Annotated in this window: 49 protein-coding genes and 4 pseudogenes (2 of these 53 cut by a window edge); 15 read left to right on the top strand and 38 right to left on the bottom strand. The window is 71.4% G+C overall.

The window, feature by feature from the left end; genetic code table 11:
* Positions 1 to 640 carry the start of a S8/S53 family peptidase gene (locus tag AB0D34_RS26220; protein WP_362665351.1) on the bottom strand. It extends 788 nt beyond the left edge of the window, so 640 of the gene's 1428 nt are visible here — the first part of the coding sequence; it begins with the start codon at positions 638 to 640; the stop codon falls past the left edge of the window.
* 148 nt (positions 641 to 788) lie between these two features.
* Between AB0D34_RS26220 and AB0D34_RS26215 the strand changes: the two genes are divergently transcribed.
* The gene (locus tag AB0D34_RS26215; RefSeq protein ID WP_362665443.1) at positions 789 to 3356 is read left to right on the top strand and encodes a CHAT domain-containing tetratricopeptide repeat protein; all 2568 of its coding nucleotides are present in this window, start codon (positions 789 to 791) and stop codon (positions 3354 to 3356) included.
* A gap of 90 nt (positions 3357 to 3446) precedes the next feature.
* Here AB0D34_RS26215 and AB0D34_RS26210 read toward each other — a convergent pair whose 3' ends face one another.
* Positions 3447 to 5516 carry a LuxR C-terminal-related transcriptional regulator gene (locus AB0D34_RS26210; protein ID WP_362665349.1) on the bottom strand — a complete coding sequence of 690 codons (2070 nt, stop codon included), beginning with the start codon at positions 5514 to 5516 and terminating at the stop codon, positions 3447 to 3449.
* A gap of 99 nt (positions 5517 to 5615) precedes the next feature.
* Here AB0D34_RS26210 and AB0D34_RS26205 point away from each other — a divergent pair, with 99 nt between their 5' ends.
* Both AB0D34_RS26205 and AB0D34_RS26200 read left to right on the top strand, forming a co-directional pair.
* Entirely contained in the window at positions 5616 to 6701 is a 1086-nt protein-coding gene (locus AB0D34_RS26205; protein ID WP_362665348.1) for a M12 family metallopeptidase, read from the top strand.
* Between the two features lie 145 nt (positions 6702 to 6846).
* Positions 6847 to 7366 (top strand): annotated as a pseudogene (locus tag AB0D34_RS26200) (AAA family ATPase).
* On the opposite strand, the gene AB0D34_RS26195 reads toward AB0D34_RS26200, so the two are convergent.
* From AB0D34_RS26195 to AB0D34_RS26185, 3 genes are all read right to left on the bottom strand, one after another.
* Positions 7347 to 7790: a GNAT family N-acetyltransferase gene (locus AB0D34_RS26195; RefSeq protein ID WP_362665346.1), complete on the bottom strand. Its 444-nt coding sequence runs from the start codon at positions 7788 to 7790 to the stop codon at positions 7347 to 7349. The pseudogene AB0D34_RS26200 and the gene AB0D34_RS26195 sit on opposite strands and share 20 nt — an antisense overlap.
* A gap of 85 nt (positions 7791 to 7875) precedes the next feature.
* Positions 7876 to 8163, bottom strand: a complete 288-nt coding sequence (locus tag AB0D34_RS26190; protein WP_362665344.1) for an SHOCT domain-containing protein — start codon at positions 8161 to 8163, stop codon at positions 7876 to 7878.
* Positions 8164 to 8229: 66 nt separating this feature from the next.
* The gene (locus AB0D34_RS26185) at positions 8230 to 8673 is read right to left on the bottom strand and encodes a DUF6325 family protein (protein WP_362665342.1); all 444 of its coding nucleotides are present in this window, start codon (positions 8671 to 8673) and stop codon (positions 8230 to 8232) included.
* Positions 8674 to 8866: 193 nt separating this feature from the next.
* Here AB0D34_RS26185 and AB0D34_RS26180 point away from each other — a divergent pair, with 193 nt between their 5' ends.
* From AB0D34_RS26180 to AB0D34_RS26165, 4 genes and pseudogenes are all read left to right on the top strand, one after another.
* Entirely contained in the window at positions 8867 to 10210 is a 1344-nt protein-coding gene (locus AB0D34_RS26180) for a hypothetical protein (RefSeq protein WP_362665340.1), read from the top strand.
* Positions 10211 to 10453: 243 nt separating this feature from the next.
* Entirely contained in the window at positions 10454 to 11872 is a 1419-nt protein-coding gene (locus AB0D34_RS26175; protein WP_362665338.1) for a DUF2252 domain-containing protein, read from the top strand.
* 75 nt (positions 11873 to 11947) lie between these two features.
* Positions 11948 to 12285, top strand: a pseudogene (locus tag AB0D34_RS26170) (hypothetical protein).
* A gap of 136 nt (positions 12286 to 12421) precedes the next feature.
* Positions 12422 to 13711 carry a chloride channel protein gene (locus tag AB0D34_RS26165; protein ID WP_362665336.1) on the top strand — a complete coding sequence of 430 codons (1290 nt, stop codon included), beginning with the start codon at positions 12422 to 12424 and terminating at the stop codon, positions 13709 to 13711.
* Between the two features lie 102 nt (positions 13712 to 13813).
* Here AB0D34_RS26165 and AB0D34_RS26160 read toward each other — a convergent pair whose 3' ends face one another.
* Complete coding sequence (locus AB0D34_RS26160) at positions 13814 to 14692, bottom strand: YhjD/YihY/BrkB family envelope integrity protein (protein ID WP_362665334.1); 879 nt, start codon at positions 14690 to 14692, stop codon at positions 13814 to 13816.
* A 338-nt stretch (positions 14693 to 15030) separates the two neighbouring features.
* Here AB0D34_RS26160 and AB0D34_RS26155 point away from each other — a divergent pair, with 338 nt between their 5' ends.
* On the top strand, positions 15031 to 15711 hold the full coding sequence (locus AB0D34_RS26155; RefSeq protein ID WP_362665332.1) for a GAP family protein: 681 nt from the start codon (positions 15031 to 15033) through the stop codon (positions 15709 to 15711).
* Between the two features lie 61 nt (positions 15712 to 15772).
* Complete coding sequence (locus AB0D34_RS26150) at positions 15773 to 16141, top strand: hypothetical protein (RefSeq protein ID WP_362665330.1); 369 nt, start codon at positions 15773 to 15775, stop codon at positions 16139 to 16141.
* A 15-nt stretch (positions 16142 to 16156) separates the two neighbouring features.
* Here the strand turns inward: AB0D34_RS26150 and AB0D34_RS26145 are convergent, their stop codons facing one another.
* From AB0D34_RS26145 to AB0D34_RS26115, 7 genes and pseudogenes are all read right to left on the bottom strand, one after another.
* On the bottom strand, positions 16157 to 17536 hold the full coding sequence (locus AB0D34_RS26145) for an NtaA/DmoA family FMN-dependent monooxygenase (RefSeq protein ID WP_362665329.1): 1380 nt from the start codon (positions 17534 to 17536) through the stop codon (positions 16157 to 16159).
* A gap of 26 nt (positions 17537 to 17562) precedes the next feature.
* Complete coding sequence (locus AB0D34_RS26140; protein WP_362665327.1) at positions 17563 to 18765, bottom strand: LLM class flavin-dependent oxidoreductase; 1203 nt, start codon at positions 18763 to 18765, stop codon at positions 17563 to 17565.
* A gap of 84 nt (positions 18766 to 18849) precedes the next feature.
* Positions 18850 to 18996, bottom strand: coding sequence for a putative leader peptide (locus AB0D34_RS26135; RefSeq protein WP_362665325.1), 147 nt, complete (start codon positions 18994 to 18996; stop codon positions 18850 to 18852).
* A pseudogene (locus tag AB0D34_RS26130) lies at positions 18993 to 19487 on the bottom strand (GNAT family N-acetyltransferase); the annotation flags it as partial. The pseudogene AB0D34_RS26130 and the gene AB0D34_RS26135, both read right to left, overlap by 4 nt.
* A 44-nt stretch (positions 19488 to 19531) precedes the next feature.
* Positions 19532 to 20515: an amino acid ABC transporter permease gene (locus tag AB0D34_RS26125; RefSeq protein ID WP_362665323.1), complete on the bottom strand. Its 984-nt coding sequence runs from the start codon at positions 20513 to 20515 to the stop codon at positions 19532 to 19534.
* A gap of 153 nt (positions 20516 to 20668) precedes the next feature.
* A complete protein-coding gene (locus tag AB0D34_RS26120) occupies positions 20669 to 20818 on the bottom strand; it encodes a hypothetical protein (protein WP_362665321.1) in 150 nt (49 codons plus the stop codon).
* Positions 20819 to 20927: 109 nt separating this feature from the next.
* Positions 20928 to 21797, bottom strand: coding sequence for a glutathione S-transferase C-terminal domain-containing protein (locus AB0D34_RS26115; protein ID WP_362665319.1), 870 nt, complete (start codon positions 21795 to 21797; stop codon positions 20928 to 20930).
* Between AB0D34_RS26115 and AB0D34_RS26110 the strand changes: the two genes are divergently transcribed.
* Positions 21796 to 21996: a hypothetical protein gene (locus tag AB0D34_RS26110; protein WP_362665455.1), complete on the top strand. Its 201-nt coding sequence runs from the start codon at positions 21796 to 21798 to the stop codon at positions 21994 to 21996. The two genes, AB0D34_RS26115 and AB0D34_RS26110, sit on opposite strands and share 2 nt — an antisense overlap.
* Here the strand turns inward: AB0D34_RS26110 and AB0D34_RS26105 are convergent.
* On the bottom strand, positions 21948 to 22070 hold the full coding sequence (locus tag AB0D34_RS26105) for a putative leader peptide (protein WP_362665317.1): 123 nt from the start codon (positions 22068 to 22070) through the stop codon (positions 21948 to 21950). The two genes, AB0D34_RS26110 and AB0D34_RS26105, sit on opposite strands and share 49 nt — an antisense overlap.
* A gap of 585 nt (positions 22071 to 22655) precedes the next feature.
* Positions 22656 to 23204, bottom strand: a complete 549-nt coding sequence (locus AB0D34_RS26100) for a DUF1062 domain-containing protein (protein ID WP_362665315.1) — start codon at positions 23202 to 23204, stop codon at positions 22656 to 22658.
* 560 nt (positions 23205 to 23764) lie between these two features.
* Between AB0D34_RS26100 and AB0D34_RS26095 the strand changes: the two are divergent.
* Positions 23765 to 23983, top strand: a pseudogene (locus AB0D34_RS26095) (FAD-dependent oxidoreductase); the annotation flags it as partial.
* Here the strand turns inward: AB0D34_RS26095 and AB0D34_RS26090 are convergent.
* Together AB0D34_RS26090 and AB0D34_RS26085 are read right to left on the bottom strand one after the other, a co-directional pair.
* The gene (locus AB0D34_RS26090; protein WP_362665313.1) at positions 23984 to 24418 is read right to left on the bottom strand and encodes a VOC family protein; all 435 of its coding nucleotides are present in this window, start codon (positions 24416 to 24418) and stop codon (positions 23984 to 23986) included.
* Positions 24419 to 24441: 23 nt separating this feature from the next.
* Positions 24442 to 26154 carry an IlvD/Edd family dehydratase gene (locus AB0D34_RS26085; RefSeq protein ID WP_362665311.1) on the bottom strand — a complete coding sequence of 571 codons (1713 nt, stop codon included), beginning with the start codon at positions 26152 to 26154 and terminating at the stop codon, positions 24442 to 24444.
* 38 nt (positions 26155 to 26192) lie between these two features.
* Here AB0D34_RS26085 and AB0D34_RS26080 point away from each other — a divergent pair, with 38 nt between their 5' ends.
* From AB0D34_RS26080 to AB0D34_RS26065, 4 genes are all read left to right on the top strand, one after another.
* The gene (locus tag AB0D34_RS26080) at positions 26193 to 27017 is read left to right on the top strand and encodes an IclR family transcriptional regulator (RefSeq protein WP_362665441.1); all 825 of its coding nucleotides are present in this window, start codon (positions 26193 to 26195) and stop codon (positions 27015 to 27017) included.
* Entirely contained in the window at positions 27017 to 28033 is a 1017-nt protein-coding gene (locus tag AB0D34_RS26075) for an alcohol dehydrogenase catalytic domain-containing protein (protein ID WP_362665309.1), read from the top strand. The genes AB0D34_RS26080 and AB0D34_RS26075 overlap by 1 nt, the downstream gene beginning before the upstream one ends.
* 27 nt (positions 28034 to 28060) lie before the next feature.
* Positions 28061 to 28660 (top strand): acyltransferase, encoded by a 600-nt coding sequence (locus tag AB0D34_RS26070; protein WP_362665307.1) that lies wholly within the window; start codon positions 28061 to 28063, stop codon positions 28658 to 28660.
* Positions 28661 to 28834: 174 nt separating this feature from the next.
* Complete coding sequence (locus tag AB0D34_RS26065) at positions 28835 to 29509, top strand: phosphatase PAP2 family protein (RefSeq protein ID WP_362665305.1); 675 nt, start codon at positions 28835 to 28837, stop codon at positions 29507 to 29509.
* Positions 29510 to 29516: 7 nt separating this feature from the next.
* Here the strand turns inward: AB0D34_RS26065 and AB0D34_RS26060 are convergent, their stop codons facing one another.
* From AB0D34_RS26060 to AB0D34_RS25960, 21 genes are all read right to left on the bottom strand, one after another.
* Positions 29517 to 30842, bottom strand: coding sequence for a glutamate-1-semialdehyde 2,1-aminomutase (locus AB0D34_RS26060; protein WP_362665303.1), 1326 nt, complete (start codon positions 30840 to 30842; stop codon positions 29517 to 29519).
* A gap of 7 nt (positions 30843 to 30849) precedes the next feature.
* Entirely contained in the window at positions 30850 to 31401 is a 552-nt protein-coding gene (gene rfbC, locus AB0D34_RS26055) for a dTDP-4-dehydrorhamnose 3,5-epimerase (protein WP_362665301.1), read from the bottom strand.
* Entirely contained in the window at positions 31398 to 32624 is a 1227-nt protein-coding gene (locus AB0D34_RS26050; protein WP_362665299.1) for a polysaccharide pyruvyl transferase family protein, read from the bottom strand. Before AB0D34_RS26050 ends, rfbC begins: the two co-directional genes overlap by 4 nt.
* On the bottom strand, positions 32621 to 33568 hold the full coding sequence (locus AB0D34_RS26045; protein ID WP_362665298.1) for a glycosyltransferase: 948 nt from the start codon (positions 33566 to 33568) through the stop codon (positions 32621 to 32623). The genes AB0D34_RS26050 and AB0D34_RS26045 overlap by 4 nt, the downstream gene beginning before the upstream one ends.
* Entirely contained in the window at positions 33565 to 34872 is a 1308-nt protein-coding gene (locus tag AB0D34_RS26040; RefSeq protein ID WP_362665296.1) for a hypothetical protein, read from the bottom strand. Before AB0D34_RS26040 ends, AB0D34_RS26045 begins: the two co-directional genes overlap by 4 nt.
* On the bottom strand, positions 34869 to 36152 hold the full coding sequence (locus AB0D34_RS26035; RefSeq protein ID WP_362665294.1) for a DUF4910 domain-containing protein: 1284 nt from the start codon (positions 36150 to 36152) through the stop codon (positions 34869 to 34871). The genes AB0D34_RS26040 and AB0D34_RS26035 overlap by 4 nt, the downstream gene beginning before the upstream one ends.
* Positions 36140 to 37165 (bottom strand): SDR family oxidoreductase, encoded by a 1026-nt coding sequence (locus AB0D34_RS26030; protein WP_362665292.1) that lies wholly within the window; start codon positions 37163 to 37165, stop codon positions 36140 to 36142. The genes AB0D34_RS26035 and AB0D34_RS26030 overlap by 13 nt, the downstream gene beginning before the upstream one ends.
* Before the next feature lie 3 nt (positions 37166 to 37168).
* Positions 37169 to 37816, bottom strand: a complete 648-nt coding sequence (locus AB0D34_RS26025) for a PIG-L family deacetylase (protein ID WP_362665290.1) — start codon at positions 37814 to 37816, stop codon at positions 37169 to 37171.
* Complete coding sequence (locus AB0D34_RS26020; RefSeq protein WP_362665288.1) at positions 37813 to 38598, bottom strand: sugar phosphate nucleotidyltransferase; 786 nt, start codon at positions 38596 to 38598, stop codon at positions 37813 to 37815. The genes AB0D34_RS26025 and AB0D34_RS26020 overlap by 4 nt, the downstream gene beginning before the upstream one ends.
* On the bottom strand, positions 38595 to 39863 hold the full coding sequence (locus AB0D34_RS26015) for a class I SAM-dependent methyltransferase (RefSeq protein WP_362665286.1): 1269 nt from the start codon (positions 39861 to 39863) through the stop codon (positions 38595 to 38597). The genes AB0D34_RS26020 and AB0D34_RS26015 overlap by 4 nt, the downstream gene beginning before the upstream one ends.
* On the bottom strand, positions 39860 to 41101 hold the full coding sequence (locus AB0D34_RS26010; RefSeq protein ID WP_362665284.1) for a glycosyltransferase: 1242 nt from the start codon (positions 41099 to 41101) through the stop codon (positions 39860 to 39862). The genes AB0D34_RS26015 and AB0D34_RS26010 overlap by 4 nt, the downstream gene beginning before the upstream one ends.
* Positions 41102 to 41103: 2 nt before the next feature.
* The gene (locus AB0D34_RS26005) at positions 41104 to 42336 is read right to left on the bottom strand and encodes an O-antigen ligase domain-containing protein (RefSeq protein WP_362665282.1); all 1233 of its coding nucleotides are present in this window, start codon (positions 42334 to 42336) and stop codon (positions 41104 to 41106) included.
* Between the two features lies 1 nt (position 42337).
* Entirely contained in the window at positions 42338 to 43885 is a 1548-nt protein-coding gene (locus tag AB0D34_RS26000) for a right-handed parallel beta-helix repeat-containing protein (protein ID WP_362665280.1), read from the bottom strand.
* Between the two features lie 8 nt (positions 43886 to 43893).
* Entirely contained in the window at positions 43894 to 45822 is a 1929-nt protein-coding gene (locus AB0D34_RS25995) for an alginate lyase family protein (RefSeq protein WP_362665278.1), read from the bottom strand.
* A complete protein-coding gene (locus AB0D34_RS25990) occupies positions 45819 to 47990 on the bottom strand; it encodes a bi-domain-containing oxidoreductase (protein ID WP_362665276.1) in 2172 nt (723 codons plus the stop codon). The genes AB0D34_RS25995 and AB0D34_RS25990 overlap by 4 nt, the downstream gene beginning before the upstream one ends.
* Before the next feature lie 16 nt (positions 47991 to 48006).
* On the bottom strand, positions 48007 to 49941 hold the full coding sequence (gene asnB / locus AB0D34_RS25985; RefSeq protein WP_362665274.1) for an asparagine synthase (glutamine-hydrolyzing): 1935 nt from the start codon (positions 49939 to 49941) through the stop codon (positions 48007 to 48009).
* A gap of 3 nt (positions 49942 to 49944) precedes the next feature.
* The gene (locus AB0D34_RS25980; protein ID WP_362665272.1) at positions 49945 to 51465 is read right to left on the bottom strand and encodes a Wzz/FepE/Etk N-terminal domain-containing protein; all 1521 of its coding nucleotides are present in this window, start codon (positions 51463 to 51465) and stop codon (positions 49945 to 49947) included.
* Positions 51462 to 52829, bottom strand: a complete 1368-nt coding sequence (locus AB0D34_RS25975; RefSeq protein ID WP_362665270.1) for a Wzz/FepE/Etk N-terminal domain-containing protein — start codon at positions 52827 to 52829, stop codon at positions 51462 to 51464. Before AB0D34_RS25975 ends, AB0D34_RS25980 begins: the two co-directional genes overlap by 4 nt.
* Positions 52826 to 54094: a glycosyltransferase family 4 protein gene (locus tag AB0D34_RS25970; RefSeq protein WP_362665268.1), complete on the bottom strand. Its 1269-nt coding sequence runs from the start codon at positions 54092 to 54094 to the stop codon at positions 52826 to 52828. The genes AB0D34_RS25975 and AB0D34_RS25970 overlap by 4 nt, the downstream gene beginning before the upstream one ends.
* Positions 54084 to 55400: a nucleotide sugar dehydrogenase gene (locus AB0D34_RS25965; RefSeq protein WP_362665266.1), complete on the bottom strand. Its 1317-nt coding sequence runs from the start codon at positions 55398 to 55400 to the stop codon at positions 54084 to 54086. Before AB0D34_RS25965 ends, AB0D34_RS25970 begins: the two co-directional genes overlap by 11 nt.
* 74 nt (positions 55401 to 55474) lie before the next feature.
* Positions 55475 to 56754: the 3' portion of a sugar transferase gene (locus AB0D34_RS25960; protein ID WP_362665264.1), read on the bottom strand. 199 nt of this gene lie beyond the right edge of the window; only the last 1280 of its 1479 coding nucleotides appear in the window; its start codon lies beyond the right edge, outside the window; it ends in the stop codon at positions 55475 to 55477.

Below are 56754 nucleotides of genomic sequence, written 5' to 3'. Positions count from 1 at the left end.
CCGCGAGAACACCGGCGATGAACGTGCCGTGGCCGACGTACTGGAGAAGGTTGCCGTCGGGGTCCTTCTCGGTGCCGTGCAGGTCGCCCTGGACGTGGGCGAGCAGCGGGACCAGGGCGTGGTCGTGGGTGAGGCCGTTGTCGACGACCAGGACACCGACCGCGGTGCCCGAGTCGTAACCGGCCTCGGCGGGCGCCGGGTTGGTGCCCTGGGTGAGCGCGGCGGGCACGGGTTCGTCACCGGGGCAGGAGTTCACCGCGATCGACACCACGTGGTTACGGCTGACCAGTCGCCGTCCGGTGTGTCCCTCGCGCTCGCTCAGGGCGCGCAGGGCGTTGGTGACCGCGCGGTCGCCGCGCCGGTCGCCGTGGCCGGGGTCGCCGACCTTGATGCGGGTGATGCCCGAGCGGTTGGTCTCGGGGCTGTCCCGCTGCACGTACTCGCCCACCAGGCCGGTCGCCTCGGTGAAGTGGGTGCGCACGGTGTCCTCGACGAGCCGTGCCTCGGCGCCGTCCCGGGCGAGGACCACGCCCTTCTCGTAGATGAACTCCGAGGCGTCGTCGGGTCCCAGGGCCAGCGGGACGTCGGGCATGGAGCGTTGGATCTGGTCGAACTGCTCGTGGAATCGCTGAGGTGCCATGGCGTGTCCTCCCACTGAGGCGGCGGTCGTCAGTCAGAGCCGCGGAACCGGTGATTGATACAGCGCCAAACCGGTGTGGCCTGCCACCTGGGCCACTACCATCCTTTGGGTGACAGCGGGAAGCGACCAGGTTCTCGAACTGCTGCCGATGGTGTTCGCCGCCCCCAACCAGGCGTTGGCGAGGGCAGAGGAAGTACTCGGCTCGGATCCCTCACCGCTGCACGCCTCCGTCGCCCACCAGGTGATCGGCATCTGGCAGCGGGACTGGGGCGACATGCGCATCGCCCTGGACCATCTGCGCCGGGCCCGCGATCTCGGCGCGCGCTCGGAGTCGGCCGACCGGGAGGCGGACGCGTTGGCCGCGCTCGGGGTGGCGCTGGTGCACGCGGGGCGTACCCGGCAGGGTCTGGAGTCGCTGGAGCGGGGCGTCGCGGTCAGCAGCGGGCATACCAGGGCGCAGGTCCTGTTCCGGCGGGCGTACGCCTCGTGGGTGCTGGGGCATCACCGGGCGGCCCTTGAGGACGTACGGCGGGCGGTTCCGGTGCTGCGGCAGGCGGACGACGTGATCTGGACCGCGCGGGCGCTGACCCTGCGGGCCACCGTGCATCTGGCGCTCGGGGCGGTGGAGCGGGCGGACGCCGACTTCACGGCGGCGGAGGCGCTGTGGGACACCACGGGCCAGGAGCACGACAAGGCCGACGCGGTGGAGAGCCGGGGTCTTGCCGCGTACCGGTCGGGGGACATTCCGGTCGCGCTGCGGCTGCTCGACGAGGCGCAGGAGCGGTACGCCAAGCTCGGCACGCCGATGTTCATGCTCAACATCCGTCGCTGCGAGGTCCTGATGGCCGCCGGGCTCGCCCCGGAGGCGCTCGCCGAGGCGGACGCGGCGATCGGGGTGCTGGACAAGATCGGCGGGCAGTCGACCCGTAAGGCGGAACTGCTGCTCGCCGCCGCGCGGGCGGCCCGGCTCGCGGGGGACGCGCACACCGCGATCGCGCGTGCCGACATGGCCGTACGTCTGTTCGCGGGGCAGCGGCGGACGTGGTGGGAGACGCATGCGCGTCTGGTGCTGATCGAGGCGCGGGTCGCGGCCGGGCGTGGTTCGGGGCGGCTGGTCGCGGACGCGGCCGCGGTGGCCGACCGGCTGGCCTCCTTCGGCGCGCCCGCCGCCCCGGAGGCTTCGCTGCTCGCGGGCCGGATCGCCCTCGATCTGGGCTGGCGGGAGGACGCGCAGCGGCATCTGGAGGTCGCCGCCCGCAGCCGGCACAGCGGGCCGCCGCTGGCGCGGATGACGGGCTGGGCTGCGCGGGCGCTGTGGGCGCGGGCCGTGGGCTCCGACCGGCGGGTCCTCGAGGCCTGTCGGCGGGGTCTGGACGTGCTCGACGACCACCGTACGACCCTGGGCGCCTCGGAGCTCAGGGCGCGGGCCACCACACAGGGCGCGGAACTCGCCGGTCTCGCCGCGCGGGCCTCGCTCGCCTCGGGTGGGCCGCGGCGGCTGCTGGTGTGGAGCGAGCGCTGGCGGGCCACCGTGCTGTCCGCGCCGCCGACCCGTCCGCCGGCCGACCCCGCGCTGCTCAGCGGGCTGACCGCGTTCCGGGAGATCGCGGCGCGTGCGGAGGCGGCCCGGATGGAGGGGCGCCCGGTGCCGACGCTGGAGCGTGAACAGCGGCGCCTGGAACGGGAGATCCGCTCCCGCACCCTGCACATGCGGGGCGACGCGCCCGGGGACGGCTACCGGTTCGACCCCGGCAGGCTGCTGGAACGGCTCGGTGACGACGTACGACTGGTCGAACTCGCCGTGCTCGACGGGCGCGTTCAGGTGCTGCTGTGCGGGCAGGGGCGGGTGCGGCGGTTCGAGGGCGGGCTGCTGGCGGACGCCGAGCGCGAGGCGGAGCATGTCCAGGCGGGGCTGCGGCGGCTGGCGCATCCGGGGGCGGAGGCACGGCTTCCGGTGGTGGAGGCCGCCGGGCGGCGCCTTGAGGAGCTGCTGCTCGGGCCCGCCGCGGGGCAGCTCGGTTCCGGGCCTGTCGTGGTGGTGCCGCCGGGGCGGCTGCACCGGGTGCCGTGGGCGTTGCTGCCGTCGCTGCGGGAGCGGGTGTTCAGCGTGTCGCCGTCGTCGAGCAGTTGGCTGCGCGCGCTGGACACCGTTCCGCCGCCGGGCGCGGGGCAGGTGCTGGTGCGCGGGCCGGGACTTGCGACCGGGGGTGCCGAGGTGCCGGAACTGGCCGGGCGCTACGGCTCCGCGACCGTCCTGGAGTACGACGACGCGCGCGTGGAGCGGGTGTTGGAGGAACTGGACGGGGCCGCGCTGGCGCACATCGCCGCGCATGGCACGTTCCGTGCGGACAGTCCGCTGTTCTCCTCGCTGCGGATGGCGGACGGGCCGCTCATCGTCCACGACTTCGAACGCCTGGACCGCAGTCCGTACCGGATCATCCTGTCCTGCTGTGACACCGCCCGGTTCGCGTCGGTCGGGGCGGACGAACTGCTGGGCCTGGTCACCGCGTTGCTGCCGCTGGGTACGGCTGGCGTGGTGGCCTGCAGTGCACCGGTCAACGACGAGGCGGTGGTGCCGTTGATGCTCGCACTGCACAAGGGGCTCAGTACGGGGTTGTCGATGGCGGAGGCGTTGCGGGACGCGCGGGGTGCGCTGCCGGGGGACTCGGTGCATCGGGCGACGGGGTGGGCGTTCTCGGCGTTCGGGGCGGCGTGACAGGGCTGTTCACCGGTGACGTGATGCGTGGGGCGGCCTGACCCCTCCCCCGAATACTGGGGGTCAGACCGCCCCGGTCCGGTGTGCGGCTCAGGCCGGCTGCGCCTCCGGCAGCTCCACCAGGCACGGGAGCGCGTCGCGGTCGCTCGCGCCGAGGCGGGCGTACGCGCTGTAAAGGTGGTTGCCGACGGTCCGGATCGACAGGGTGAGCTTCTCCGCGATCTGGCGGTTGCTCAGGCCCGCGGCGGCGAGGGTGACGATCTGCCGCTGGCGGGCGGTGAGTTCACCGAGGACGAGCCCTGACAGGGCCGGGGTGCGGGCGCCCTGGCAGCGGCGGGCCAGGGCGACGGCACGGGTGCGCGAGGTGCGGGCGGCGCTCGGGTCGCGGTGCGCCCGCACGGCGTGGGCGTACGCCTCCGCCGCGAAGAGCAGGAACCCGCGCTGCTCCAGGGCCTGTGCGGCACGGTCGAGCGCAGGACCGTCGCCACGGGCGAGCGCTTCCGCGTGCGCGGCGAACACACCGGTCAGCCGACCGACGGCCCGGTCGGGCGCACCGAGCCGGACGGCGTCGTACGGCTCCTCGACGACGGTGTCGAGCGCGGCATCGAGATCACCGCGGGCGGCGGCGCGCCAGGTGGCGGCCGAGTTGGCTGCGCCGCTGGGGCGGGGTGAGGTGGCGGGCTCGGCAGAGGGCGCGGGGAGTCGGTCGCCGGAGATCCCGGTGCGGGACGGGACGAGTCGGTTGCCGCCGGATTCGGATTCAGGCGGAGCGACTTGGTCACCACCGCGCCCGACAGCCGACGCGGCAGGTCGGTCGGTGTCCGGCAACGCCGGGAGCCACCACGCGGCACCTTCGACCAACTCCGCAGCATCCGGCTCCGCCGCAGCCTCAGGCGCGGTGGGTTCACCCTCGTCGGTCCCCGCCCTGGCCTCCGCGAGCTCCGTGTCCCCCGACTGCGCCGCGGCCAGGGTGAGTTCGAGACGGCAGGCTGTGTCATCTGCAGCAACCCGCAGACCCTCCCTCGCCCAGGCCGCGGCCTCCCGCAGTTCCCCCCGCAGGCGTGCGAACCGTGCTCGTACGGCGGCGTGGCGGGGCGGGACTCCGGCGCCCTCGTCCAGGAGCCACTCCCCCACCGGGGCCGGGAGAGCCCGTACGTCCTTCTCGGCGATCGCCCGGGTCAGCGTGGCCGTCTCGGTCTCCAGGGCGGCCGTGCAGGCTGCCGGGGTGCGGGCCAGACGACGGGACCGCAGGCGTCCGGCGGCGGCGCGGAGCACCGGGCCGTGCAGGGGGTGGGCGAGGCCGGCCGTGCCGTGGTCGTCGACGTGGACCAGGCCGTCGGCCTCCAGGGATTCGAGGGCGGACAGGTCGAGCGTGTCGGCGTGCATCCGGAGCGGTTCGCCGAACGCCAGGCGTTCCAGGGTCTCGCGCTCACCGGGACCGGTGCGGTCGAGGAGACGCGCGGTGCGCTCGCGGACGGTCGCGGTGACCGGCACCGGGCCCCGCCACCGCCACTCGGCGGAGTCCGGGCCGGGGCCGCGGACCAGCAGGCCCTGCTCGCGCACCGCGTCGACCAGTTCGCGCAGCAGCCGCAGATCACCCCCGCACAGGCGGTACAGCCGGTTCACGGTGAGGGCTTCGAGGCCGCCGGCGCCCGCCGCGAGCAGCTGTGCCGTCTCCTCGCGGGGCAGCGGCTCCAGGGCGAGGCGCGGCAGGAGCTCTCCGGACCACAGGCGGGAGATCGCACCGGGTGTCGGGACTCCTTCGGTGGCGACGACCAGGAGGCGGGTAGGGCCGTGCACCGCAAGCTGGTGGACTAGGGCGGCCGAGGCGTCGTCCAGCAGCTGGGCGTCGTCGACGAGCAACAGCCGTACGCCTGAGAGGAGTTGGACCGCGCGGTGCAAGGTGACCGTCTCGGGGAGTAGGTGCGCGAAGGCGGCGAACGGGAGACCCCGGGTCCCGGGTGTGCCCGACACCCTGGCGCAGTCGGTACCGCGCACGGCCTCCGTGACGAGCCGCGTCTTGCCCCGCCCCGCCGGACCGGTCACCACGATGCCGTTCCGTCCCCCGGCCACCGACCTGCGGACCAGCTCGAGTTCGTCCTCCCGGCCGGTGAAGGGCCAGGGCAGCTCCAGGGTCTTCGCGTCCCGTTCGAAAGTCATCACGGAAGCAAGAGCACCGCTACTCAGGTCTGATACAGCAAGACTTGAGTAGCCCCCGACTCAGGCGCCCCGAGGTGCCCCGACGGCACGCTGAACCGCATGACCGCACGCTACTGCTCCCTCGCGCAGCAGTCGGCTCCGGCGTTCGCCCCGGGGCTGGCCGCCGAGCGGCTGAGTGCGCTCATCGGCGGCGGCCGGATGTGGGTCAACAGCACGGTCCTGCACTACTGCTTCTTCGACGGCGACACCGACGGATCGGTCATTCCTGTTCCGGGGACCGGGCAGTCCCGGCTCGTGTCGTGGGTCGGTGCCAAGGAGCAGCGGGACGTGGTGCGCGAGTGCTTCAAGGAGTGGCAGGACCTCGGGATCGGGGTCCGGTTCGCCGAGGTCGGCGACCGTTCGGAGGCCGAACTGCGCATCGGGTTCCAGGCCGGCGACGGCTCCTGGTCGACGGTGGGCAAGGACGCGCTCAAGGTCGGCCTGAACGAGCGCACCATGAACTTCGGCTGGGACCTGACCGCGCCCGGGGAGCGCGGGACGGCCCTGCACGAGATCGGGCACGCGCTCGGCATGCTGCACGAGCACCAGAGTCCGTTCGCCGGGATCCACTGGGACGACGAGGCCGTCTACGCCGATCTGGCGGGCCCGCCGAACTTCTGGAGCCGGGACCGGACGTTCTTCAACATCCTGCGCAAGCTGGCACCGGACGAGGTCAACGGCTCCGTCTGGGACCCGCAGTCGATCATGGAGTATCCCTTCGAGGCGGGGCTGATCCTGGAACCGGAGCAGTTCCGCGCGGGCCTCAACCCGCCCGGCACCCTGTCGGCCGCCGACAAGGAGTACGTCCTGCGCTGGTACCCGCCGACCGAGCAGGTCCGGCCGCCGGCGCTGGTGCCCTTCCGGTCCGTACCGCTCGGGCTCGGTCCGGGTGAGCAGGCCGACTTCACCGTGGAACCGTCGGAGACCCGCGAGTACACGGTGGGCACCTTCGGCGACGGTGACACCGTCGTGGTGGTCTTCGAGGAGCGGGACGGGGAAGCCCGCTACCTGTGCGGCCACGACGACGGGGGCACTCCGCGCAACACAACGCTCAGGGCCCGTCTCGTCAAGGGCCGCCGCTACTTCGTCCGTGTGCGCCTGTACTCCGCGTGGGGTTCGGGGGAAACCGCGGTCATGTGCTGGTGACCCAGCACGCACAGACCGCACACGGACGAGGCTGGACCACTGTCCGGCGCCGGGGGAATGGTCGGTGCTCGTCGCCTTCGGGGGAGGGAGACGAGCACCGGCCACGCGGCGTTCGGCGAGGAGTTCCGGCTGCGAGAGTGGGGGCATGCTGATCGTTCTCGGCGGACTGCCCGCCACCGGCAAGACCACCCTCGCCCGGCTGCTGGCGTCCAGGACGGGCGGGGTCCGGCTGCGGATCGACACCATCGAGCAGGCGGTCGTCCGCTCCGGACTGGCCCGGCATCCCGTGGGCCCGGTGGGCTATGTCGTGGGGTACGCCCTGGCCGAGGAGCAGCTGCGGCAGGGCCACATCGTGATCGCCGAGTCGGTCAATCCGCTGGCCGTGACGCGTGACGCGTGACGCCTGGCGCGACGCCGCCGTACGGGCCGGTGTGCCCGTCCTGGAGGTCGAGATCGTCTGCTCCGACCCGCACGAGCACCGGCGCCGCGCGCGGTCACGTGCGGTGGACATCCCCGACCTGCCGCTGCCCGACTGGGAACAGATCGCCGGGCTCGACTACGAGCCGTGGAACCGGGATCGCCTGGTCGTCGACACCGCCGGGCAGGAGCCGGAAGCCTCCCTCGCCCCGCTGGTCGAGGCCGTCCTCACGGCAGGGTGCGGGTGAAGACGACCCGGGGGCGGCCTGGGCCGTCGTAGTCCTCGACCAGGCGGTCCTGGAAGCCGAGGCTGCGGTGGAAGGCGATGGAGCCCGCGTTGGCGGGCGAGGTGATCGCCTTGAGGCGGACCGCGCCCTGGCGGCGGGCGGCGGCGGTGAATGCCTCGTAGAGGGTACGACCGAGGCCGGTGCCGCGGGTGTCGTCGCGGGTCGCGATCAGGTGGACGTATCCGGTGTGGTCGGGGGTGACGAAGCCGATGAGGTAGCCCCGGATGCCGTCCTCGGCGCGGGCGACCAGGCACGTGGAGCCGAACTCCCGGACCAGCGCGGTCAGATGGAGTGATCTCAGATCGCGCTCGCCCCAGTAGCGGGCATGGTCCGCCAGGACCTGGTGGAGGTCGCTGACATCGGCGCGGTCGATACGGACAGCCATGCGCCGATCATGGCACGGGGTCTGCCGGGTACCGGTGGCGGGCGGTCCGCGCTGCCTCGACGGTTGCGTGCCGCCGCCACGGCGGTCACGCCTCCAGGAGCCTGCGCTTCTGCTCCTCGAACTCGGCCTCGGTGAGCACTCCTTGGGTCTTCAGCTCGCCGAGCTGCTTCAGCTGTTCGATCTTGGCGGTCATGTCGGGGGCCGGAGGAGCCGCCGGCTGTTCGGAGTAGGACGCCGACGGGGGCGGGGGCGCCTGGGATGCCTGCTGGGCCGCCCATCGCCCCTGCTGCCGGCGGTTCACACGGTTCGACACGGCGGTCGCCGTTCCGGCGACGACGGCGGTGCGCGCGACCCCGCGGAGGAGACCTGGCATGACTGTTTCCCTTCGATCCATCAGCCGTCTGTCAGCTGTCCGTCGGTGTCATCGGCCGTTGTCGGCTCAGTCGGCGGTCTCGGTCGCGTCGAGGGCCGCGACGAGCGCGGGCACCGGGATCCGTCCGGAGGCGACCATCCGGGCCCCGCCGCGGCGCAGGGCGGCGGCGAAGGGTGCGGCCCACCGGTTCTCGTAGAGCAGGATGCCTGCCGAGCAGCCGGGTTCCAGCGCCTTGGCGGCTTCGTCGATGTCGTCCTGGCCGAGGAGCCCTGACGAGGCTCCCTCGAAGACGGCGAGGTCGAGCCGGCCGTCGCCGGTGAAGTCGGTGATCTCCATGCCGGTCACCGAGCCGTCGTCGTCCTTCCTGACGAAGACCAGGTCCAGGATCCGGATGATTCCCCGGTCCACGAGATCGACGAGGAGGGGAAGGCCCTCGCCCGTCATCCGGTTACCGGGGAACTCGACGACCAGATAGTCGACGGGGCCCACGTCTTCGAATTCGTCGCTCACGGCGTCACCTCTGGTGCTCGTGGCTGCTTCCCCCGAGTGGCTGTCGCCCCCGGAGCTCTCCCGACTCGTCGCCCCCGGAGCTCCGCTGACCCCATTGCATCACCGGAGCGTGGCCCTCGCACCTCGGTGCGCTGTTCACCCGCCCAGGTCACCCGGCTGGCGCGCTCCACGGCAGTTATCTGTGCTGGTCACCATGAGCGCTAGTGGTGACGAACAGCTCTCGGCCAATGAGCGCGGTGAACTGGCCGAACTGCGGCAGCGGGTCCATGCCCTGGAGAGCGGCGGACCGCCCCACGCGGCGCGGCACCACCCGTTCCGCTCGCTCGGTTCGGTCCTGCTGATCCTTCTGGCCGCGCTGCTGGCGATGCTGTCCGTCGTGGCGGTGTGGGCGAACAGCATCGTCCAGGACACCGACCGCTACGTGGAGACCGTCGGCCCGCTGGCGAGCGACCCGGATGTGCAGAAGGCGGCCACCAACCGGATCACCGCCGCCGTACTGGCCCAGGTCGACGTGGACGCGCTGGTCAAACAGCTCACCGACGCGGCCTCGGCGAAAGGTGTGCCACCGCAGGCGGCCAAGTTGATCAGCAATCTGGACGGCCCGATCGAGAGTGGCCTCAAGCAGCTGGTCAGCGGCACGGTGGAGCGGGTGGTCACCAGCAATGCCTTCGAGACGGTCTGGGTGAACGGCAACCGCAGGGCGCACGCGGCGCTGGACAAGGCCCTGACCGGCCAGTCCGACGCCACGGTCAAGGTGGAGAACAACAAGGTCGTCGTCGACCTGGGCCCGATCGTCGCCGAGGTCAAGGACCGGCTGGTCGCCGCCGGCTTCACGCCCGCCGCCAGGATCCCGGCCGTCCACACGAACTTCGTGGTGTTCGCGTCGAAGGACGTCGGCGAGATCAGGTCCTATGTGAGGGTGCTGGAGATCCTCGGGGGCTGGCTGCCCGTCATCGCACTGCTGATCGCGGCCGCGGGGGTGTATGTGGCGTTCAACCGCCGGCACGCGCTGATCGGGGCTGCCCTGGCGGTGTTCGCCGCCATGCTGGTCCTCGGCATCGGCCTCACCGTCTTCCGCGACGTCTACCTCGATCATCTGCCGTCCGGCGTCTCCGAGGCCGCCGCGGGATCCGTGTACGACGCCCTGGTCAAGTTCCTGCGGGCCGGTATCCGTGCCCTCGCCGCGGTCGCCCTGTTCACGGCCGTCGGCGCCTTCCTCGCCGGCCCGTCCCGGATCGCCGTCGTCACCCGCACGGGCTGCCGCAGGAGCATCGGCGCGCTGCGCGACGTGACGACCTCGGCGGGCCTTCGGCTCGGGGCGGTCGGTCGGTTCGTCCATCGCTTCAAGCGCTGGATCGGAGTGGTCATCCTGGTGGTCGCGGCGATCGTCCTGTTCACCTGGACCTACCCCACCACGGCGGTCGTGGTGTGGACGGCGGTGATCACGTTGGCGGCCTTCGCGATCCGCGAGTTCCTGGACCACGACGGCTCCACCCCGTCCTCCGGCGCGGACGCCGGGGCCGCCGCCGCGCACTGACTCGGCTCGCCGGGTGCCTGCGTCGGGGATACGTTGAAAGCGGTAGACCGTGAACCAGTCGTCCGGCAGGACCGCGGCCACGGCGAGGACGGAGGACGCTCCGAGAGGGGTCCCGGTTGCGCCCGCCGCGGCACCGGCCATCACACGCCACACGGCCGGCGGGCGATTCGGAGCGGACGTCCCACAACTGACGGCCCGTCGTCCCCGTAGGCGCGGAGGCGGCCATCCCCGGGAGCCGCTGTCATGACCGAGAACCACCTGGACGGCCGCGAGTTGCGGCATCGTACCCCCAAGGAGCGGGCCGCGCTGGGCAAGGCGGCGCGGGCCGCCGTCCCGCGCTCCAGCCACGCCGAGTTCGTGCCGGGCCCCAAACGAGCGGACCCGCTGGAGATCATCGGACAGCAGTCGGCGACGCGGCTGCACGAGCTCGTACCGGTCCGCTACGGGAGGATGTCCGAGTCTCCGTTCCGGTTCTACCGAGGAGCGGCCGCCATCATGGCGTCGGATCTCGCGGAGACGCCGAGGACGGGTTTCAGGACCCAGCTGTGCGGCGACGCCCACATGTTGAACTTCCGGCTGCTGGCCTCACCCGAGCGCCGCCTCATGTTCGACATCAACGACTTCGACGAGACGCTGCCGGGCCCCTGGGAGTGGGACGTAAAGCGCCTGGCCGCCAGTCTCGTCATCGCCGGCCGGGCGAACGGCTTCAGCACCAAGGAGCGGGCGGCGATCGTACGGGCCACCGTGCGCTCCTACCGCGAGAACATGCGCGCGTTCGCCGGAATCGGCAACCTGGCCGTCTGGTACGCCCAGTTCGACGAGAAATGGGTGGAGGAGCGGTTCGGGGAGGACGTCTCCGCGCGGGGCCGCGACCGCTGGGCGCAGGCCCTGGCCAAGGCGCGTTCGCACGACACCCTCCAGGTTTTCGACAAACTCACCATCGTGGTCGACGGCAAGCGCCGTATCGCCCCCGATCCGCCGCTCATCACCCGCCTCGAGGACCTGGTGCCGGACGAGCGGCGCGGCCAGCTCGAGCAGCAGATCACCCGGTTGATCGAGCGTTACGGCAAGACCCTGCAATCGGACCGGCGGTTCCTGCTGGAGCAGTACCGGGTGGCCGACATGGCGCGCAAGGTCGTCGGGGTCGGCAGTGTCGGCACCCGCTGCTGGATCGTGCTCCTGCTGGGGCGGGACGACGAGGACCCCCTGTTCCTGCAGGCGAAGGAGGCCGACGAGTCGGTGCTGGCACCGCATGTCGGGCCCACCGCGTACTCGACCCAGGGCGAGAGGGTCGTGTCCGGGCAGCGGCTGATGCAGGCCACCAGCGACATCTTCCTGGGCTGGGAGCGGGTCGAGGGGCTCGACGGCCGGCGCCGCGACTTCTACGTACGGCAGTTGCGGGACTGGAAGTGGGTCGCCGTGGCCGAGGACATGGTGCCGCGGGGCATGCGTACGTTCGGCGCGCTGTGCGGGGTGACACTGGCCCGTGCTCACGCCAGGTCCGGCGACCGCATCGCCATCGCCGCGTACCTGGGCGGCGGCGACTCCTTCGACCGGGCGCTGGTCACGTTCGCCGAGCGCTACGCCGACCAGAACGAACGGGATCACCAGGCCCTCGTCGACGCGATCAGCACCGGAAGGCTGGCGGCGGAGGCCGCGTGAGGAGCCGGAGCACTCCGCATGCTCGCAGGTGAGGTGCTGAGTGGTGCCTCTCACCGAGGAAAAGAGGAATCGATGATGGCCACGACCACGACGCACCGCCGCTCGGAAACCGCCGAGGCTGCTGCCGGCGGTCTGACGGTGTTCGCCGCTGGCCTGCTGTTCATCGCCCAACTACGTCTTCCAGTTCGATCTGACCGGCTGGGGTTGGACCCAGCTGGTCCTCGGAGTGATCGCCATGGGCGTGAGCGCGGGTCTCTTCACGCGCGCCACCTGGGCCCGGGTCGTCGGGGTCGGGGCTGGCGATCATCGCCAACTTCCTGTCACTCCCGTACTACCCCGTCTGGTCACTCACCCTGATCGCGATGTACGGCTTCGTCATCTGGGGCCTGTGCATCGTGCGGCGGGAACGCTGAGCGACGTACCGGTCGCCGCGGAAGCCCCTGACGGCGCCCGCGCCACGTAGGAGGATCCATCGCCGGAACGACGTCGGAGAGCGGCTCCGGCCCCGCTGCGCGGAGTCAGCCGCCGGAAGCCGACCTGCTGAGAACCATGCTGGGCCGGCCGGAGTATCGCAGGGCCCTGGTGTTCTGTGGCCTGATCGGTATTCCGGTGGCACTGATCGCCTTCTGGTTCCTTGTGGCGGTCCATCAGCTGGAGCAGCTGATCTGGACGGACTGGCCCAAGGACCTGGGCTGGGACAAGGCTCCCTGGTGGTGGGCGCTTCCCCTGCTCACGCCGGCCGGTCTCGTGGTCGGCGTGGTGGTCGCACGGTTTCCGGGCCGGGGCGGACATGTGCCCGCGGGAGGCCTGCACTCGGGTGGCATCACGAGGAAGGCGCTGCCCGGCGTCCTGATCGCCGCTCTGGTCGGTCTGCCGCTCGGCGTCGTGCTGGGGCCCGAGGCACCGCTGATCGCGATGGGCGGCGGACTGGCGCTGCTGTTCGCGAGACTGGCCCGGGCTCCGGAGACCGAGGCGAGCACGGCACTGCTGGGTGCGGCCGGGGCGGCGGCCGCCGTCTCCGCGCTCTTCGGGAATCCGATCGTGGGCGCGGTGCTGCTGATCGAGGTGGCCGGGGTGGGCGGCCCGCAACTGTTCGCGGTGATGCTGCCCGCACTGCTGGCCAGCGGAGTGGGCGACCTGATCTTCACCGGTTTCGTCCGCTGGACCGGCTTCGAGACGGGGAGCCTGGACATCGGCATGCCCAAGCCGCCGCCGCTCGACTGGGCGGACGTGCTGTGGGCGCTGGTGCTGGCGCCCGCCCTCGCCTTCCTCGTCCACTGGGCCTTCGTGGGCGGACGCTTCGCGGCGCGGTTCGTAGCGGCCCGGACGGTTCGCAACACCACCCTCTGCGCGCTGGCCGCGGCGGTCTGCATCACCCTCTATGCCGTCGCCACGGGACGCTCGCCCGCCGAGGCGGCCCTGTCGGGCGAATCCGCTCTCTCCGATATGGCGCAGGATCCGCACGCATGGCCGGTGGGCGCCCTGATCGCGGTGCTGGCTTTCAAGGGCCTGGCGTACGCGCTGTGTCTGGGCAGCCTGCGCGGTGGTCCCGTCTTTCCCGCCCTGTTCCTGGGTGGGGCGGCCGGTGTGCTGCTGGCGCCGCTGCCCGGTCTGGGGCTGGTCCCGGCGATGGCGGTCGGGATGGCGGCCTCGGTGACCGCGGCCCTGCGGCTGCCGGTGAGCAGCGTCGTCCTGGTCGTGCTCCTGCTGGGCAATGTGGACACGGTGGCACTGGTGGTGCTGGCCGCGGTCATGTCCTTCGTACTCGTCCAGCGGCTGCCCCAGGGCCCTGGCATCCCGGCGACCGGCGAGCAGCCGACCGATCGGACGACGCACTGACGCCCTTTCCGGCCGGGTGCCCTCACGATGTCCACGTGCCGGCCTGGCCGTCGGCCGTGCGGCATGCCCCGCCCGCACGGTCCGGAAGTGCAGGCCATGTCATCACGGTGGTGAGCTGTGGTGAGGAGCGCCGTCCGTCGGCATGTCGCCGGGCGGCGGGCCCGGCGGTCCGGGTGTGCCCAGACGGCGGACGGCCCAGGGCTCGCGGGCGATGACCGCGCCGGCCGTGAGGCCCAGGGTCGCGACCACGCAGAGCGTGATGAGCCAGGACAACAGCGTGAAGACGGCGCCCAAAGAGCCGTACTTCGCCAGACTGTGGTTGAGCGCCCGGGGAACGTACAGCGATGCGGTGGAGGTGAGGACGGCCAGGGCCGTCCCGGTCAGCAGCGCACCCGGCAGCAGCGGCCGCCAGGGCACGCGCGCGACCAGCAGCAAATGCTGCGTCCACCACCAGATGAGCACCTCTGCGGCCATCAGCAGCGGTACGCCGAGCCACAGCCCGAGGCCGAAGCCGTTGCGCAGGCTCCCCTGTACGGCGAACATCGCCAGCCAGGTCGCGAGCCAGGCGATCCAGCGCCAGGCGGCCACCCGCGCGCTCGCCTTGGGCAGGCTCCAGGCGCGCTGGCACAGCCGTTGCATGGCTCGGCTGCACGCGGTGGCCGAGAGGAGCACCATCAACCCGCCGACGGCGCCGGTGGTCTGGCGCAGCTCGTCCGACGGCTCATCGGTGCCCTTGAGGACCTTGTTCAGTTCGGCGTTCGCGCTTCCGGTCAGTCCGAAGGCGTCGTGCAGGGACGTGACGAACTGGTCACGCAGCCACTGCGGGGCGATGGAGGCCACCACGAACAGCAGGGGCACGGCCGTGAGGAACGTCTGGGCGGCCAGCCGGGTCGCCGAGTCGAGCACGTTCACCGAGATCAGGTGCGACAGCAGACGCGTGATCACGGGGAACCGACTCTCGGTCCGGGTGCGGAGTTCCATCAGCCGGGACCGTGCCGAGGCGGCACGCTCCCGCAGTGCCGCCCGGCGTGATGGACGGTCCGGGCGCTTTCCTCCGGTCCCTGTCCCTGGCTCCATGCTGCCAGGGTGCCGCTGCTGCGCCCGCGTGGCCCCGGCAGGTGTACGGCACAGGGCCGGATGGGCCAAGAAACTCGCGCGGAAAGGGGCGCGGGGGACGATCTGGTCACGGGGTGGGGTGGGCCCGGCGCGGACCGGCGTCACCGCCGACGAATTGTGCGGCGCGGGACCGGCGGGGAGACTGAAGTCATGGTCGAGAGTCGTGCCGTGGCCGGACGCTCACTGCCGCGCGGGGGGCTGTGATGGTGCTCGACCTGGTGGTCATCGGCCTCGCGATCACCGTGTTCCCCCTGTCGGTGACCGCGTTCGTGCTGGTCCTGTCGGCGCGTGGCGGAGTGTGGAACGGCCTGGTCTTCATCCTCACCTGGCTCGCCTGCTTCGTGGCCGTCATCGCCGCCGTACTGCTCACCACCGGCGGCAAACCGCCGGCTCCCCACTCCCCGCCCTCCACCGCCTCGTCCGCCGTCAAGCTGGCCATCGGCGTGGGACTGGTCGGATACGGCTGGTACCGGCACCGGTCCCGGCGCAAGAACCGTGAAGGGGCCGTCCCCTCTTCGGGCCGACGGCACAAGTCCTCCGGCGGACTGATGGCGCGACTCGACCGGATCTCCCTGTGGACCGCGGCGGGGCTGGCTCCGCTGCTCCAGCCGTGGGGGCTCGTGGCAGCCGGCGCGGCGACGGTGGTCAGCGCGGACATGTCCCACGCGACCTCCTACCTGGCCCTGTTCGGATACTGCCTCCTTGCCACGAGCAGTCTGCTGGCGATGGAGATCTACACGACGTTCGCCCCGGACTCGGCCAGAGTGCGCCTGGGCAAGCTCCGCGTCTGGATCACGACCCACCAAGAGCAGGCGCTGGTGACAGTGGCATTGGTGGCCGGATTGTTCTTGGTGAGCAGAAGCATCGCCCAGTTGACGTCCTGAGAGCTTGCCCGACAGCCCGTAGTATCGGCCAAGAAGCCTCCGGCCGACAGGGAGACAGCGCGTGATCAGCGGATACGTCATCGGCGAGAGCCTCAGGCCGGGAGCGGTGTTCGAGCCGCGCGGACTGCGGCTTCGGAAGGTCGGCAGGGTCGAGATCGACGGTGCCGCCGACGCCCAGCCGGCCGTGTGGACGCTCGTCGAGTGGGAGAGCGACGGCGACGACGTCGGCGCGCTCGCGGACGCGTTGGCCGAGGCGTTGGAGCCGGAGCTCGGCTGGTACGCCGACTTCGTCGCCGGGGACGAGCGCGTGGTCGTGTTCGCCGGGAAGGTGTTCCGCTATCGGCGCGGCGACGCGGCCGGCCGCGCCGAAGCGGTGGCGTACGGACGGTCGGTGGGAACGCCCGAGCATCAACTCGACTGGGAGGAGTGACAGGAGGACCTCACGTCACGACGCCGCCCGCTGGTCGTCCCGGACGTCGTCCGGGTGGGCGAGGCCGAGCTGGTGGCGCAGGGTCGGGCCCTCGTACTCGGTGCGGAAGACGCCCTGTTCCTGGAGGAGCGGGACGACCTTGTCGGCGAAGGTGTCGAGGCCGGTCGGGGTGATGTGCGGGACCAGGATGAAGCCGTCACTCGCGTCGGCCTGCACGTACTCGTTGATGGTGCGGGCGACGGTCTCGGGCGAGCCGATGAAGTTCTGCCGGTTGCCGGTGTTGATGACCAGGTCGCGGATGGACCACTTGTTGGCCTCGGCCAGCTCTCGCCACTCGCGGGCGGTGGCCAGCGGGTCGCGGTACATCCGGACCTGGGCGCGACCGCGGGAGATGTGCTCCTCGCTCACCAGGGGGTCGATGTCGGGGAGCGGCCCTTCAGGGTCGTACGCGGACAGGTCGCGGTTCCAGACGAACTCCAGGTGCTTCAGCGCGGTGGCGCCGCTGACCTGCTGGCGGCGGACGATCCGCGCCAGTTCCTCGGCCTCCGCGTCGGTGTCCGCGAGCGTGAAGGACGCGGCGGGCAGGATCAGCAACTGGTCATGGCGGCGGCCGTACTTGGCGAGGCGGTTCTTGACGTCGGTGTAGAAGGCCTGGCCCTCCTTGAGGGTGGCGTACCGGCTGAAGATCGCGTCGGCGGACGAGGCGGCGAACTCACGGCCCTCGTCGGAGTCGCCGGCCTGGAAGATCACCGGGCGGCCCTGCGGGGAGCGCGGGACGTTGAACTGCCCGTGGATGTCGAAGTGTTGGCCCTGGTGAACGAAGGAGCCGGCCTTCGCATCGCTCAGGAAAGCACCCGTCGCCTGGTCGGCGACGATCTCGTCGCCGCGCCAGGAGTCGAAGAGCTCCTGGGTGGTGGCGAGGAACTCCTTGGCGCGGGAGTAGCGCTGCTCCTGTGGGAGGAAGCCGCCGCGCCGGAAGTTCTCGCCGGTGAAGGCGTCCCAGGAGGTGACGACGTTCCAGGCGGAGCGGCCGCCGGAGAGGTGGTCGAGGCTGGCGAACTGGCGGGCCACCTCGTAGGGCTCGTTGAAGGTGGAGTTGATGGTGCCGGTCAGCCCCAGGTGCTCGGTGACGGCGGCCAGCGCGGCCAGGACCGTGAAGGTGTCGGGGCGGCCGACCACGTCCAAGTCGTAGATCTTCCCGCCCTGTTCACGGAGCCTGAGCCCCTCGGCGAGGAACAGGAAGTCGAACTTGGCGCGTTCGGCGGTCTTCGCGAAGTGCGCGAAGGAGCTGAACTCGATGTGGCTGCCGGCCTTCGGGTCGCTCCACACGGTGGTGTTGTTGACGCCGGGGAAGTGGGCGGCCAGGTGGATCTGCTTCAGCGGCTTGCTGGTCATGTCGGTACGGGTCCTTCCGGGCTGGCTCAGGCGGACGCGGCGGCGTAGCGGTTTGCGGGGCGGCCCAGGCCCAGCAGACCGCGCAGGGTGTCGGCCTCGTAGGCGGTACGGAAGGCACCCCGGCGCTGGAGCTCGGGGACCAGGCCCCGGGTGACAGCGGGGAGGTCGTGGCCGGCCACGGCGGGCCGCAGCCGGAAGCCGGTGAGCCCTGCTTCCTGGAACTCGACGAGCAGGTCGGCGAGTTGGGCCGGGGTACCGGTGAAGATGCGGGCGTCGCTGGTGTACGGTTCCCCCGCGAGAGCGTCGAGACGTGCGCGGCGGTCCTCCGCGACGGTCTGCTCGTCGTCCAGGAACACCACCAAGTCACCGAAGACATGCAGGAGTTCACCGGAACGCCCGGCCGCCTCCTGCTCCGCGCGGATCTCGGCGACGATCGCCCGGGCCTGGCCGGCATCGTGCGGGGTGATGTAGCCGACGTCGGCCTGGCGGGCGATGAGCCGGTACGGCACGGTCTGGTGACCGAGGGCGGTGACCAGCGGCTGGCCCTGCGGCGGGCGAGGGGTGATGGAGGGCCCCTTGACGCTGAAGTGCTTCCCCTCGAAGTCGATGTAGTGCAGCTTGTCCCGGTCGACGAAGCGGCCGGTGGCGGCGTCGCGGATCTCGGCGTCGTCCTCCCAGCTGTCCCAGAGGCGGCGCACGGCCTCGACGTAGTCGGCGGCCTCGTCGAAGAGGTCGCTGACGACTTCCTGGGTCCCGGGGCTGTCGTAGGCCTCGATGCGCGCGATGGTGCGGCGGCCGAAGTGCGCGGCCTCGTTCGGGCGCGCGGTGATCTGGACGCGCAGGCCCGCCCGGCCGGTGCTGACGTAGTCGAGGGTGGCGATCGCCTTGGAGAGGTGAAACGGCTCCGTGTGGGTGACCACCGCGGTCGGGACCAGGCCGATGTGCCGGGTGAGCGGGGCGACACGGGAGGCGATCAGGACCGCGTCGAGGCGGCCGCGGACCTGGTCCGTGCGCTCGTCCGGGTCGAGGAAGTGGGAGGACTGCGGGCCGAGGCCGTCCTCGATGGTGACGAAGTCGAGCAGGCCGCGCTCGGCCTCGGCGACGAGGTCGGCCCAGTAGCCGGCGGTGAACAGGTCCCTGGGGCGGGCGACTTGCTCACGCCAGGAGGCGGGGTGCCAGCCGGTGCCCTCCAGGGCGACGGCGAGATGCAGGGGAGAAGAAGGTGACACGGGTGGGTGCCTTCCTGGAGATCCGTACGGGAGCGCCGGCCCGCGGATGGGCAGGGCGCGGCGGCGGGGCAGGCAGGTGACGGGTCAGGAACAACAGAGCGCGGCGGACACGCGCTGGAGATCGATGTGGGGCCGGGAGTGGAGGTGGGCGGAGCGCAGTGTGCGGATCACGCCCGTCACCTCCTCCTTCTGGGCGCGCGGGGGCGCCCGGCGGATCTCGTCCTCGGTCACAACGCCATGTCCTCGCGGGATGTTCCTGGACTGCGGACCAGAAGGACGGGCGAGGGGCGGCGCAGGGTGAAGCCGATCGACTCGTAGAGCCGGATCGCGTGCGTGTTGTCCGCGGCCGCGTGCAGGAACGGGGTGTCGCCGCGTTCCCGGATGCCCGCGGCGACCGCACGGACGAGCCGGGTGGCCAGGCCCCGGCCCCGGTACGCCGGGTCGGTGCAGACCGCGCTGATCTCGGTCCAGCCGGGCGGGCGGAGCCGCTCGCCTGCCAGGGCGATCAGCCGTCCCCGGTCCCGGATGCCGAGGTAGGTGCCGAGTGCGATGGTCCGCTCGAGAAAGGGGCCGGGTCTGGTGCGGGCGACCAGGTCCAGGATCTCGGGCACGTCGTCGCGGCCGAGCCGTACCGCCTCGGGGGCGGGTTCGGCCCGTAGAGCGGTGTCGATGAGCTGGACGCCCACTCCCCCGCCGACGACCTCCCATCCTCCGGGGACCCTCTCAACCGGCTTGTGCACGCCGTGCACTTCGAGCGCTGCGGCGGTCATACGGCGGCCTCCCTGCGGACGCGGGCCCTGAGGTCGGTGAGACCGGTCCGGAGTTTCTGGAGCGGGGTCGGCGGCAGGGCGCGCGTGGCGCCGCGGGCGTAGTACCGCTCGACGTAGAACTGGACGACCGACACGGCGCTGGTGAGGATCCGGTACCAGACGGTGGCGACCAGCAGCAGCGGCACGACGTCGCCGGGATAGGTGGCGCCCATGGACTGCACGGTGCCGAACAGGTCGAGCAGGGAGACGTAGAAGACCAGCGAGGTGCTCTTGACCAGGCCGATGAGCTGGTTGACGTAGTTCGGGGTGATGGAGCGCAGTGCCTGCGGGAAGACGATCCTGCGGAACTGGTAGCCCTTCGGCAGCCCGAGTGCGGCGGCCGCTTCGTGCTGGCCCTGGTCGACGAAGAGGATGCCGCCGCGGACGACCTCCGCGGCGTAGGCCGCCTCGTTGAGGCTGAGGCCGATCACGGCGATGACCATGTCGGTGGCGAGCCGGGACTCGTCGAAGGAGAAGAAGGCCGGGCCGAAGGGGACACCGACGCTCAACGTCTTGTACAGCGCGGAGAAGTTGTAGAGGAACAGCAGGACCACGATCAGCGGGATCGAGCGCAGCGCCCAGACGTAGGTCCAGCTCACCGCGCGCAGGACCGGGCTCTTCGAGAGCCGGGCCAGGGCGAGCAGGATGCCGCCGAGGAGGCCCAACGCCGCGCTGTAGGCGGTGACTTCGAGGGTGATGAGGAGTCCGTCGAGGACGGTCGGGCGCAGGAACCAGTAGCCGAAGCGGTCCCACTGGTAGAAGGGGTTGGTCGCCAGACCATGGACGAACTGGGCCGCCAGGACCAGGACGACGACGGTGGCGAGCAGCCGGCCCGGCCGTCTGAGCGGCAGAACTCGCTGTGCGGTGAGCTGTTTTGACGGAACGTGGGCTTGGGGCGGTGCCTCGGTGACGGACACGGCGGCGCCTGGGGGTTCACTCATGCGGGGCTCCGGCGGTGTGGGATCGCCCCTGGAACACGGCGGAGGCGGCGTCCTACGGCGGCAGGACACGGCGCACGGGAACCGGGGGCTGGGCGGACGACGGCACACCGCGAGCGCGGTGTTCGTCAGGAACGCGGGGGCTGGGAGAAGACGTCAGCCCTGACAGCGGGCACGGCCCGGTGCGCTACACAGTGCGCTGTTGACGCGGAGCAGGTCGACGGCGCGATCGGCGACGAGTACGTCGGCGTACGGCTGTACGCAGCCCGGGGCGCGGCGCTGGGCCGTCCTGGGAGCTGCGTACATGTCGGTCACCGTCACTGTTCTCGGGAGTCCCGGAGGAAGTCTTGTGGCCCGTAGGTCAGGCCAGTTGTCGGAATCATTGTCAACGCCGGTCCAGCAGGTGGAACGGTGTTCAGAGGCGTCGGCCGGTGTGCGAGGCCCAGTCCAGGATCTGTACGGCGGCTCCGGCGGCCTCCAGGCCCCGGCAGTGCGCGTGGTGCCTGCGGGCGATGCCGTCGAGGTCGAGGTGGGCGCCGAAGGCCGGGTGGGCGGCCAGGCGGCGGGCGTAGGCCCACAGGGTCGGGTGGTCGGCGATGCGGTGCACCGCGGCGGCGTCCAGGTGGTGGCGGTGCACGGTGTCGAGTTGGACGAGCGTGACCCACAACTCGACGTCTGCGGCGGTGATGTGATCCCGGATCAGATACTCGCGCCCGTCGAGCCAGCGCTCCAGCGAGCCGAGCGAGTCCAGCAGCTGTTCCAGTCCCGCGCTCCGCTCGTCCTCGTCGCCGCCCGCCGATCCGGCGCGCTGCGCGGCCCGCTCGATGCCCTGGGCGCACATCCGCTCGACGGCCTCGGTCTCCGACTCCGCGCCGCACGGGTAGAGGGCCGGGCGGCCGCCGCCGAAGTGTCCGGCCAGGTCGCGGGTGATGTCGGCGGCGTGGGTGCTGACGATCCGGCCCGACCAGTCGTCACTGAGCACCGGGGCGAGGGCCGCGCCGGTGTACCGGTGCGCGCTGGCCTCGTACAGCGGGCGCAGCGCGGAGTGTCCGCCGTCGGGACAGTCGGGGACCGGGTCCAGGTAGGTCACGGGACAGACGTCGTCGAGGCCGAGCAGGCTGTGCACGACGGCGATGCGCAGTCCGTCGGCACAGGCGGGGACGAGGTGGAGCCGGTAGCGGCGCGGCACGGCGTAGTGCCCACTGCGCGCGTCCCGGCCGATCCGGCCCCGGAACGCGGGGGCCGCGTGGGTGGCGGGGACGTGCGCGAGCGGTGTGACGGACATGGGTCTCCCCGGGGTGTCGGTGCGCAGACGTACGCGCGGCGGAAGCGTCGTCGAGTGGGAGTGGGCGGCCGCCCCCGAGGGTGGCGCACGCCTGGGTGGCGCACGCCTGGGTGGCGCCGGCCTGGGTGGCGCCCGTGTGGGCGGCCGGGCTCAGCCCTGGTGCCTGATCGCGCTGCAGACCCGCAGCAGATCGATGTGACGGCGGGAGGTCAGAAGAGGCGAGGGCCCGGACGTACGGCTCACTCGGCCGACGGCCGACTCAAGGCACCTCATGTTTCCCTACCTATTCACTAGGATTCCCATCTGGAGTGTCGATCGGGCAGGGGCGCACGTCAAGAGGGCGTCCACGAGGCGGGCACGGCCAGGAGGTGGATCGGCCTGGCTCTCGGGCCTAACCCGCCCGGTCCAACCGGAAGCGGGGGCCGGGTTCAGCGCGGCCGGTGGCGAGGTCGGCGGCCGTCGCGCCGATGAGCGGGGCGAACTTGGCGCCGCGCCCGGAGCACGGGGACGCGACGACCAGCGAGCCTCGCCGGTCCAGGACGGAGTCCTCGTCGGGGGTGCTGGTGCAGAGACAGGCACTACGAGATCTTCGGATTCGGGGTGCGGGAGTGGGTCTGTAACTACACGGCCATCACGCGCAGGAAGTCGGCACGTCCGTCGCGCCGACGGGGCTGAGGCCGACGGCGAGCGCCTCACCTGGGGTGGAGGTGCCGGCCTGCCCGACACGCCGTGGCCCCGCCCGCGCGGCCGCGCCCAGGACGGCGACGGCTCGAACGCGTCGTGCGCACAGTAGGCCCGGACCCAGGGGCCCGCCTGACGGATACCGCCGGGCTGGCAGGCCCCTGAGCCCAAGGACCCTCAGCGCTTGAGCGTGAAGGTGAAGTCGCCGGAGAGCCGGCCGGTCAGCCGGACCGCCGAGACGATCTTCCCCTCGGTGACCAGCCGCTCGACCTCGGCCCGTGAGAGACCGCAACCCTCTGCGATCAGCCGCACCGGTCGGACCGGGATCCGCGCCGCGAAGCGGACCGAGACGTCGAGCACCTCCTGGTCCAGGTGCTCCGGCGCTCCGGTGTCGAGGCGCCAGGCGTCGTTCCAGTCGAGGGCTATGCGGTTACGGCGCCGCAGGACCGGATCCTGGAGCAACTCTGCTGCCAGACCTGGGTCGTTGCGGTGCATCCGGTCCAGCAGGTCGGGTCTTACGGAGCGCACGTTGGTCCGCTCCAGGACCGTGAGCTTCGTGGTTTCCCCGCAGTTGGTGCAGAGCGCGAGGAGCCAGACGTCGATGAGCTTGTGGTGGGCGTTGACGCGGAACTTGCCGCTCGTCCGGAAGCGATCGGACGTGCACGCGTGGCAACGGCGCAGCACTAGCGGCAGGCAGGTGGGCATGACCACCCAGATGGTGAGCACAGAAGTACACCGGTTTCAGTGAGAAGTCCGCAGCAAAAAGGAGCGCGGCGCTAAGGCGCGACGCGCGACGATTCAGCGCTCGGGAGGTCTCACACGGTGTACAACGGCACGTCCTTGCCCAGACGACTTGGTCCGGCAGCACGGTAGCGGCGGACGGTGGTGCCGGTCCACCGGTTTTGGGGCCACCGGTTCACCTGGCCTTACGTGGCCCGGTACGCCCGGAGACGCGATGAACTGGTCTGCCGCGAGACGGGCGTCGGGGACGTCGAGCGGCGCGGCCTCGCCGAAGGCGGCGAACCGCTCGGCAGGCGCCTCGTCCGGGGTGTCGGCCATGGCGTTCTCGCCGCCGCCCGGCAGGTGGCCGGACTGGGTCCGGACCAGGCGTTGCAGCGTGGCGGGTGTCGTCGAGGATGCGCCGGATCGTGGTGATCAGCGACTGGCCGACGGTGTCGAGGACCGCCTGCAATGGCGTCTGCTTGTCGCCGAAGTAGTCGTAGACCGTCCGCGACCACGGAGACAGCGGCACCGCAACCAGCCTGCTCCTGGTGACTCGCGTGATCGGGTTCGCCGCCTACGACCGCACCACCCGTGAGTTCGTGACCGTGAACCAGGACCAGATCGGCGAGGGCGACGCCGCCCTCTTCCCCACCACCGCTCGGGCCCTGCAGCGGCGCAACGCCAGGCTGCGCGGTCTCAGCACCGTGCCCTCCGGTGCGGGACGGCCCGCCCACTCGGCCCTCGCCCTGCCCGAGTTCGCAGCTCACCGTCTCGGCAGGTGATCAGTCGAGGCAGAACTCGTTGCCCTCGACGTCCTGCATCAGAATGCACGACTCGTCGAAGTCGTCGGCGAGCAGCACGCGTACCCGTACCGCGCCGAGTGCTTCCAACCGTACGCACTCGGCCTCAAGGGCGGCGAGACGCTCGTCACCCACCAGCCCGGTGCCGACCCGCACATCGAGATGCACCCGGTTCTTGACGACCTTGCCCTCGGGGACGCGCTGGAAGTAGAGCCGCGGACCCACGCCGGAGGGATCACCGCAGACGAACGAGGCGCCCTGACGCTCGGGCGGCAGGGAGCGGTCGTAGTCGCCCCACGTGGCGAACCCCTCCGGCGGTGGCGGTACGACATACCCCAGCACCTCGCACCAGAAGCGGGCGACCCGCTCGGGCTCCGCACAGTCGAAGGTGACCTGGACCTTCCTGATCGTTGACATGGGCGCACCATAACAGCGACCGTTCAGTGCGACTCCCGGCTGACCTCCGACCCGCTCGAGCCGACGAGGAAGTCCAAGTCGGCGCCCGTGTCGGCCTGTTGGACATGGTCGACGTACAACCGCTCCCAGCCCCGGCGCGGGTTGGCGAAGCCCTCGACGGTGGCCGCGTTCGGCGTGCGGGCGGCGAGTTCGGCGGCCGGCACCTCCAGGTCGATCCGCCGGGCCGCGACATCGAGGCTGATGAGGTCGCCGGTCCGGACGAGGGCGAGCGGGCCGCCCGCCGCCGCCTCCGGCGCCACATGCAGGACGACGGTGCCGTACGCCGTTCCGCTCATACGGCCGTCGCAGACGCGGACCATGTCCCGCACACCCTGCTCCAACAGCTTGGTGGGCAGCGGCATGTTGGCCACCTCGGGCATGCCCGGGTAGCCCTTGGGTCCGCAGCCGCGCAGCACGAGCACGGAGTCCGCGTCGACGTCGAGGTCCGGGTCGTCGACGCGGGCGTGGAAGTCCTCGATGCTGTCGAAGACGACCGCCCGGCCCCGGTGCCGCAGCAGGTGCGGTGAGGCCGCCGCGGGTTTGATCAGTGCTCCGTCGGGGGCGAGGCTGCCGCGCAGGACGGCGATTCCGCCCTCCTCGACGAGGGGCCGCGCCCGGGTCCTGATCACCTCGGCGTCCCAGATCGGGGCGTCGGTCAGATGGTCCACCAACGGTTTTCCCGTGACGGCCAGCGCTTCGGGGTCCAGGAGGTCGGCGACCTCGCGCAATACGGCGAGCAGTCCGCCGGCCCGGTGGAAGTCCTCCATCAGGAAGCGTCCGGCGGGCTGGAGGTCGACCAGGACGGGCACCCGGGACCCGATGCGGTCGAAGTCGTCGAGGGTCAGCTCGATGCCCAACCGGCCCGCGATGGCGAGGAGATGGACGACGGCGTTGGTCGATCCGCCGATCGCGGCCAGCGCCACGATCGCGTTGTGGAAGGACCCCTTGGTCAGGAAGGTGCTCGGACGGCGCTCGGCGGACACCAGCTCCACGGCGAGCCGTCCGGTGCCGTGCGCCGCCTCAAGCAGCCTGCTGTCCGGCGCGGGTGTGCCTGCCACTCCGGGGACGACTGTGCCCAGGGCCTCGGCCACCAGCGCCATGGTGGAGGCGGTGCCCATGGTGTTGCAGTGCCCGCGGCTGCGGATCATCGAGGACTCGGAGCGGATGAACTGCTCCTGGGACAGGGTGCCGGCCCGGACCTCCTCCGACAGCCGCCACACGTCGGTACCGCAGCCCAGCGGAGTGCCGCGGAAGGTCCCGGTCAGCATGGGACCGCCGGGTACGACCACCGCGGGCAGGTCCACCGAGGCGGCGGCCATCAGTAGGGACGGGATCGTCTTGTCGCAGCCGCCCAACAGGACCACCCCGTCGAGGGGGTTGGCCCTGAGCATCTCCTCCGTGGCCATCGCGGCCATGTTGCGCCAGAGCATCGCCGTGGGCCGCACATTGGTCTCGCCCAGCGACACCACAGGCAGGTCGAGAGGGATGCCGCCCGCCTCGTACACGCCGTCGCGGACGGACCTGGCCACCTCGTTCAGGTGCGCGTTGCAGGGCGTGAGGTCGGAGGCGGTGTTGGCGATGGCGATCTGCGGCCGGCCGGTGAAGGCGTCCTGCGGCACCCCGCGCCGCATCCAGGCCCGGTGGATGTAGGCATTGCGGTCCTGTCCGGCGTACCACTGTGCGCTGCGAAGCCTCATCGCTCAGCTCTTTCCGATAATCGGTACGGCGGTCTACCATCCGGAACGCAATGCAGCATACGCAGCCGGTCCACGCTTCGACAGCCTCCCTCGCGGACAGCGCGGAGGGCGACCGTCTCGTGGGCTCGGACCGGGTGCTCGCCGTGCTGAAGGAGCTCGCCCGGCATCCGGACGGAGTGACGCTCGACGAGCTCACCCGGACGATCGGCAGCCCCAAGCCGACCGTGCACCGGGCCCTGGCCGCACTGCGCCGGGCCGGTCTGGCCGGACAGGACTCCCGCGGCCACTACCTGCTGGGCGACGAGTTCCTCCGGATGGCCTTCGCCCATCACGAGGCCCGTCCCGAACACGTCCGCGTCCGGCCGCTGTTGGAGACGCTGGCCGCCCGGTTCGGCGAGACGGCCCACTACGCCGTCCTCGACGGGCGCGAGGTCGTCTACCGCGCCAAGGTCGACCCGCCCACCGGTGCGGTCCGGCTGACCTCCACGGTCGGCGGCCGCAACCCGGCCCACGCGACCGGTGTCGGAAAGCTGCTGCTCGCCCATGAGTTGGGCACCCTGGACGCCGTACGGCAGTGGATCGGCGCGAGCCCGCCGGAGCGGCGGACACCTCGAACCCTGTGTACGGCCGAGGAGTTGCACCGCGATCTGCGGGCCACCGTCGAGCGGGGTTACGCCCTCGACGACCAAGAGAACGAGACCGGGGTCAACTGCCTTGCCCTGCCCGTGTACGGCACCTCGCCGACGGCCCCGTCCGGGGCGGTGAGCGTCAGCGCGCTGACCTACCGGACTCCCCTGCGGACACTGGTCGACGCCGTGGAGGAGATCCGCGAGGCGCTCGGTCCTCTGAAGGAGCCCTTCTGATGCGTGCGTTCGTCCTCACGGCCCCCGGCGAGTACGCGGTGCAGGACGTGCCCGCACCGGTGGCCGCTCCCGGTGAGGTCGTCGTGGACGTCGAGCGGGTCGGCGTGTGCGGAACCGACCTGGAGTTCTTCACGGGGGCCATGGCCTATCTCCACCAAGGGCACGCCGACTATCCGATGCGGCTCGGGCACGAGTGGGCCGGACGGGTGCACGCGGTCGGTCCGGGGGTCGGGTCCGGCTGGGTGGGCCGCCGGGTCATGGGCGACACCATGCTGGGCTGCGGGGCCTGCCGTCGGTGCCGTCGCGGGCACCAGCACGTCTGCGAGAAGCGTGAGGAGGTGGGCATCCGGGGCGGCCGCGCCGGGGCCCTGGCGGAGCAACTCGCCGTGCCGGTCGGCTCGTTGCACGCTCTGCCCGACTCCGTGGACCCGGTGCTCGGCGCGCTGGTCGAGCCGGGTGGCAACGCCCTGCGGGCCGCGTGGGCGACCGGGGCCGGGCCCGGCGACCGGGTCCTGGTGCTGGGGCCGGGGACCATCGGACTGCTGGTCGCGATGTTCGCCCGGGCCGCCGGTGCGGAGGTGCACCTGCTGGGCTCCACCGAGGCCTCTCTGACCTTCGCGCGTTCGCTGGGCTTCCCGCACACCTGGCGCGAGGACACGCTGCCGGACCTGCCGTTCGACGCGGTCGTCGACGCGACCAACGCGGTCCATCTGCCCGCCTGTGCAGTGGAGTTGGTGGAGCCGGGTGGGCGGCTCGTGTACATCGGTCTGGCCGCCGAGCCCAGCAGGATCGACACCCGCGCGCTCGTCCTCAAGGACGTGACGGCGGTCGGGGTCCTGTCGGCCTCTCCGGGGCTCGACGCCACGATCGAGGCGTACGCCGGGCGGGTCGTCGACCCGAGGCCGCTCGTGGCCGCGACCGTCGCCCTGGGTGAGGTCGGGACCGTACTCGCGGGCGGGCGGCCGCCCGGAGCGGGCCCCGGCCCGAAGATCCACGTCGATCCGCACGTGATCTGATCCCGTCTCTCATGCAGGGGGAGCCCGGTGGACTACAAGGCGCAGCCGACCGCTCAGGTCGACGAGACGGCGACGGTCGGCGACGGGACGACGGTCTGGGATCTGGCGCAGATCCGGGAGGACGCCCGGTTGGGCAGCGGGTGCATCGTGGGCCGGGGGGCCTATGTCGGTCCGGGGGTGCGGATCGGCGACAACGTGAAGCTCCAGAACTACGCGCTGGTCTACGAGCCCGCCGTACTGGAGGACGGGGTGTTCGTGGGCCCGGCCGCGGTCCTCACCAACGACTGCTTCCCCCGCTCGGTGGACCCGGAGGGCAAGCTGAAGCGCGGCGGCGACTGGGAGGCCGTGGCGGTCATCGTGGCCGAGGGGGCGTCGCTGGGGGCCCGTTCGGTGTGTGTGGCGCCGGTGCGTGTCGGACGGTGGGCACTGGTCGCGGCGGGCGCCGTGGTGACCAACGACGTACCGGACTTCGCGCTGGTGGCCGGCGTTCCCGCGCGCCGGATCGGCTGGGTCGGCCGGGCCGGCGTCCGACTGGTCGGGCGGGACGGCGAGCCGGGCGGCTGGCAGTGCCCGCAGTCGGGTGCGCTGTACGACGAGAAGGACGGCCACCTCGTCGAGCGCGTATGACGCCTGCCTCCACCAGAACGGGCACCGTTCTGAGCCACCCGACGACGGCCTCCGCGGTGGCGGCGGCGCCGATGTAACCGACCGGCCACGGCTGCCTGCGCCTTCCGATAACGTTTTGCTCGTGATCACGGGCGAGATCAAGGGCAGGGTGGGTCGACCGGACGCGGTGGGTGGGTGACCGGCCGGCCGAGCCCCGCGGTGCTGCCCCCGTCGCTGCGCGCGCGGCTCGGGCTGGTCGCGGCCCTCGCCGCGCTGGTGGTCGTCGTGCCTGGGGTCCTGTACGCCGGTCACAGCGAGCCGGGCAGGGTGGACAGGTGGATCATCCCGCCGACGGCGGACAGTGTGCGGCCTCCGTGGCGGCATGTCGCTGTGGCTCTGGACTTCTTGGGAGCGCCTGCCGGATCGGTGATGCTGGTCATGGTCATCGTGGTGGGCTGTCTGCTGCTTCAACGTCCCCGCGCGGCGGTGCTCGTCGTTGCCGGCGCCGCCGTGGCCGTGGGGACGGCGACGCTGCTCAAGCAGCTGGTGGGGCGCACCATCCACGGCGCCGACAACCTGTCCTACCCGAGCGGACACACCGCCTTCTTCACCGCGCTCGCCTTCGTCGCGGCGCTGCTCGCGACGGACCGGCTCGGCCTCGACGGTACGGCCGGCACGTCACTCGTGCTCGCCGCGGCGCTGGTCGCCGGCGCCGCGATGGGATGGGCGCAGGTCGCCCTGGGCGCGCACTATCCGACCGATGTCCTCGGCGGCTGCTGCACCGCGCTGGCGGTGGTACCGGCGACCGCCTGGCTGGTCGACCGGATCGCCGACCGGTTGGCAGCCGCCGGTCCGCGGGCGCGCCGCTGACGTCTGCTCACGCCGTACGGCGGAACACGGGCTTCACCGGTCGCCCGGCCAGCCAGGGGGTGGGGTCGGCGGCCTCCAGCGCCTTCCGGTACACCGCGCATGCCTGCGCCACCACCTCGACGGTGCGGTCGATGTCGGCGTCGCTGAGCGCGCTGCTCACCACGAACGACGGGGCCAGCACCCCGCCCGCGAGGAGCCGGCGCAGGAACAGCGTGCGGTACTCCTGCGACGGCTGCCCGTTCTCGTCGAGGGTGGCGAAGACCAGATTGCTGGCCCGGCCCCGGACGACGACGTGCTCGCCGACGCCCATGCCGGCCGCAGCGTCGCGGACACCGGCGGCCAACCGCTCGCCGAGGGTGTGCAGCCGCGCGGTGACGCCCTCTTCGGTGTAGGTGGTCTGCACGGCCATCGCGGCTGCCAGCGAGTGCGTTTCCGCGCCGTGCGTGGTGGACAGCAGGAACACCCGGTCGCCGGAGTGGCGCAGCCCGCCCCGCTCCATCAGGTCGCGGCGCCCGGCCAGTGCGGAGACGGCGAATCCGTTGCCCAGCGCCTTACCGAACGTGGAGAGGTCGGGGACGACGCCGTACAGGCCCTGGGCGCCCGCCTCGGACCAGCGGAAACCGGTGATCATCTCATCGAAGATCAGTACGCAGCCGTGCCGGTCGGCCAGTTCGCGCAGGCCGGCGAGGTACCCGGGCGGCGGCTCGGTGTGGGTGGCGGGTTCGAGGATCAGGCAGGCGATTTCGTCCTGGTACCGGGTGAGCAGTTCCTCCGTGGCCGCCAGGTCCCCGTAGGGGAACGCCACGGTGAGCTCGTTGGTCGTCGCCGGAATGCCGGCGGACATCGGTGTGGTGCCGATGAACCAGTCGTCGGTGGAGAAGAACGGATGGTCGGCGCAGAGGGCCACCCGCGGGCGCCCGGTGGCTGCGCGGGCGAGGCGCACCGCGGCGGTGGTGGCGTCGGAGCCGTTCTTCGCGAACTTCACCATCTCGGCGGTCGGCACCGTGGCCAGGAAGCGTTCCGCGGCTTCGACCTCCACGATGGAGGGCCGGACGAAGTTGCTGCCACGGTCGATCTCCCGCCGCACCGCCTCGGTCACGCGTGGGTGGGCATGTCCGAGGCTGACCGACCGCAGCCCGGACCCGTACTCGATGTAGCGGTTGCCGTCGACGTCCCACACATGGGCGCCATTGCCGTGGCTGATGACCGGGGCCAGGTCCTCGGGATACTGGTCGTCGCCCTTGGCGTAGGTGTGCGCGCCGCCGGGGATCATGGCGTGGAGCCGTTCGTTGGCCGCACGCGACCGGGGCAGTTGCAAGTCTTCGCTGTGCAAGCCGACTTCACCCTTCCTTGTGTTTCAGGACCTCGGCGAGGCTCGGTGCCTCCCGGTCCCGCTGGGACATCGAAGTGACCGGCAGTGGCCAGGGAATGGCGAGTTCCGGGTCGTCGAAGGCGATGGTCACGTCCTCGGCCGGATCGTGCGGACGGTCGATACGGTACGAGGTGTCGGCGGTTTCGGTGAGCGCCTGGAAGCCGTGCGCGCACCCCGCCGGGATGTACACGGTCTTCTGCGTCTCACCGGACAGCTCGAAGAAGGCGCGGTTCCGGTACGTCGGCGAATCCGGCCGCAGGTCCACGACGACGTCGAAGATCTGCCCGTACGAGCACCGCACCAGCTTGGCCTCGCCCGCGCCGGAGCGCAGGTGCAGGCCGCGCAGCACGCCCCGGACCGAGCGGGAGACGCTGTCCTGGACGAAGGCGTGCGGGTCGAGGCCCACCGAACGGACCACGTCGACGTCGAAGGTGCGGCAGAAGAAGCCGCGTTCGTCGGCGTACGGTGTCGGCTCGAACAGGTACGCGCCGGCGATCTCGGTGACTTCAGTCGCTTTCATGGAGCCTTCCGCGGGGCGTGGGTGTTCGCCGGGAACAAGGTCGTGGTCAGGGCGGTGAACTGCTGGGCGAGTTGCTGTGCGGCGACCCGGTTTCGCTCGGTGAGTGTCTGCCGCAGATCCACCGCGTGCTTCTCCAGGTCCCGGAACTGTTCGAGCAGCCGGTCGGCGTCGACCTCGCGTGCCGGATGGCAGTACGCGCCGAGGCCCATCCGGTCCATGAGGGCATCGCTCTTCGCCGCATAGCAGAGGGCGAGCACGGGCGTTCCGGTCTTCAGCGCGCAGATCAGGTTGTGGTAGCGGACGGCCACCACGGTGTCGGCGGCTGCCATCTCGTTCATCAGGTCGGCCAGTGAGGCCGGTTCGGCCGCGGTGACCAGGGGTGAGTCCACCGCGTCGAGGATCGCGGCGACCACCGACTCATCGCACTCGTCGCCGGTGAGCAGCCGGACCGGTCTGCCCTCCTCGACCAGTGTGCGGACGAACGTGATCGTCCCGTCGAGGTAGCGCCGGTAGATCTCGTCGGCCCGGGCGCGGTCGTCGTTGCCTCCGTGGAAGTCCATGACGCCGAGGCAGACTAAACCCGGTGTGCGGGTGGGCACGCGGGCCCGAGGCCCCGGCAGGGAGAACGCGAGGTCCGGGTAGACCTCGTCGCGAGCGGTGTCCACGCCCATCGTCCGCATCGCGTCGCGGGACTGGGTGTCCCGGTACGAGCGGTACGCGGCGAGCCGTGCCGACCAGCGCACCAGGGCACGGGTCGGCCGGTTGCGGATCTCGGCGGCGCCGACGCTGACCAGCGCGACCCGGGTGCCCAGCAGCCGGCCGCTCGCGCAGAGCAGGAAGAGCGAGTACGGGAAGCCCCACGGCCGCAGCGGCAGGGTGGCCTCCAGGACACCCATGCCCGGCACGATCACCACGTCGTGCCGGCGGACCCAGGCGGCGGTGCGGAAGACGTCGATGAGTTTGCCGAGTCCCTTCGACGCGATCGCGCCCGCACGGGACGCGGTTCCGTACTCCGCGCGGTTCCAGTGCAGCCGCGTCGCGGGGATCCCGAACCTGGCCGTCACCGCCTCGGGTCCGCCGCACAGCGCGTGCACGCTCGCGTCCGGGTGCTCGGCGCGGAGGTATCCGAGGACGGCTTCAAGTGATCCGTCGTTGCCGAGGTTGCCGGAGCCGAGCAGGCCGAACACCCCGACGCGTACCGGGGTTTCGTCCGCAGACGTCATGCCTGCCTCTGCTCACGGCCGGCGACGAGGGCGTCGAGGGAGACGGTCAGCTTGGCCGGGTCGACCGGGGCGCGGTCCTCGACCCGCTCGCCGACGCCCGGCCGGACCCGGCTGGTCATCCATGCGGCCAGGTGGCGGTAGCACTCGCGCCGGTCGGCCGGGGACAACGGGGCCCGCCGGATCGCCGAGGCGAAGCCCCAGACGTACTCGGCGAGCAGCCGGGGAGTCGGGTGCAGCATGCCTGCCCGGCGTGGGTCCAGGTTGACGCACCGGGAGCGCTTGGACGGGTTCGCCCGCTCGGCCCGGGTGGGGTGGTCGCGGCGGAAGTACAGAAGTTCCGGCACCTGATGGAAGCGCCCGTGCAGGGTGATCTCCGCGACGTAGGTGCGGTCCGCGTGGTGGTAGCTGTCCATCGGTTTCACCCGGCGCAGCATGTCGGTCCGCATCACCCCGTAGAAGTCGTCGCCGCCCGGCTCGAACAGCAGACTGCGGAAGCGCTCCGGGGCGTGCGGCGAGTCGGTCGTGAGGGTGTACTCGTAGGGGACCTTCACCCGGCCGTCGCCGTCGATGACCGCCTGGTCGGTGTGCGCGAGGATCAGGTCCGGCCGCTCGTCCAGAGCTTCGATGCAGCGCCGCAGCAGGTCGCGGCCGTAGAGGTCGTCGTGCGAGGCCCACTTGAACAACTCGCCGCGGGCTTCGTCGAGCACACGGTTGTGGTTCGGTGTGGCGCCGATGTTCCGGGGCAGCCGGAGGTACCGGATGCGCGAGTCCTGCGCGATGTACTTGCGGCAGATGTCCTCGGTGCCGTCGGTCGAGGCGTTGTCGGAGATGACCAGTTCGAAGTCCTCGTAGGTCTGGCCGAGCAGCGCGTCGAGTGATTCCGCCAGGTACTCCTCGCCGTTGTACACGGGCAGGCCGATTGTCAGCCTGGGTTGGGAGGTCATGAAATCCTCACTTCGGGGATGGGGTTGTGGCGGTGCTCACGCAGGGCGGACCGCAGTTGCAGCCACCACACGGCCGAGCCGCCGACGGTCGCGGCCGCGACGCCCCAGGCCGAGCCGACCGTGCCGGCCAGGGCCGCCCCGCCGAGCCCGCCGCTGACATAGAAGGCGGAGGCGAACAGTTGGCAGCGCAGGCTGCGCCGCGCGGCGCCGAGGGCGCGCAGGCCGGCCGCCGCGCCGGTGCCGAGGCCCGCGCCCGCGACGCTCAAGGTGATCGGCACGATGAGATGCGAGGAGGAGTGCCAGACGCTGCCGAGCAGGAGGTCGCCGAGCCGGTTCGGCAGCAGCAGCAACGAGCCGCCCCACAGCAGAGCGGCGGCGGCCTGTCCGCCGCCCAGCAGGAGACAGAACGTGCCCAGGCGGTGCGGGGACTGCCGCAGCACCCGTGCCGCCTCCGGGACGGTGACCAGTGACAGTCCCATCAGTACGGCGAGGAAGGGGCCCATCAGGAGCTCGGCGCCCCGCACCGCGCCCACCGCGCCCACCCCGACGATCGCGCCGAGCCCGTAGGCCCGCAGTTGGCTCGCGCCGCTGAGGCTGACGTTCTCTACCAGGTACCGGTAGCCGAGATCGCGCTGTTCGCGAAGCCACCCGCGCGCCTGGGTCAGCCGGGGCCGGATGCCGGACTGGAAGCAGCCGTACGCGGCGGCCACCGCGGCGGACGCGCCCCAGGCGAGCACGAAGGCGGCCACGGTGTCCACGTGGGCCGCCGCCACCATGGCCGGGACGAGTGCCACACACCAGACGACGTCGTTGACGAAGGCCTTCCGCCCGTTGCCCGCGGCGAAGAACGAGAACCGCCAGGCGTCCTGCAGCAGCAGTCCCGGCAGCATGACGCCCAGGCAGGCGAACGCGGGCCCCAGCCGCCCGCCGAGAGCCAGTCCGGCCACCAGGGACACCGCACCAATGGCGGTGCCGACGCCGAGTGCCGTACCCGTCGACCGGGCCACCGCCCCGCGCCAGGTAGCCTCCGGCACGCCGCTGAAGCGCACCATGAGCGGATCGGTGGTCAGGCCGCGGGAGACGTTGAGCACCACGCCGTACGTCACCCAGGCCAGGCTGAACACGCCGAACGCGGTGACCCCCAGGGAGCGGGCCACGTAGATGCCCACCGCGAAGTTGCTGATGCTGGAGGCCGCCTGGTCGGCCAGTCCCCAGGACAGCCGGCCGACCAGGGCCCGCTTGGCGGACCGGGCCGGTGGCGCCCCTGTCCGGGGATTCTCCCCCTCGACGGGCATGGACGTCATGTCTTGATCAGCCCTGCCTCGTGCAGGGCGTCGGCCGCGTCGGCGACGGTGCTGAACGGCAGCCCGGACCGCTGGGCGACGTCCAGCAGACTGTGCTCGCCGTCGGACAGGTTGAGCACCCAGAGCATGGCCATCTGGGCCTGCTTGGTGTCGCTGCGGCCACCGAGCGCGTCGTACAACCCCCGCCGTCCCAGCTGTGGTTCGCCGTACGGGCTGAGGTTGACGTACTGCCGGTTGCGGTCCAGGACGGCGAACGCCTCACGGCAGACGGCGAGGGTGTCCGCCATCGCCTCCGGGGAGACGAAGTCCAGGTTGTCCGCCGAGGTGTGGTACTCGGGGTAGCCCGCGTACGGGGTCCGGGTGAGCGAACCGACGCCGAGGTCGAAGCCGGGCGAGCAGTACTGCCGCTCGTCGTAGCCGTACGGAGTGAACTCGGCGACTCGGTGCGGGCGTTCGGAATCGGCCAGCACGTGCTGCATCACCCGGTCGATCTCCGCGTCGCCTCGCCTGCTCTGCTTGTACGTCAGTTGACCCCGGTCACCGGCGCAGGCCAGTACGACGCCGTGCTTGACGCGTTCCACCCGTTCCCTGTTCCGGGCCAGCCAGGTGATCGCCCCGATGGTGCCGGGCGCGAAGATGAACCGGTAGGTGTAGTACGGCGTCTGCTGCGCCAGCTCCCGGGCCAGGTACGTCGCCACCGCGACGCCGGCCATGTTGTCGTTGGCCAGCGCCGGGTGGCAGACGTGGCAGGAGACGATCACCTCGTCGGCGACCTGCCCGGGGACGACATGCTCGGCGTAGGTGAGGTGGCCGTCGGCGAGCGTGGAGTCGATGCACACCTCGTACTCGCCGTCCGGCATCGCGTCCAGCGTGTCCTGGGCCAGGCAGAAGCCCCACTCCGGTTTGTAGTAGCTGGTCCGGTACGGCACCCAGGACGGCTGGTCCGGCAGGGTGTGCAGGTGGCCGCGCAGCTCGGACAGCGGCATCGTCGCCGACACCGGAACGCTGTAACCGAGCACATGCAGGCTGGACTCCGCGAAGTCGACGACCCGGTTGCCGGCCGGGTCGGCGATGTAAGCGTCCCGGATGTTCCACTCCTGCGGCACCGTCCAGTCGAGGACCTGGGTCCCGGTCGGCACCTCGTGCACCTGCAGCGGGATGTACTCGCCGACGATGTCCAGAGTGGCGCGCACACCGTCGCCGGTGATGCTCCGGCAGAGCGGGTACAACCGCTCCACCAGGGCGTACATCTCCTCGCCGGGATCGGTCATCGGCGCCACCGCAGGGTGTCGTCGACGGTGCCGGCCTCGGTCGCCGCGCGCAGCACGGCGAGCCGGGTGAAGCGCCGGTCGAAGTCCTCCTTGGTCAGCCCGAACTTCCCGTAGGCGTCGGCGAGTTCGAGCGCGCCGCGCTTGACCGTCCACTCGATGTCGAAGCCGGGGATCGCGGCGCGGAACCGGGAGAAGTCCACCCGGTAGGACCGCGGATCGGCGCCGTTCTCCCCGGTGATGTTCACCTTGGAGCCGGGCACCGCCTCGGCGACCTGCTCGGCGATCTCGGCGACCGTGACGTTGTTGGTCTCGCTGCCGATGTTGAACGCCCGGTCGTGCACCGCTTCCCGCGGCGCGGTCAGCGCGGCCGTGAAGGCCCGTGCGATGTCGGCGGCGTGCACCAGTGGGCGCCAGGGGGTGCCGTCGGAGAGCACCAGCACCTCGCCTGACAGCAGCGCGTGGCCCACCAGGTTGTTCAGCACGATGTCGGCGCGCAGCCGGGGCGAGTAGCCGAAGGCGGTGGCGTTGCGCATGTACACCGGGGTGAAGTCGCCATCGGCCAGTGCGTGCAGGTCGTCCTCGACCCGCACCTTGGACTCCGCGTACGGGGTCACCGGTCGCAGCGGAGCGTCTTCGCCCACCAGGTCGTCGCCGCCTGCGGCGCCGTAGACCGAGCACGTCGACGCGTACAGGAAGCGCCGCACTCCGGCGTCGCGGGCCAGCCGGGCCAGCCGTACGGACGCGTGGTGGTTGATGTCGTAGGTGAGTTCCGGCGCCAGCGAGCCCAGCGGGTCGTTGGACAGGGCGGCCAGGTGGATCACGGCGTCCACCCCCGCCACGTGTTCGGCCGTGACGTCGCGCAGGTCCACCCGGTGCCCCTGCGGGTCCGCGGGTGTCTCGCCGAGGACGGAGTCGGCGAACAGGCCGGAGTCGAGGCCGACGACCTCGTGTCCGGCGGCGGCGAGGACCGGGGCCATCACGGTGCCCAGGTAGCCCTGGTGTCCGGTCAGTAGTACGCGCATGGTTCAACCCCCCAGGTTGAGCGTGAGTTTGGTGACGGCGAACGCCTCGGCGTATCGCTCGTGGCATTCGATGCCGCGGATCCGTGCCAGCCCGAGGAAGGCTTCGCGGTCGTACCAGGGCCGGTGCCGCTGTGAGGCGTAGTGCTCCTGCAGCAGTCGTACCTTCTCCTCGGCGACCTCCGTCGACAGCGGCTGGTACACCGCCATACGGCCGAGGTCGCCGTCCCACTTGACGATCTCGTAGCCGAGCACGAGGTGGTCGCGGAAGGCGGTGGGTATCAGCTGCGCCAGGCCGCGGTGGTCCTGGTGCGCGTCGTCGGTGCGGGGGGCCAGGATCAGGTCCGGGTCGGTCTGCGCGCGCAGTTCCTCCACGGCGGCCTTGGCCTCCTCCCAGTGCACGGGCATGCGACCGTCCGGCAGTTTGAGCACGGTCAGCCGCAGGTCGGCGCCCGGGCAGAAGGCGGCGAGCGCGGCCCGCTCCTCCTCCTCGCGTTCGGTGCCGCCGCCGGAGAGCACCAGCGCGTCGACCCGGAGACCGGGCCGCGCCCGGCACAGGGCAAGCAGCGTGCCGCCCGCGCCGATGGCGATGTCGTCGCAGTGCGCGCCGACGGCGACGATCCGGTCCGGGGACTCCGCCCCGAGTCGGATCACGCGCGCACCCCCTGCTCCCACACGGCCCACGGGCGGTCGCCCTGGGCGTAGGCGGCGTCGAGCGCGGCGCGCTCCTTCACCGTGTCGGTCGGCTTCCAGAAACCGCGGTGCTGGTGTGCCACCAGCCGCCCACGCTTGGCGAGTTGGCCGCATCCGTCGGCCACCAGGTCACCGTTCTCCGGTATGTGGTCGAAGACCTCCTGGCGGAGCACGAAGTAGCCGCCGTTCTCCCACAGCGGCAGTTCGCTCACCGCGGTGATGCCGCCGACCAGGTTGTCCTCGCCCAACTCCACGCAGTGGAAGGAGGACTGGGGCGGCACGACCATCATCGACGCACCGGCGTCGCGCTGGGAGAACTTCTCGATCATCTCCGGCAGCGGGGCGTCGGTGAGGACGTCGGCGTAGTTGGCGAGGAACATCTCGTCGCCTTCCAGGTGGTGCCGCACCCGGCGCAGCCGCTCCCCGATCGGTGACTCGATGCCGGTCTGCGCGAACGTGATCGTCCAGTCCGAGATGTCGGTGGACAGCAGCTCGGTCTCACCCTTGCGCAGCACGAAGTCGTTGGACGTCGTCTCCTCGTAGTTGAGGAAGAAGTCCTTGATGTGGTGGGCCCCGTAGCCGAGGCACAGGATGAACTCCTTGTGCCCGAAGTGCGCGTAGTAGCGCATGACGTGCCAGATCAGGGGTCTGGGGCCGACCATCGCCATCGGCTTGGGCACGTCGTCGGAGGTTCCGTTGCGCATCCGCATCCCGTAACCGCCGCAGAACAGAACGACCTTCATGCTGAGACCTTTCGGGACGCGCCTTCGACAACGCTCAGTTCCGGGATGGGAAAGACAAGCCGGCCGCCCCACTCGTGCACGAAGGACAGCTGCTCGGTGAGTTCGGCGCGCAGGTTCCACGGGAGGATGAGCACGTAGTCCGGCTTGTCCTCGGCTATCTGCTCGGGCGGCAGGATCGGGATGCGGGTGCCCGGGGTGAACCGGCCGTGCTTGTAGGGGTTGCGGTCGACCGTGTACGCGAGCAGGTCGGGCCGGATGCCGCAGTGGTTGAGCAGGGTGTTGCCCTTGCCCGGGGCGCCGTAGCCGACGACCGTCTCGCCACGCTCGGCCGCCTCGATGAGGAACTTGAGGAGGTCCCGGCGCACCTTGGCCACCCGGGCGGAGAACTCGGTGTACCCGGACAGCTCCTGCAGCCCCGCCGCCTTCTCCCGGGCCAGCACGTCGGCCACCCGCTGCGTCGGCTCGCCGGCCACCTCGGCCGGGCGGGCCCACAGCCGGATGGAGCCGCCGTGCGTGGGCAGCAACTCGACGTCGACGAGCGTGAGTCCGCCGCTCGCCAGGGCCTGGATCGCGGAGGCGACCGTGTAGTACTGGAAGTGCTCGTGGTAGATCGTGTCGTACTGGTTCTCCTCGATCAGGGTCAGCAGGTGCTGCACCTCGATGGAGACCCAGCCGTCGTCGGCGACCAGGGCGCGCAGCCCCTGGGTGAAGCCGACCACGTCGGGGATGTGCGCGTACACGTTGTTGGCCACGACCAGGTTCGCCGGGCCGTGCTCGGCGCGGACGGCCGAGCCGGTGTCCGGGCTCAGGAACTCGGTGAGCGTGGGTACGCCCGCGTCGCGCGCCGCGGCGCCGACGTTCACCGACGGCTCGATGCCCAGGCAGCGGATCCCGCGGTCCACCACGTGCCTCAGCAGATACCCGTCGTTGCTCGCGACCTCGACCACGAAGGCGTCGGAGCCGTCGGAGCCTTCGGTGTCGAGTCCCACCCGCTGTACGGCGTCGGCGACGAACGTACGCGCGTGCTCCACCCAGGAGGTCGAGAACGACGAGAAGTACGCGTACTCCTTGAACGTCTCCTCCGGCGTGATCAGCGGCGGGATCTGCGCGAGCCAGCAGTCGGTGCAGACCTGCAGGTGCAGCGGGTACGCGGGCTCCGGCTGGTCGAGTTGGTCGGCGGCGAGAAAGCTCTCACATGGTGGCGTCGCCCCGAGGTCGACGACGCTCGCCATCGCTTCCGAGCCACACAGTCGGCATCGTGTCATCTAGTGTTCCCATCCCCCCTGCTCGCGCGGGTGTCCCCGCCGCGAGTCAGTGCTGACCGACCCGCGATCGCGGTGCGGTACTCGTCAACCAGGCGGTCGAGACCGACCGTCGGGCTGAAACCCTGTTCGTAACGGCGCCGGGCCGCCTCGCCCATCTCCCGGTTGCGGGCCGGTTCGGCCGCGATATGGCGTATGCGGGAAGCGAGCGAGGCGGACTCGCCCGGCTGGTGCAGCAGCCCGGTCACCCCGTCTTCGACGAGTTCGACGAAGGCGCCGTGGCCGGCGGCGACGACCGGTACCCCGGCCGCCATCGCCTCCACGACCACCAGGCCGAACGCTTCCAGCCACGTCGAGGGGGCCACCACGGCGACCGATCGCGCGATGGCCTTCTGGCACTCCGCCGTGTCGTACAGGCCGACGTACCGCACGTCGTCCCGGCCCGCCGCCCAGGCGGTGACCTCTGCCTCCAGTGGTCCCGTGCCGGCGATCACGAGCGGTACTCCCACACCGCCGCTCGCCGCGATCTCGTCCCACGCGGCCATGAGCAGCCGTACGCCCTTGGCCTCCGCGAGCCGGCCGAGATAGAGCAGATGCTCGCCCGCGTCCGTGCGGCGCGCGTCCGGGTCGGGCACGAAGTTGTGCTTCACGGCCAGCCGCTCGGCCGGCATTCCGGCCCGCACCAGGACGTCGCGCTGAGCCGCGGAGATGCAGAGGAAGCGCTCCACGCCGGACCACCACCGCCGCCGGTTGGCCGACAGGCTGACCGCGAGCGGCACGGTCGCGAGGCGGGAGCCCCGGTAGCAGCCGTGCCGGACGGCGGGCAGTGGCGTCGACCCGACGCACTCGGTGCACGGCCGGCCGTCCCGCTGCAGTGTGCCGGGCGGGCAGACCTGGGTGTAGTTGTGCAGCGTCGCCACGGCGGGCACGCCGGCGTCGGCGCAGGCGGCGAGCACCGCGGGCGACAGGAGCGGGAAGACGTTGTGGACGTGGACGATGTCCGGCCGATCGGTGCGGAGCCGGTTGGCGAGTTCGGTGCGGACCGCCGGGTTCCACGGCACCCGCAAGGGCACCGCGACCTTGGCGAGGAGGGACATGGCGCCGATGTCGTCGCTGCGCCGCTCGAACATCTCGACCCGGTGGCCGCCCTCGCGCAGCAGCTCCACCTCCTGGTCGACGACCTTGTTCTCGCCGCTCGGCTGCGCCGAGCCGTAACGGTTGTGCACCACGAGTATGTGCATGCTCACCTCACCTCCGATCTCTGGGCCCAGCGCGGGATGCGTGGTCGAGGGACGTCGGGCGTGGCGAGGGGGGTGGCCTCGGCCGGTGCCGCCAACAGCGAGACGGCCAGGGCCAGATGCAGCAGATAGGGCGAGGCGTCGCCGAGACCGGCCTCGGTGTACGACGCGATCGCGCAGTAGCTGATCAGGAAGATCGCGCAGGCCCGTTGCAGCGACGGTGGCCTCAGCAACGCGACGCCGCCCAGCACGATGATGAACGCCGCGACGAGGCCGACGCCGATCAGACCCTGCTCGTTGTAGACGGCCAGCCAGCTGTTGTCGATCGGCAGCCCGCCGAACGACTTGTCGCCCAGGCCCACGCCGAACCACTTCTCCCGGGTCGTCCGCGGCGCGGCCAGCAGGGCGTCCCAGACCTTGGCCCGACCGGTGAGGCTGGAGAAGTTGTCCTTGCTCTGTCCGCGCAGGAACCACGCCTGCAGCGCGGAGGCGAACCCCACCGCGGCCACCGTGGCGATCGCCACCGACCAGGTGAAGAAGCGGCGGGCCGCGGCGCTGGTCAGCAGGAGGGAGCCGATCGCCAGCACCAGCCCGATGAGCAGGCCGAGCGTGGCCGTGCGGGTATGGGTCAGCGCGAGCAGGACGAGGGACGGCACGATGACCACCGCCGCGCTGGTCCGGTCGGTCCGGCGGCCCAGGAGGAGCAGCACGGTGAGCCCGATGATCACCGCGGCGTACTGGCCGATCTGCGGCGGGGTGAGCGGCCACAGCGCGCCGACCAGCCGCCCGCCGTAGAGGTCGGGCAGGGCCGCGCCCGGTGAGACGGCCAGGCCGAGGGCCACCGACCCGAGCACCGCGAAGTACATCCGGATGTGGTGCCGTACGAACGTCAGGCTGCCGTCCCACCAGCGGCTGAGCAGCCACAGCGTGCCGACGAAGAGCGTCAGCCGGAAGCAGCGGAACAGCGCGCCGAACCCGGACTCCAGGTGGGCGCTGGAGATCACGCTCGTCACCAGGAGCAGGGTGAGCAGGAACACATACGCGTTCGCTCGGATGCGCAGCCGGGCATTGATCACGAGCGCCAGCGCGAACGCGGCGACCAGCGCGCCCATGGTGACCATCTGGATGAGGGAGCGGGGCAGCGGGACGATGGTCTTCGCCCCGGCGGAGCCGAGCGTGTTGAGGACCAGCAGCCCCCAGACCACCCCGACGATCTTCGGTGTGCGCTTCTCCTCCATCTCAACCACCGGCCTTCGGGTCGGGGGCGAGGGTGCTGCCCGTGTCCTGCTGGTACGGCGTGCCCTGCCATTGCGTGAAGTCGAGTACGCGGGCCGGGTCGTGGGCGACGAACTTCCATGGGCCGACGTAGACGTTGTCGTGCCAGCGGTTGTGCTGCTCGGTGGTGATCGCGTCGGCCACTGCCTCGCCCTTGTACGGCGACCAGTCCGGATAGGTGCCGTAGTTGGACAGCACCGCCATCCGGTCGCACTTCGTCGTGCAGTTGACGACGGACGGGTCCAGCGCGAAGCGGTTGTCGTGGATGTCCACCCGCTGGGTCTTCCACCGGCAGTCGCCGTAGAGCGGCGCCTTGGCGATCGCCGGCTTCGCGCAGCTGTCGGTCTTCTTCACCAGCAAGGTGCAGTCACCGGACGAGGTGTTGGCCGGGCTGTTGCAGAACCGGTCGGCGTTCTCCCACAGGGTGATCCCGGACCAGTTGTTCTCCAGCACGTTCCGGTAGATCTCGATCTTGTCGGTGCGGGCTTCGACCCGTGGTTCACCGCCCGACTCCGACAGGTAGACGGTCGCGAACGGGAAGCTGTCGCCGCTGTCGGCCGCCTTGCGGCCCTCGACCCAGTTGTTCCGCCGGATCGTGTTCTTCCGGATGATCGCGTTGTAACTGATCTCGTAGATCAGCGCGGCACCGTCGTTGGCCTCGATCACGTTGTTCTCGATGAGGAAGTCGTTGTTGTTGGTGTCGGCCCACAACCCGGTCCCCCGGTTGTCGTGCACCCAGTTCCCACGTATGTCGGCGCCGTTGACGGCCCAGAACTTGATGCCTCCGGTGCAGCCGCAGCCCGGCTTGCGCCGCTCCCAGTCGCCGGTGTTGTTGCCCACGATCTCGTTGCCCTCGACGACCAGGCCGGTGATACGGCCGTTGCCCTTGTACGCGTTCATGCCGTACTGGCCGTTGTTGCGCAGGCAGTTGGCGCGGACCTGCTGACGGGCGCCGGCCATCAGCCCGGCACCGTCGTTGTCCTGGATCGTCGAGTCCTCGATCACCCACCCGTCGGCCGAGTCGTGGTTGACCACGCCCTCGTCGGACGGCGCCGCGAAACGCTGCACGGTCAGGTAGCGGATGGTGACGTCGCGGGCACTGCCGCTGAACGCGTACTGGTTCTTCTTCCCACCGTCGAGCACCGCGCCCGGCGCACCGAGGTAGCGGTCCCCCTTCTTCGGGACGACCTGCGCGTACCGGTCCGGGTCGAGCCTGTGCTTGCCCGGTCGGAGCCAGAACGTGGTGTTCGGGGGGTTGCCCTTGGTCTTGGCCGCCAGGTCACCGACCTTCGCGGGGTCGACCGTCACCGCACCCGCCGGTGCCTTGGTCGGCCCGGCCGCGGGGTTGGCGCACACCCGGGCCAGGGACTCGGACCGGGCCCCGGACGTGGTCGGCACGGCGGTCGGTTTCGCATCGGCTTCCGGCGTGCCGCTGTCACAGCCGGTCACCGCCAGCAGGGCCAACGCCAGCGGTGCCACCGCCAACGCCCAGGGCCGCCTCTTGATCCCCACGCGCCCCCCTAGCCGCGGAACCCGAGCACGGTGGTGAAACCCTCCGTGCCGTCGGTGGAGCCGGTGCCGATCAGGGTGGTGGCGGGTTCCTTGCGCCCGAATCCGGCGGAGTACCAGCCCAGCGGCGGTTCGGTCTCGCCGCGGTGCGCCTGCCAGGACAGTTGCGCGGGCAGGTCGAGTACGGCGGAGCGGTCCTCGCCGTCGCGGGTCCAGGTGAGCTGTGCCCGGTTCCCGACCAGGACGGCGGTGATCGCCGGGCCGAGGTGGAATGCCAGGTTCACGGTCCGGCGCGGGCCGCTCACCTCGTCCACGATCCTCAACTCCTGGATCTCTGCGTTCAGTTCCACCCGCCGTCGGTGCACGGAGCCCTGGTAGCCGTCGTGTTCGGCGCTCCACCGGGCCGTTTCCGCCCTCAGGACCCGGCTCTGGGCATGGCGGGTCCACAGGAACGGGCCGCCGGAGACGGACTGGTCAGCGCCGTCCAGCTGCAGGGTGTTGTGGCCGAGGGTCGAGCGGAAGTACTGCCGCCACTCGGGCTGCCCGTGGTAGCAGTACGTCCCCGGGTCGGCGAGCACGTCGACGCCGTCGTGCCGGACCTCCACGGACAGCGCGTCCGCGTGGGCGTGCGCGGCGATGGACAGGAAGCCGTGCGGCCCGCCGTCGCAGCGGCACCAGATCTCCTCCGGGCCGCGCAGGATCGTCATGCCCGCGTCGGCGAAGTGAGCCGGCCGGCTCGCCGGGCGGCTCACGGAGAGTTCGCTGGGCTTGGCGAGCGCGGCCAGCAGCGGGGTGCGCACATCGGTGGCGGTCACCTCCGGCCACCAGTCGAGCCGGCCGAACACGGCGTCCCCGGTGGCCAGCAGCGAGGCCCAACGGTCGGTGCCCGCGCCGTCGACGATCAGACCGTGTCCGTCGTCCGCGTCTCCCTGACGCGGCGGCCGCAGCCGGTTGTCCACGACGGCCGCGAGCGCGTCGGTCATGCGCAGCAGCACCAGCCGGGTCGTCGCGGGGACCGGCACGCCAGCGGCATCCGCCTCGGCCAACGCGGCCAGGCCCAGCTCCAGGACAAGACCGTGGTACTCGGTGGCCAGCTCGCGGTTGAGGCCGGAGCCGTAGGTGTTACCGCGCAGATGCCGGTCCAGCGAGCGCAGCGCGTCGTCTCGCCAGCGCGTCGAGGAAGGGAACCAGTCGAACGCGCAGGCCGCGGCGAACTGACCGGCGGCCTCAGCGATGACGTGGTTGTTCGCCGAAGAACCACGGCTGGGGAAGGCGGCCAGCCAGCGCTGGTGGTGCCAGATCTGGTTCCGCGCCACCGGGTTGCCCTCGAACAGGCCGGCCGCGCCCGGCCAGCCGTCGAGCAGTCGGCGGACCCACACCCAGGACAGCAGCCGGATGCCCAGCTCGATGCCGCTGATCCAATGGACGCCGCGCAGCGGCGGGTTGGCCGACCACCACGAGCGCAGGTGCTCGGCCACCCGCTCGGCGTACCGCTCGTTCCCGGTGACCGCGTAGGCGGCCGCGAGCTGGGTGAGGTAGTGGTGCCGGGACGGCTCCCAGATCTGCTTGATGTCTCCGACCGCGTCCTCGCTGCGGTACGGCACGTCGAAGGCGTAGCCCGAGGGGGCCCGGCGCCCGGTCTTCGGGTCGCGCCACCAGTCCGGGTCGGCCATGTCGTCACGGACCACGCCGAAGAACTCGGCGTGCCCGTCCATCAGCCGGTCCGCCTCGGCTATGAGGCGTTTCGCGGCGTCGGCGGGTACGCCGGAGATCGCCCCGGCGGGCAGTACGGCGGTGAATCGGGCGCCGGTCACGCTCGGGCAGTCGGGCGGCGCCGACCGCCAGCGCCGTCTGCGCACCGTGTCGCCCACCCGGCCCGCGACCTCCTGCGGCCCCATCCGGGACAGCCGCCGGAGGTACCAGCCCACGCTCATGGTCACTTGGACCTCGCCAACGTCACCGGCACGCCACCGGACAGGCCGGTCTGCACGGCGAGGGTGGCCGCCGTGGTGGCGACCAGCGACTCCAGCGGCACCGGCATCGGACCGCCGGTCCGAACCGCCTTGACGAACGCGGCCAGTTCGGCGTTCTGGCCCTTGTCCCGCGCCTTGGGCAGCCGCGAACTGACCCACTTCTTGCGCCCGTACACCGAGGCACGCACGAAGTCGTCGAGTCGCAGCGCGCGGCCGTCCGCGACCAGGTCCAGCGTCTCCTTGGGGAAGCCGGAGGGGCCGGTGGTGACGTAACTGATGGTGGCGGTGGAGCCGTCCGGGTAGCGCAGCAAGACCTGCAGGTCCTCGTTGCCGGACGTGGCGGTCGCGTACACCGAGACCGGGTCCGCGTCGAGCAGCCAGCTCGCCGTGTCGATGAAGTGTCCCCCCTCGCCGGCGAACCGCGAGCCCTCGGTGCCCTGCTGGAGATACCAGCTGCCGTGCGTGAGGCGGCCCGCGTTGACCAGGTAGCGGAGGTTCGCGGGACCGGTCCGGGCGCCGAACCGCGTCCTGGCCTCCTGCAGCAGCGGCGCGAACCGGCGGTTGAAGCCCACCTGGAGCCGGTCGTTGCCGGACTCCTCCACCGCCGCGAGCACGCCGGCCAGTTCGTCCTCGGTGAGGGCCAGGGGCTTCTCCACGAACACGGTCTTGCCGGCCAGGAGGGCCTGCCGGGTCAGTTCGGCGTGCGAGCTGTGCCGGGTGACCACGAACACCGCGTCGATGGACTTGTCGCCGAGCACGGCGTCGAGGTCGGTGGTCGCCTGGGCGAAGCCGAACTTCCGCTGCGCGTTGGCTCCGGACAGCGCCGTCGTGGTGACGACGGTCGACAGCTCGACGCCCTCGCGCTGTGCGAGGTGCGGCAGCAGCATCGACGTCGCGTAGTTGCCGGCGCCGACGAAGGCGAGACGTACCGGGGTCTTGGCGGCCGGGGCGGGGGGCTTCACGTTCACGGCGGGCACCGCCACCGACGGGGCCTCGGCCTCCCGGGCGTCTTGATCGGGGTACCGGAACAGCGCGGTGATGGCCTTCAGCTCGCCGTCCTTCAGGCGCTGGTAGGTCTCGACGGCGTCGTCGAAGTCGGCGACGTGGGAGATCAGGGGCTCCACGTCGACCTTGCCGCGGGCGGCCAGGTCGAGGAAGCAGGCCAGGTTGCGGCGCTCGGTCCAGCGCACGTAGCCGATCGGGTAGTCGCGCCCCTCCAGCTCGTACGACGGGTCGTAGCGCCCGGGGCCGTAACTGCGGGAGAACCGGACGTCGAGTTCCTTCTCGTAGTACGCGTTCCACGGCAGGTCGAGGCGGCACTTGCCGATGTCGACGACCCGGCCGCGGTCCCGGGCCAGCTTGGCGGCCAGTTCGACGGGCTGGTTGCTGCCACCGCCGGCGGCCAGGTACACCTGGTCCACGCCGTGTCCGTCGGTGAGTTCGGCGACGGCGTTCTCCACCGCGGCGGAGGCGGGGTCGCCGCAGGCCGCGGCGCCCAGGCGCTCGGCGAGCTCGCAGCGCGCCGGGTCGGGGTCGGCGCCGACGACGCGGACTCCCGAGGCGGCCAGGAGCTGGACCACCAGCTGGCCGATCAGCCCGAGGCCGATGACGAGTGCCACTTCGCCGAGCTGCGGCTCGCCCTGGCGGACACCCTGCATGGCGATCGACCCGACGGTGCCGAAGGCCGCGTGGCTGGGCGCGAGGCCGTCCGGCACCGGGACGTAGAGGTTCTTCGGCACCCAGTTGAGCTCGGCGTGCAGCGCGTGCTCGTTGCCGGCGCAGGCCACCAGGTCGCCGACCTTCACGTCGTCGATCCCGGCGCCGACCTCCTCGACCACCCCGCACAGCGAGTAGCCCAGCGGCGTGTAGGAGTCCAGCTTGCCCATCACCTTGCGGTACGTGGCGGGCACCCCGTTGGTGGCCACGCTCTGCATGACCTTGGCCACCTGGTCAGGGCGGGAGCGGGCCTTGCCCAACATCGACATGCCGGCCTCGGACACCTTCATGAGCTCGGTGCCGGTGGAGATCAGCGAGTAGGCGGTGCGGACCAGCACACCGCCCGGCTTGCACCCCGGCACCGGAACGTCGAGCACCGCCAGCTCGCCGCTCTTGTAGTTCTGTACGACCTGTTTCACCGAAGTCCCCTTATTCCTAAGCCGTTTGCCGAGTGCTCTGGCCGGACCCGGAGGTCGCGTCGCGATACCAGTACTCAAGGGTCAGCACATGCCACAGATGCTTGGAGAAGTCCTGCTGTCCGGCGGCGTCCTCGGCGACCATCCGGTTCAGCGCGTCACGGCGCAGGAACCCGGAGCGGACGAGCTCGCCGTCGTTGACCACCTCGCGCACCAGTGGGGCCAGATCCCGGCTCATCCAGGCCCGCAGCGGGGCGCTGAACAGGCCCTTGGGCCGGTAGACGATCTCCCGGGGCAGGATCGAGGTGGCCGCCTCCTTGAGGACCGCCTTGCCCTGTCGTCCGACGATCTTGCGGTCACCGGGCACGGCGAACGCCGCCTTGACCACCTCGACGTCCACGTACGGCACCCGCACCTCGGTCGACGCGGCCATGCTCGACCGGTCCGTGTACGCCAGGTTCAGGCCCGGCAGGAACATCCGGGCGTCGCCCAGGCACATACGGTTGACGAAGTCGTCGAGCTCGTTGTCCTGGTAGATGTCCGCGTGTTCGGTCAGCACGTCGTCGACCGTCCCCGCCAGGTCCGGATCGACCAGGGCGAGCAGCTCGTTCTGGTCGTACATGGTGTAGCTGCGCCGGAACGCGGTCTCCTCCGGCAGATCGGCGAAGGACAGGAACCGCTTCGCGAAGCGCACCGAGCGCAGTCCCCGCCGGGACGTGGCGACCGGCAGCCGGTCCACGACCGCGGACACACCGCGCCGCAGGGGTCGCGGGACGCGCTGGTAGCGCAGCGCGAGCAGATTGGCCAGGTGCTTGCGGTACCCGGCGAACAGCTCGTCGGCCCCCATCCCCGAGAGCATCACCTTGACCCCGGCCTCCCGGGCGGCCGAGCAGATCAGGAAGGTGTTGATCGCCGCGGGGTCACCGATCGGCTCGTCCAGGGAGTACGTCATCTGCGGCAGCAGCTCGAGCACGTTCGGGGCGATCTCGATCTCGTGCAGGTCGACGCCGAACTGCTCGGCGACCTGCCGCGCGTAGCGCAGGTCGTCCGGCATCGCCTCGAACTTGGCGTCCTCGGCGCGGAACCCGATCGTGTAGGCGGAGATCCCGGGGTGCTCGCGGGCGGCCAGCGCGGTCAGGTAGCTGGAGTCGAGCCCGCCGGACAGGAAGGTCGCCACAGGTACGTCGGAGAGCAGGTGCTGACGGGTCGACTCCTCGACGACGGCGGCCAGGTCCGGCCGTTCACCGGCCCGGGCCCGTTCCTGACCCTCGGCGGCGATGTCCTTCAGGTTCCAGAACCGGCCGCGCTCCACCCGGCCGTCGGGCCGGCACCGCAGCCAGCTCCCCGGCGGCAGCTTCTCCGCCTCGCGGAACGCGCAGCGCGAGTCCGGCACCCAGTAATAGAGGAGCGAGGCCACCAGCGCCGCATGGTCCACCTCCAGCCTGCCGCCGGTCGCGGCGGCGAGCGCCTTGAGCTCGGAGGCGAAGACCAGGCCCTCGCCGCGCCGGAGCAGGAACAGCGGCTTGATGCCCAACTGGTCGCGGACCAGCACCAGTTCACCGGTGCGCTCGTCGAAGACGGCGAACGCGAACATGCCGCGCAGCCGGGGCAGGCAGTCCGTGCCCCAGCGCCGCCAGGCCTCGAGCAGCACCTCGGTGTCGGAGGTGCCGCGGAAGCGCACCCCGGCGGCCTCCAACTCGGCCCGCAGTTCGGGCGCGTTGTACAGCTCACCGTTGTACGTCAGGACGAGGCTGTCCTTGACCATCGGCTGGGCGCCGGTCTCGGACAGGTCGATGATGGACAGCCGGCGGTGCCCGAGCTGCACCTCGCCGTCCCCGACGGGGTGGCCGTAGCGGCCCGCCCCGTCCGGGCCCCGGTGGGCGAGGGTGTCGGTGAGCCGGTCGGTCACGATCTTGCCATCCGGCCATCGGTAAGTCCCTGCGATGCCACACATGTCCTACCGCACCTCCTGGTCGCTGTCCGGGATCCGTGCGGCCCACATCGGCTGTCGCTCCGTCTTCACCTGGCCGGTCCCGTTCTGCCGGGCCGTCCGCTCGCTGTGCCCCCGCAGCGCGACGTGCAGCCCGTCCCAGAGCGTGCCGTCGGTCCGGTCCCGCGGATCGGGGTCGATCAGCACCACACCGACCACCGCGATGCGCTGGTCCGCGAGTTGCCGCGCCACGGTGTGCAGCCATGCGGCGCTGCCGTGCCCGGCACGCACGACGAGCACGGTCTGGGTACCGAGGTACTGGAGCTCGGTCCACGCGGTGCCGGGTGCCACCGAGCCGACGCCGAGCAGGCGCCCGTGCTCCGGCACGCTCGTGGCCTGTCGGCCGCTGACCACGGTGGGGTCCCCCGGCTTCGGGCGGCGGCGGGAGAGCTCCGAGCCCGGCAGGCCGTCGACGACGACCACGGGCCCGTCATCCGCCAGTGCCCTGGCGACGTTCAGGGCGATCGCGCTCGTGCTGCGCGCACAGCCCAGTTCCAGCAGCGACAACGGGTCCGCGGAGCCGCGGGCGGTGCGGGCCAGGGACACGGTGAGCCGTTCGCGGGCCAGCCGGGTCCGTCGGCGCTGCCACGGCCTGCCCGACCGGCGGGGCAGCTCCGAGATGACCGAGGCACCCAGGTTCGCCGCGATGTCCCGGCGCAGCACGGGGCGGTCCGCGACCACCACGCCGACCGCGGCCAGCGCGAGCCCGAGGAAGAGCCCGAGGACGAGCCCGATCCCGGCGTCGGTGGCAGCGGCCTTGGGCAGGGAGTGCCGTACCGCGCTCGGGTCGTCCACGATCTGCGTGCCGGCGATGACCGCGGGCGTGCCGGTGCGGGCCTCGGCGGCGCGCTGGTCGAAGTCGGCGATCCGCGAGTTGAGTTCGGCCCGGCGGGCGTAGAGCGACTCGAGGCTCGCCGCCCCCGTCGTGTCGCCGGCCGCGGACCGGTTGTTGATCTCCTTGTTGACCGCGGCGAGTTCGTCGCGTGTGCGGTCACGCTGGTCGAGCAGGGCCTTGGACTCGGCCTGCGCGGTTGCCTTCATCCGCTGCACGTGGTCCGCGACGAACGCGTCGGCCAGCGCCTTGGCCCGGGCCACCGCCTGGGCGTCGTCGTCGCCGGTCACGTCGATCTGCAGCAGGTTGTTGGTCAGGCCGGTGCCCCGGTAGTCCTTCATGAAGTCCTCGGGCTTCTCCGGGGACTTGAGGGACTTCAGGGCCGCGTCGGCGATGCGCGTGGTCTGCAGCAGCGCGACGTCGGTGCGGATCAGCGTGCCGGTGTCGTTGGGCTGGTCCTCCGCGTGGGCGACCAGCACCTTGGTCATCGCGCTCGGCGGTGGCGGCAGCAGGACCGCCACGGCCAGGCCGGCCAGGAAGCCCAGGGCCGCCATGGCGCACCACAGGCGGCGGCGCCTGCGCACCGCCACCACCAGCGCCTGCACGTCCAGGAGCGGGGTGGCGGCCGACTGTGGTGACGTCGTGTTCGTGGTCACGCCCGACCTCCCGTCGCGCGGGGAACCGCGAACGTCAGCGTGGCGTCGTCCGGCAGGTCGGCGGCGGCACGCGTGGCACCGGCCTGGACCGGTCCCGCGACGACGACGCCGACGATGTCGTGCCGGCCGTCCGCGCACGCCTCGGCGATGCCGGCGAGTTCCTCCGCGGTCCAGTTGTTCGCGCTGAGGACCACCACGGCACCGTTCTCCGTCTCCCGGTCCGGCACGATCGGCCGGTCCACGGACACCTCCACCATCCGCAGCAGTGGATCGTTCTTGGCCTCGGCGAGGAGCTGCCCCGCGGCCCGGCGGGCGATCTCGTCGCCGTCCGGTACGACGACCAGCAGCCGCCGGGGAGCAGGCAGCTGCTCCCGGAGGCGGGCGCACACCCGCCGGTAGCGGAGCCGTCGGCCGGCCTCGTCGCCGGACTTCTGCGGGGGCGGTACGTCCCAGCGGGTGTCGGCGCCGAGGAGCCGTCGGATGCGGGTTGTCCGGCCCCCGCCCTGCGGCGCGTGCGCGGGCCATTCACCGGGCACGTCCACGGCGCCAAGCGGTGTCGAACCCAGTGCCGCGGCGATCTCGGGTTCGGTGCGCAGTCGGCGGTTCATCCGTGCGGCGACGAGATGGCCGAGGACCGCGAGCAGGAAGAACACGAGCGCCCCGCCGACGATGAGCTGAATCCTGGTCGGCGGCGCCTCACCGGTGGGCCGGGGGGCCTCCCCCATGACGACCATGCCTGACTTGCTGGTCGACGGGTCGGCCTCTTCCAGCTTCTTCATGGCCGCCTCCAGCGAGGTGCGCAGGTTCTCGAGCGCCGTGCGGGACTGCACGCTCTCCACGGTCTGTCCCGGATCGGCCGCGTCGGCCAGCTCGGAGATGCGCCGGTTGGTCTCCGTCACCTGCTTGCGCAGCGCCTCGGTCTGCGCGGCCACCGAGGCGTCGGTGCCGCTGCCCGCGACCTGCGCGGCGAACTGCACGAACTGCTGGGCCACCCCGTCGGCGAGCCGCTGCGCGCGCTCCGGGGTGTCGGCCGTACCCGCGATCGTGATGATGTTCCCGTCGGCGGCCGAGGCGCTCACGTCGTCCTGCAGCTCGGAGCGGCTGACGTCGGACCAGTGCAGAGCGTCGGCCGCACGGTCGACCACGGTCAGGCTGGTGGCGATGTCGACCTGGGTGAGCAGCTCTCGTTCCTCCCACACTCCTGGCAGCAGTACCGGTGCCGACGCGGTGTATCGCGGTGGGAACACCAGCACCGAGGTGCCGTAACCGAACAGTGCGCCCACCACGGCGAGGACGGCCAGAAGCCGCCAGCGCCGCCGGAGTATCCGCCCGATCGTGACGAGGCGGATGGTGTCTTCGTTCAACTGCGCTGCCTCTTCTTCCTTGTGCGCACCGGACCGCTCGCCGGCACCGCGTCGCGGTTCCGGCAGGCGGCGGTATAGGCGGCGAGCAGTGACGCCTGTGAGTTGCGCCAGGAGAGCGGCCCGCCGATCCGCTCCTGGCCGATCTTGCCCATCCGGGCCCGCTTGTCCGGATCGTCCAGCAACTCCGTGATGAGCTCGGCGAACCGGGTCTCGTCGTTGGCCGGCGCGTAGACGGCGGCTTCACCGGCGGAGACGCGGGCCTCCTTCAGGTCGAAGGAGACGATCGGCCGGCCCATCGCCATGTACTCCAGGACCTTGTTCATGGTCGACACGTCGTTGAGCGGATTGCGCGGGTCGGGAGACAGACACACGTCCGCGGTGGACAGGTAGCGCAGCAGGTCGGCGTCCGGGATGCGCCCGGTGAACTGCACCTGCTCGGTGAGCCCGAGCTCCCGGGACAGCTCGACCATCGCGTCGAAGGCGTCGCCGGAGCCGACGAACACCGCGTGCCAGTCGGTCCGCCCGAACTCGTCGCGCAGCTTGGCGAGGGCGCGCAGGGCGTAGTCGACGCCGTCCTGCGGGCCCATGACGCCGAGGTAGCAGAGCAGATGGGGCTTGCCGCGCTTCAACTCCGGCTCGGGCGGCACCGGTTGGAACCGTTCGATCTGGGGCGCACTGCGCACCACGTAGACGTCCTCGGGCCGCTTGCCGCCGCGGCTCACCGCGACGTCCTTGTAGCTCTCGTTCGTGGCGAGCACGACGTCCGCGGCCCGGTAGGTCCGCCGTTCCACGGCGCACACCGCGCGGTAGAGCAGGTCCTTGCCGCGGTCGAAGCGGGACAGGTACAGCTCGGGCACCAGGTCGTGCTGGTCGAAGACGAACCGCGCGCCGCGCCGCCGCAGCCAACGGGCCGCCAGGAACAGCAGGTCGGGCGGGTTGCAGGCGTGGACCACGTGGACCGGGCCGACCTTGCGGGCGAGCCGGGCCGTGTGCCACAACGCCGATCCGTACTCCTGCAGATAGCCGGCCGGTCCTCCGGTGGCGGCGCGCAACGGGTAGCGGTGGATCCGCACCCCGTCTATCAACGCCTCCGGCTCCGTGTCCCGTTTCTCCCCCTGCGGACAGATGACGTGCACGTCCCAGCCCGCGTCGCGCAGCGTCGTGCACTCCTGCCACACCCGTCGGTCGAACGGCACCGACAGGTTCTCCACCAGGATCAGCGCGCGCCGGCCCGAGCCGTCGCCGCTGACTTCGTTACCAAGCAAGGCCTATGTATCCCGGTTCGGTCCGGCGCGTCTCGGCGTCGGGAAGGCGGATGAGGTCGACTATCACCGGGCCGCCGCCATGAGGCAGGGCCGCGAGGACAGCCGGGTCTTTGGTCCCGACCAGGCACACCTCGGCATGGTCGAGCACCTCCTCGACGGAGTCCGCGAGCAGCTGCGCGAGGTGCGGCAGCCGGGTCTCGATGTACTCGCGGTTCGCGCCGATCAGCCGGGAGAGGCTCACGTTGGCGTCGTGGATCCGCAGGTCGTACCCCTTGCCGTGGAGCCGCTCCGCCAGCTCGACGAGCGGACTCTCGCGGAGGTCGTCGGTGCCGGGTTTGAAGGACAGCCCGAACAGGCCCACCTTCCGCTTGCCGGTGCGCTCCACCAGGTCCACCGCACGCTGCAGGTGGTCGGAGTTGGAGGGCAGCACGTGGGAGAGGATGGGCACCGAGACGTCGGCCCGCTGCGCCGCGTGGACCAGGCTGCGCAGGTCCTTGGGCAGGCAGGAGCCGCCGAAGGCGAAGCCGGGTCGCAGGTAGGCGGGGCTGATGTTCAGCTTGCGGTCGGCCAGGAAGACGTCCATCACCTGGTGCGAGTCCACGCCCAACGCCTGGCACACGGCGCCGAGTTCGTTCGCGAAGCCGATCTTGAGGCCGTGGAACGCGTTGTCCGCGTACTTGATCGCCTCGGCCGTCGGGACCGGCACCCGGAACACCTCGCCCGGCAGGCCCTCGTACAGCGCGGCCACCACGTCGCCGCTGGCCGGGTCGAGCTCGCCGATGACGGTCTTGGGCGGGTCGAAGAAGTCCCGCACGCTGGTTCCCTCGCGCAGGAACTCCGGGTTGACCGCGACCCCGACGTCCACTCCGGCGGTGCCGCCGATGTTCTTCTCCAGGATCGGTACCAGGAGGTTCAGGCAGGTGCCCGGGAGCATCGTGCTGCGGAACACCACGGTGTGCCGCCCGCCCCGCTCGGCCAGCGCGGCGCCGATCTCCTCGGTGACCCGCTCCAAGTACGTCGTGCACAGGCTGCCGTTGGGCTCCGACGGGGTGCCCACGCAGATCAGCGACACCTCGCTGTCCATGATCGCCTCACGGACGTCGGTGGTGGCGCGCAGCGCTCCGGTCCGTACGACGTCGGCGGTGAGTTCGCCGATCCGCTCCTCGACCACCGGGGCCTTGCCGTCGTTGACCAGGTCGACCTTCACCTGGTTGACGTCCACGCCGATGACCTCGTGCCCCATGCCGGCCAGGCACGCGGCCGACACGCAGCCCACGTAGCCGAGCCCGAACACGCTGATTCTCATGACCGGTTCCTCCCCCCCAGGCAGGCCCTTGTGGCCTGCGCTCTGCCCGCCGTCCGGACGGGACCCCCCGCACATCAGTAGGCCCCCTGGCCGTAGAGCACCGCGCGCAGCGTCTTCCACAAGATCACCGCGTCCAGGGCGAGCGACCAGTCCTCCACGTACCGCAGGTCGAGGCGGACGGCCTCCTCCCACGGCAGGTCGCTGCGTCCGCTGATCTGCCACAGGCCGGTGAGGCCGGGCTTGACCAGCAGTCGCCGCCGGATGTCCGGGCCGTACTCGGCGGACTCCTCCGGCAGCGGAGGGCGCGGACCGACGAGCGACATCGATCCGGTGAGTACGTTGAACAGTTGCGGGAGTTCGTCGAGCGAGTACCGGCGCAGCACTGTTCCCACCCGGGTCACCCGCGGATCCCGGCGCATCTTGAACAGCAGTCCTGCGCCCTCGTTGCGGTCGGCCAGCTCGGCACGTGTCCGGTCGGCCCCTACGACCATGGTGCGGAACTTGAGGATGGTGAACTCACGGCCGTCCTTGCCGACCCTGCGCTGGCGGTAGAACGCCCCGCCCCGGCTGTCCGTCACCACGAGCAGTCCGACGAAGAGCATCAGCGGCGCGAACAGGATCAGCAGAATCGCCGAGCCCAGCCGGTCGGCGACCGCCTTGATCGCCCGGCGGCCCCCGGTGAACGTCGGCATGCTGACCCGCAACAGGGGGATCCCGAGCACGGCGTCGACGTGCAGCCGCGGGCCGGCCACCTCCATCAGCACCGGGGCCACGACCATCTCGGCCTCGCTGCCCTCGAGGTTCCAGGCCAGCCGCTGCAGCCGGTCCGGTGTCCAGTAGGGGTCCGGTGTGATCGCGACGACCCGATAGCCGTCGTTCTCCACGTACTTGGCGACGTCCGTCAGCTGGCCGACGACCGGCACTCCGTCCAGTTCGTCACCGTCGAACCCGCGGCCTTCCGTCGTGCACACCCCGTCCACCCGCCATCCGAGGTGGGGGAACTTGCGGGTGCGGCTGATCAGGTCGCTCACGGTGGCCGGGCTCCCGGCGGCGAGCACCGGTCTCAGACACTGCCCTTCCTTGCGCTGCTTGTGCAGCCCGAGGCGGAGCAGATACCGCGCGGTCATGGTGACCAGCGCGATCGCGGGGATCGCGACGAAGATCCAGAGCTTGATGTTGCGTGAGGTGAGGGCGATCCCGCCGAGCGCGAGCACGACGGTCGCCGCGAAGAGTGAACGACCGAGCCTACGGAATTCCTCGGCGCCCTGGCCGAGCACGGCCGGCGCCCACGCCCGGCCCACCGCGAGCGCTCCCAGCACCAGCAGCTCGGTGCCGAACGCGAGAATTCCCCATT

It is taken from the genome of Streptomyces sp. NPDC048420 (assembly GCF_040651535.1).
GTDB lineage: Bacteria > Actinomycetota > Actinomycetes > Streptomycetales > Streptomycetaceae > Streptomyces.
Note: the sequence above shows the minus strand (reverse complement) of the source record. Positions and strands in the feature narration are given on the sequence as shown.

Excerpts from the sequence above, each read along its gene's own strand:
- AB0D34_RS26075 (WP_362665309.1), top strand. The coding sequence starts at position 27,017 with ATGCGTGCGTTCGTCCTCACGGCCCCCGGCGAGTACGCGGTGCAGGAC.
- AB0D34_RS26110 (WP_362665455.1), top strand. The coding sequence starts at position 21,796 with ATGGGTCTCCCCGGGGTGTCGGTGCGCAGACGTACGCGCGGCGGAAGC.
- rfbC (WP_362665301.1), bottom strand. The coding sequence starts at position 31,401 with ATGAAAGCGACTGAAGTCACCGAGATCGCCGGCGCGTACCTGTTCGAG.
- AB0D34_RS26160 (WP_362665334.1), bottom strand. The coding sequence starts at position 14,692 with ATGGAACTCCGCACCCGGACCGAGAGTCGGTTCCCCGTGATCACGCGT.
- AB0D34_RS26030 (WP_362665292.1), bottom strand. The coding sequence starts at position 37,165 with ATGCGCGTACTACTGACCGGACACCAGGGCTACCTGGGCACCGTGATG.
- AB0D34_RS26005 (WP_362665282.1), bottom strand. The coding sequence starts at position 42,336 with ATGGAGGAGAAGCGCACACCGAAGATCGTCGGGGTGGTCTGGGGGCTG.
- AB0D34_RS26125 (WP_362665323.1), bottom strand. The coding sequence starts at position 20,515 with ATGAGTGAACCCCCAGGCGCCGCCGTGTCCGTCACCGAGGCACCGCCC.
- AB0D34_RS26105 (WP_362665317.1), bottom strand. The coding sequence starts at position 22,070 with ATGAGGTGCCTTGAGTCGGCCGTCGGCCGAGTGAGCCGTACGTCCGGG.
- AB0D34_RS26215 (WP_362665443.1), top strand. The coding sequence starts at position 789 with ATGGTGTTCGCCGCCCCCAACCAGGCGTTGGCGAGGGCAGAGGAAGTA.
- AB0D34_RS26145 (WP_362665329.1), bottom strand. The coding sequence starts at position 17,536 with ATGACCAGCAAGCCGCTGAAGCAGATCCACCTGGCCGCCCACTTCCCC.
- AB0D34_RS26010 (WP_362665284.1), bottom strand. The coding sequence starts at position 41,101 with ATGCACATACTCGTGGTGCACAACCGTTACGGCTCGGCGCAGCCGAGC.
- AB0D34_RS26180 (WP_362665340.1), top strand. The coding sequence starts at position 8,867 with ATGAGCGCTAGTGGTGACGAACAGCTCTCGGCCAATGAGCGCGGTGAA.
- AB0D34_RS26190 (WP_362665344.1), bottom strand. The coding sequence starts at position 8,163 with ATGCCAGGTCTCCTCCGCGGGGTCGCGCGCACCGCCGTCGTCGCCGGA.
- AB0D34_RS26210 (WP_362665349.1), bottom strand. The coding sequence starts at position 5,516 with ATGACTTTCGAACGGGACGCGAAGACCCTGGAGCTGCCCTGGCCCTTC.
- AB0D34_RS26040 (WP_362665296.1), bottom strand. The coding sequence starts at position 34,872 with ATGACGTCCATGCCCGTCGAGGGGGAGAATCCCCGGACAGGGGCGCCA.
- AB0D34_RS26050 (WP_362665299.1), bottom strand. The coding sequence starts at position 32,624 with ATGACGTCTGCGGACGAAACCCCGGTACGCGTCGGGGTGTTCGGCCTG.
- AB0D34_RS26085 (WP_362665311.1), bottom strand. The coding sequence starts at position 26,154 with ATGAGGCTTCGCAGCGCACAGTGGTACGCCGGACAGGACCGCAATGCC.
- AB0D34_RS26175 (WP_362665338.1), top strand. The coding sequence starts at position 10,454 with ATGACCGAGAACCACCTGGACGGCCGCGAGTTGCGGCATCGTACCCCC.
- AB0D34_RS26195 (WP_362665346.1), bottom strand. The coding sequence starts at position 7,790 with ATGGCTGTCCGTATCGACCGCGCCGATGTCAGCGACCTCCACCAGGTC.
- AB0D34_RS26155 (WP_362665332.1), top strand. The coding sequence starts at position 15,031 with ATGGTGCTCGACCTGGTGGTCATCGGCCTCGCGATCACCGTGTTCCCC.
- AB0D34_RS26115 (WP_362665319.1), bottom strand. The coding sequence starts at position 21,797 with ATGTCCGTCACACCGCTCGCGCACGTCCCCGCCACCCACGCGGCCCCC.
- asnB (WP_362665274.1), bottom strand. The coding sequence starts at position 49,941 with ATGTGTGGCATCGCAGGGACTTACCGATGGCCGGATGGCAAGATCGTG.
- AB0D34_RS26165 (WP_362665336.1), top strand. The coding sequence starts at position 12,422 with ATGCTGGGCCGGCCGGAGTATCGCAGGGCCCTGGTGTTCTGTGGCCTG.
- AB0D34_RS26205 (WP_362665348.1), top strand. The coding sequence starts at position 5,616 with ATGACCGCACGCTACTGCTCCCTCGCGCAGCAGTCGGCTCCGGCGTTC.
- AB0D34_RS26045 (WP_362665298.1), bottom strand. The coding sequence starts at position 33,568 with ATGACCTCCCAACCCAGGCTGACAATCGGCCTGCCCGTGTACAACGGC.
- AB0D34_RS25965 (WP_362665266.1), bottom strand. The coding sequence starts at position 55,400 with ATGAGAATCAGCGTGTTCGGGCTCGGCTACGTGGGCTGCGTGTCGGCC.
- AB0D34_RS26090 (WP_362665313.1), bottom strand. The coding sequence starts at position 24,418 with ATGTCAACGATCAGGAAGGTCCAGGTCACCTTCGACTGTGCGGAGCCC.
- AB0D34_RS26015 (WP_362665286.1), bottom strand. The coding sequence starts at position 39,863 with ATGACACGATGCCGACTGTGTGGCTCGGAAGCGATGGCGAGCGTCGTC.
- AB0D34_RS26120 (WP_362665321.1), bottom strand. The coding sequence starts at position 20,818 with ATGTACGCAGCTCCCAGGACGGCCCAGCGCCGCGCCCCGGGCTGCGTA.
- AB0D34_RS26020 (WP_362665288.1), bottom strand. The coding sequence starts at position 38,598 with ATGAAGGTCGTTCTGTTCTGCGGCGGTTACGGGATGCGGATGCGCAAC.